At 68.3% G+C, this 54,811-nt stretch carries 55 protein-coding genes (2 of these 55 cut by a window edge); 23 read left to right on the top strand and 32 right to left on the bottom strand.

Going from position 1 to position 54,811, the window contains the following annotated elements; genetic code table 11:
- Positions 1-1,369, bottom strand: the 5' portion of a protein-coding gene (locus ACG02S_RS12885; protein WP_394470865.1) for an NAD(+) synthase. The gene continues 626 nt to the left of window position 1, outside the view; 1,369 of the gene's 1,995 nt are visible here — the first part of the coding sequence; its start codon is at positions 1,367-1,369; its stop codon lies beyond the left edge, outside the window.
- 121 nt (positions 1,370-1,490) lie between these two features.
- Between ACG02S_RS12885 and ACG02S_RS12880 the strand changes: the two genes are divergently transcribed.
- Positions 1,491-2,630 carry a GNAT family N-acetyltransferase gene (locus tag ACG02S_RS12880; RefSeq protein ID WP_394470864.1) on the top strand — a complete coding sequence of 380 codons (1,140 nt, stop codon included), beginning with the start codon at positions 1,491-1,493 and terminating at the stop codon, positions 2,628-2,630.
- Positions 2,631-2,694: 64 nt separating this feature from the next.
- Here ACG02S_RS12880 and ppa read toward each other — a convergent pair whose 3' ends face one another.
- Complete coding sequence (ppa, locus tag ACG02S_RS12875; RefSeq protein ID WP_394470863.1) at positions 2,695-3,231, bottom strand: inorganic diphosphatase; 537 nt, start codon at positions 3,229-3,231, stop codon at positions 2,695-2,697.
- A 147-nt stretch (positions 3,232-3,378) separates the two neighbouring features.
- Here ppa and ACG02S_RS12870 point away from each other — a divergent pair, with 147 nt between their 5' ends.
- The gene (locus ACG02S_RS12870) at positions 3,379-5,568 is read left to right on the top strand and encodes a sodium-translocating pyrophosphatase (RefSeq protein ID WP_394470862.1); all 2,190 of its coding nucleotides are present in this window, start codon (positions 3,379-3,381) and stop codon (positions 5,566-5,568) included.
- A gap of 73 nt (positions 5,569-5,641) precedes the next feature.
- Complete coding sequence (locus ACG02S_RS12865) at positions 5,642-6,493, top strand: J domain-containing protein (protein ID WP_394470861.1); 852 nt, start codon at positions 5,642-5,644, stop codon at positions 6,491-6,493.
- 77 nt (positions 6,494-6,570) lie between these two features.
- On the opposite strand, the gene ACG02S_RS12860 is transcribed toward ACG02S_RS12865, so the two are convergent.
- The 4 genes from ACG02S_RS12860 to ACG02S_RS12845 form a co-directional block, all read right to left on the bottom strand.
- A complete protein-coding gene (locus ACG02S_RS12860) occupies positions 6,571-6,726 on the bottom strand; it encodes a hypothetical protein (protein WP_394470860.1) in 156 nt (51 codons plus the stop codon).
- Positions 6,727-6,828: 102 nt separating this feature from the next.
- Positions 6,829-7,221, bottom strand: coding sequence for a hypothetical protein (locus ACG02S_RS12855; RefSeq protein ID WP_394470859.1), 393 nt, complete (start codon positions 7,219-7,221; stop codon positions 6,829-6,831).
- A complete protein-coding gene (locus ACG02S_RS12850; protein ID WP_394470858.1) occupies positions 7,221-9,953 on the bottom strand; it encodes a protein kinase domain-containing protein in 2,733 nt (910 codons plus the stop codon). The genes ACG02S_RS12855 and ACG02S_RS12850 overlap by 1 nt, the downstream gene beginning before the upstream one ends.
- 4 nt (positions 9,954-9,957) lie before the next feature.
- Complete coding sequence (locus ACG02S_RS12845) at positions 9,958-10,512, bottom strand: ECF-type sigma factor (RefSeq protein ID WP_394470857.1); 555 nt, start codon at positions 10,510-10,512, stop codon at positions 9,958-9,960.
- Between the two features lie 168 nt (positions 10,513-10,680).
- Here ACG02S_RS12845 and ACG02S_RS12840 point away from each other — a divergent pair, with 168 nt between their 5' ends.
- Entirely contained in the window at positions 10,681-11,232 is a 552-nt protein-coding gene (locus tag ACG02S_RS12840; RefSeq protein ID WP_394470856.1) for a diguanylate cyclase domain-containing protein, read from the top strand.
- Here ACG02S_RS12840 and ACG02S_RS12835 read toward each other — a convergent pair.
- From ACG02S_RS12835 to ACG02S_RS12810, 6 genes are all read right to left on the bottom strand, one after another.
- The gene (locus tag ACG02S_RS12835; RefSeq protein ID WP_394471147.1) at positions 11,202-11,897 is read right to left on the bottom strand and encodes an ABC transporter ATP-binding protein; all 696 of its coding nucleotides are present in this window, start codon (positions 11,895-11,897) and stop codon (positions 11,202-11,204) included. The two genes, ACG02S_RS12840 and ACG02S_RS12835, sit on opposite strands and share 31 nt — an antisense overlap.
- A gap of 94 nt (positions 11,898-11,991) precedes the next feature.
- Positions 11,992-12,753: an ABC transporter ATP-binding protein gene (locus ACG02S_RS12830; protein ID WP_394470855.1), complete on the bottom strand. Its 762-nt coding sequence runs from the start codon at positions 12,751-12,753 to the stop codon at positions 11,992-11,994.
- Positions 12,750-14,048, bottom strand: a complete 1,299-nt coding sequence (locus ACG02S_RS12825; protein WP_394470854.1) for a branched-chain amino acid ABC transporter permease — start codon at positions 14,046-14,048, stop codon at positions 12,750-12,752. The genes ACG02S_RS12830 and ACG02S_RS12825 overlap by 4 nt, the downstream gene beginning before the upstream one ends.
- Position 14,049: 1 nt before the next feature.
- Entirely contained in the window at positions 14,050-15,009 is a 960-nt protein-coding gene (locus tag ACG02S_RS12820; protein ID WP_394471146.1) for a branched-chain amino acid ABC transporter permease, read from the bottom strand.
- 197 nt (positions 15,010-15,206) lie between these two features.
- Positions 15,207-16,460: a branched-chain amino acid ABC transporter substrate-binding protein gene (locus ACG02S_RS12815; RefSeq protein WP_394470853.1), complete on the bottom strand. Its 1,254-nt coding sequence runs from the start codon at positions 16,458-16,460 to the stop codon at positions 15,207-15,209.
- A 54-nt stretch (positions 16,461-16,514) separates the two neighbouring features.
- Positions 16,515-18,161 (bottom strand): 3-(methylthio)propionyl-CoA ligase, encoded by a 1,647-nt coding sequence (locus ACG02S_RS12810; RefSeq protein ID WP_394470852.1) that lies wholly within the window; start codon positions 18,159-18,161, stop codon positions 16,515-16,517.
- 133 nt (positions 18,162-18,294) lie between these two features.
- Here ACG02S_RS12810 and ACG02S_RS12805 point away from each other — a divergent pair, with 133 nt between their 5' ends.
- The 6 genes from ACG02S_RS12805 to ACG02S_RS12780 all read left to right on the top strand — a co-directional run bounded on the left by ACG02S_RS12805 (position 18,295) and on the right by ACG02S_RS12780 (position 23,226).
- Complete coding sequence (locus ACG02S_RS12805) at positions 18,295-19,743, top strand: protein adenylyltransferase SelO (protein WP_394470851.1); 1,449 nt, start codon at positions 18,295-18,297, stop codon at positions 19,741-19,743.
- Positions 19,740-20,165, top strand: a complete 426-nt coding sequence (gene msrB, locus ACG02S_RS12800; RefSeq protein WP_394470850.1) for a peptide-methionine (R)-S-oxide reductase MsrB — start codon at positions 19,740-19,742, stop codon at positions 20,163-20,165. The genes ACG02S_RS12805 and msrB overlap by 4 nt, the downstream gene beginning before the upstream one ends.
- A complete protein-coding gene (locus ACG02S_RS12795) occupies positions 20,162-20,794 on the top strand; it encodes a septation protein A (RefSeq protein WP_394470849.1) in 633 nt (210 codons plus the stop codon). Before msrB ends, ACG02S_RS12795 begins: the two co-directional genes overlap by 4 nt.
- Before the next feature lie 14 nt (positions 20,795-20,808).
- On the top strand, positions 20,809-21,066 hold the full coding sequence (locus ACG02S_RS12790; RefSeq protein WP_394471145.1) for a BolA family protein: 258 nt from the start codon (positions 20,809-20,811) through the stop codon (positions 21,064-21,066).
- Positions 21,067-21,134: 68 nt separating this feature from the next.
- Positions 21,135-21,929, top strand: a complete 795-nt coding sequence (locus ACG02S_RS12785) for a peptidylprolyl isomerase (RefSeq protein ID WP_394470848.1) — start codon at positions 21,135-21,137, stop codon at positions 21,927-21,929.
- 70 nt (positions 21,930-21,999) lie between these two features.
- Complete coding sequence (locus tag ACG02S_RS12780; RefSeq protein ID WP_394470847.1) at positions 22,000-23,226, top strand: cystathionine gamma-synthase family protein; 1,227 nt, start codon at positions 22,000-22,002, stop codon at positions 23,224-23,226.
- On the opposite strand, the gene ACG02S_RS12775 is transcribed toward ACG02S_RS12780, so the two are convergent.
- Entirely contained in the window at positions 23,227-23,898 is a 672-nt protein-coding gene (locus ACG02S_RS12775; RefSeq protein WP_394470846.1) for an ABC transporter ATP-binding protein, read from the bottom strand.
- On the opposite strand from ACG02S_RS12775, the gene ACG02S_RS12770 reads away from it, so the two are divergent.
- Positions 23,897-24,544 (top strand): arylesterase, encoded by a 648-nt coding sequence (locus ACG02S_RS12770; protein ID WP_394470845.1) that lies wholly within the window; start codon positions 23,897-23,899, stop codon positions 24,542-24,544. The genes ACG02S_RS12775 and ACG02S_RS12770 overlap by 2 nt on opposite strands.
- Positions 24,545-24,647: 103 nt before the next feature.
- Positions 24,648-25,646, top strand: coding sequence for an endonuclease/exonuclease/phosphatase family protein (locus ACG02S_RS12765; RefSeq protein ID WP_394470844.1), 999 nt, complete (start codon positions 24,648-24,650; stop codon positions 25,644-25,646).
- Positions 25,647-25,658: 12 nt separating this feature from the next.
- Here ACG02S_RS12765 and ACG02S_RS12760 read toward each other — a convergent pair whose 3' ends face one another.
- Entirely contained in the window at positions 25,659-27,593 is a 1,935-nt protein-coding gene (locus ACG02S_RS12760) for a DUF6600 domain-containing protein (protein WP_394470843.1), read from the bottom strand.
- 81 nt (positions 27,594-27,674) lie between these two features.
- Positions 27,675-28,211 (bottom strand): peptide deformylase, encoded by a 537-nt coding sequence (def, locus tag ACG02S_RS12755; RefSeq protein WP_394470842.1) that lies wholly within the window; start codon positions 28,209-28,211, stop codon positions 27,675-27,677.
- A 44-nt stretch (positions 28,212-28,255) separates the two neighbouring features.
- Between def and ACG02S_RS12750 the strand changes: the two genes are divergently transcribed.
- The 5 genes from ACG02S_RS12750 (at position 28,256) to ACG02S_RS12730 (ending at position 35,169) form a co-directional block, all read left to right on the top strand.
- Entirely contained in the window at positions 28,256-29,212 is a 957-nt protein-coding gene (locus tag ACG02S_RS12750; RefSeq protein WP_394470841.1) for an MBL fold metallo-hydrolase, read from the top strand.
- A gap of 367 nt (positions 29,213-29,579) precedes the next feature.
- Positions 29,580-32,123 (top strand): nitrite reductase large subunit NirB, encoded by a 2,544-nt coding sequence (gene nirB / locus ACG02S_RS12745; protein ID WP_394470840.1) that lies wholly within the window; start codon positions 29,580-29,582, stop codon positions 32,121-32,123.
- A gap of 29 nt (positions 32,124-32,152) precedes the next feature.
- Positions 32,153-32,482, top strand: a complete 330-nt coding sequence (nirD, locus tag ACG02S_RS12740) for a nitrite reductase small subunit NirD (RefSeq protein WP_394470839.1) — start codon at positions 32,153-32,155, stop codon at positions 32,480-32,482.
- Positions 32,483-32,638: 156 nt separating this feature from the next.
- The gene (locus tag ACG02S_RS12735) at positions 32,639-33,454 is read left to right on the top strand and encodes a formate/nitrite transporter family protein (protein ID WP_394470838.1); all 816 of its coding nucleotides are present in this window, start codon (positions 32,639-32,641) and stop codon (positions 33,452-33,454) included.
- Entirely contained in the window at positions 33,451-35,169 is a 1,719-nt protein-coding gene (locus ACG02S_RS12730) for a bifunctional protein-serine/threonine kinase/phosphatase (RefSeq protein ID WP_394470837.1), read from the top strand. The genes ACG02S_RS12735 and ACG02S_RS12730 overlap by 4 nt, the downstream gene beginning before the upstream one ends.
- Positions 35,170-35,498: 329 nt before the next feature.
- Here ACG02S_RS12730 and ntrC read toward each other — a convergent pair whose 3' ends face one another.
- The 10 genes from ntrC to ACG02S_RS12680 all read right to left on the bottom strand — a co-directional run bounded on the left by ntrC (position 35,499) and on the right by ACG02S_RS12680 (position 45,670).
- The gene (gene ntrC, locus ACG02S_RS12725; protein ID WP_394470836.1) at positions 35,499-36,968 is read right to left on the bottom strand and encodes a nitrogen regulation protein NR(I); all 1,470 of its coding nucleotides are present in this window, start codon (positions 36,966-36,968) and stop codon (positions 35,499-35,501) included.
- A gap of 34 nt (positions 36,969-37,002) precedes the next feature.
- On the bottom strand, positions 37,003-38,100 hold the full coding sequence (gene glnL, locus ACG02S_RS12720) for a nitrogen regulation protein NR(II) (RefSeq protein WP_394470835.1): 1,098 nt from the start codon (positions 38,098-38,100) through the stop codon (positions 37,003-37,005).
- Between the two features lie 36 nt (positions 38,101-38,136).
- Positions 38,137-38,625, bottom strand: a complete 489-nt coding sequence (locus tag ACG02S_RS12715) for a hypothetical protein (RefSeq protein ID WP_394470834.1) — start codon at positions 38,623-38,625, stop codon at positions 38,137-38,139.
- 132 nt (positions 38,626-38,757) lie between these two features.
- Positions 38,758-40,173, bottom strand: coding sequence for a type I glutamate--ammonia ligase (gene glnA / locus ACG02S_RS12710; RefSeq protein ID WP_394470833.1), 1,416 nt, complete (start codon positions 40,171-40,173; stop codon positions 38,758-38,760).
- A 155-nt stretch (positions 40,174-40,328) separates the two neighbouring features.
- Entirely contained in the window at positions 40,329-41,120 is a 792-nt protein-coding gene (locus ACG02S_RS12705; RefSeq protein WP_394470832.1) for a competence/damage-inducible protein A, read from the bottom strand.
- Between the two features lie 4 nt (positions 41,121-41,124).
- On the bottom strand, positions 41,125-41,958 hold the full coding sequence (locus ACG02S_RS12700) for an EI24 domain-containing protein (protein ID WP_394470831.1): 834 nt from the start codon (positions 41,956-41,958) through the stop codon (positions 41,125-41,127).
- The gene (locus ACG02S_RS12695) at positions 41,958-42,965 is read right to left on the bottom strand and encodes a sterol desaturase family protein (RefSeq protein WP_394471144.1); all 1,008 of its coding nucleotides are present in this window, start codon (positions 42,963-42,965) and stop codon (positions 41,958-41,960) included. Before ACG02S_RS12695 ends, ACG02S_RS12700 begins: the two co-directional genes overlap by 1 nt.
- Positions 42,965-43,753 carry a polysaccharide deacetylase family protein gene (locus ACG02S_RS12690; protein ID WP_394470830.1) on the bottom strand — a complete coding sequence of 263 codons (789 nt, stop codon included), beginning with the start codon at positions 43,751-43,753 and terminating at the stop codon, positions 42,965-42,967. The genes ACG02S_RS12695 and ACG02S_RS12690 overlap by 1 nt, the downstream gene beginning before the upstream one ends.
- Positions 43,750-44,748: a YVTN family beta-propeller repeat protein gene (locus tag ACG02S_RS12685; protein WP_394470829.1), complete on the bottom strand. Its 999-nt coding sequence runs from the start codon at positions 44,746-44,748 to the stop codon at positions 43,750-43,752. Before ACG02S_RS12685 ends, ACG02S_RS12690 begins: the two co-directional genes overlap by 4 nt.
- A 100-nt stretch (positions 44,749-44,848) precedes the next feature.
- The gene (locus tag ACG02S_RS12680; RefSeq protein WP_394470828.1) at positions 44,849-45,670 is read right to left on the bottom strand and encodes a TIGR00266 family protein; all 822 of its coding nucleotides are present in this window, start codon (positions 45,668-45,670) and stop codon (positions 44,849-44,851) included.
- A gap of 104 nt (positions 45,671-45,774) precedes the next feature.
- On the opposite strand from ACG02S_RS12680, the gene ACG02S_RS12675 reads away from it, so the two are divergent.
- From ACG02S_RS12675 to ACG02S_RS12650, 6 genes are all read left to right on the top strand, one after another.
- Positions 45,775-46,359 carry a GbsR/MarR family transcriptional regulator gene (locus ACG02S_RS12675; protein ID WP_394470827.1) on the top strand — a complete coding sequence of 195 codons (585 nt, stop codon included), beginning with the start codon at positions 45,775-45,777 and terminating at the stop codon, positions 46,357-46,359.
- A 66-nt stretch (positions 46,360-46,425) separates the two neighbouring features.
- The gene (locus ACG02S_RS12670; RefSeq protein WP_394470826.1) at positions 46,426-46,851 is read left to right on the top strand and encodes a thiol-disulfide oxidoreductase DCC family protein; all 426 of its coding nucleotides are present in this window, start codon (positions 46,426-46,428) and stop codon (positions 46,849-46,851) included.
- Positions 46,852-46,871: 20 nt separating this feature from the next.
- Positions 46,872-47,291, top strand: a complete 420-nt coding sequence (locus ACG02S_RS12665; protein WP_394470825.1) for a hypothetical protein — start codon at positions 46,872-46,874, stop codon at positions 47,289-47,291.
- A gap of 3 nt (positions 47,292-47,294) precedes the next feature.
- Positions 47,295-48,125 (top strand): NAD-dependent epimerase/dehydratase family protein, encoded by an 831-nt coding sequence (locus tag ACG02S_RS12660; protein WP_394470824.1) that lies wholly within the window; start codon positions 47,295-47,297, stop codon positions 48,123-48,125.
- Positions 48,122-48,493 carry a DoxX-like family protein gene (locus tag ACG02S_RS12655; protein WP_394470823.1) on the top strand — a complete coding sequence of 124 codons (372 nt, stop codon included), beginning with the start codon at positions 48,122-48,124 and terminating at the stop codon, positions 48,491-48,493. Before ACG02S_RS12660 ends, ACG02S_RS12655 begins: the two co-directional genes overlap by 4 nt.
- On the top strand, positions 48,490-48,966 hold the full coding sequence (locus ACG02S_RS12650; RefSeq protein WP_394470822.1) for a DUF2269 family protein: 477 nt from the start codon (positions 48,490-48,492) through the stop codon (positions 48,964-48,966). The genes ACG02S_RS12655 and ACG02S_RS12650 overlap by 4 nt, the downstream gene beginning before the upstream one ends.
- Positions 48,967-48,973: 7 nt before the next feature.
- On the opposite strand, the gene ACG02S_RS12645 is transcribed toward ACG02S_RS12650, so the two are convergent.
- The 7 genes from ACG02S_RS12645 to ACG02S_RS12615 form a co-directional block, all read right to left on the bottom strand.
- Positions 48,974-49,729, bottom strand: coding sequence for an ATP-binding cassette domain-containing protein (locus ACG02S_RS12645; RefSeq protein WP_394470821.1), 756 nt, complete (start codon positions 49,727-49,729; stop codon positions 48,974-48,976).
- Positions 49,726-50,868, bottom strand: a complete 1,143-nt coding sequence (locus tag ACG02S_RS12640) for a sugar ABC transporter permease (RefSeq protein WP_394470820.1) — start codon at positions 50,866-50,868, stop codon at positions 49,726-49,728. The genes ACG02S_RS12645 and ACG02S_RS12640 overlap by 4 nt, the downstream gene beginning before the upstream one ends.
- Positions 50,865-51,884: a substrate-binding domain-containing protein gene (locus ACG02S_RS12635; protein WP_394471143.1), complete on the bottom strand. Its 1,020-nt coding sequence runs from the start codon at positions 51,882-51,884 to the stop codon at positions 50,865-50,867. The genes ACG02S_RS12640 and ACG02S_RS12635 overlap by 4 nt, the downstream gene beginning before the upstream one ends.
- A gap of 116 nt (positions 51,885-52,000) precedes the next feature.
- Complete coding sequence (locus tag ACG02S_RS12630) at positions 52,001-52,372, bottom strand: DUF4148 domain-containing protein (protein WP_394470819.1); 372 nt, start codon at positions 52,370-52,372, stop codon at positions 52,001-52,003.
- A gap of 189 nt (positions 52,373-52,561) precedes the next feature.
- Positions 52,562-53,350: an enoyl-CoA hydratase gene (locus ACG02S_RS12625; protein WP_394470818.1), complete on the bottom strand. Its 789-nt coding sequence runs from the start codon at positions 53,348-53,350 to the stop codon at positions 52,562-52,564.
- A gap of 5 nt (positions 53,351-53,355) precedes the next feature.
- Complete coding sequence (locus tag ACG02S_RS12620) at positions 53,356-54,453, bottom strand: DUF3108 domain-containing protein (RefSeq protein ID WP_394470817.1); 1,098 nt, start codon at positions 54,451-54,453, stop codon at positions 53,356-53,358.
- Between the two features lie 7 nt (positions 54,454-54,460).
- Positions 54,461-54,811, bottom strand: partial view of a M61 family metallopeptidase gene (locus ACG02S_RS12615; RefSeq protein ID WP_394470816.1) — the end only. Its footprint extends 1,359 nt past the window's final position; 351 of the gene's 1,710 nt are visible here — the last part of the coding sequence; the start codon falls outside the window, past its right edge; its stop codon occupies positions 54,461-54,463.

Genomic DNA, 54,811 nt, shown 5'->3' with positions numbered 1-54,811 from the left:
CGAAGGTGACGTCGTAGACCGGTTGCTCGTCGCGGTGCGGGTGGCCGATGTCCCGCAGCATCTGCTTGCAACTGGGCCGGATGTCGATCTCTCGCGCGTCGCAACCCACGGCGGCCATCAGCCGCTGCGCCTGCTGGCGGGTGCGCTCGCCGGTGGCGAAGCCCGGCATGGTCACGCCGATGATGTTCGTGCGCGGCAGGCCCAGCGCGTCCATCGCGCGGGCTGCGACGAGCAGCGCATGCGTGGAATCGAGACCGCCCGAGATGCCGACGACGAGCTTGTGGATGCCGCTGGACGCCAGCCGCTGCGTCAGGCCCTGAACCTGGATGTTGTAGACCTCCTCACAGCGCTCGTCGCGGCGACTGAGGTCCGCCGGCACGTAGGGGAAGCGCTCGACGCGGCGGCGCAGCGCGAGTGGCTGGCCGCGGTCCAGGCCCAGTTGGAAGCCCACGTGCCGAAATGCACTCACATAGGCAGCGTGCATCCGCACGGAGTCGCCGAAGCTCGTCTGCCGCATGCGCTCGCGGGCCAGGCGCTCCAGGTCCACGTCCGCAGTGACGAGTTGCGACCGGCGCTGGAAGCGCTCGGACTCGACGAGCAGCTCGCCGTTCTCGCTGATGAGGGCCTGCCCGTCCCAGGCCAGGTCGGTCGTCGACTCGCCAGCGCCCGCCGATGAATAGACATAGGCCGCCAGGCAGCGCGCCGACTGCTGCGACACCAGCTGGCGTCGGTAGCCGGCCTTGCCGATGACGACGTTGGATGCCGACAGGTTGACCAGCACGGTGGCCCCGGCCAGCGCAGCGAACGACGAGGGCGGGATCGGCGTCCACACGTCTTCGCAAATCTCGACGTGCAGGCGCAGCAGCGGCAGGTCGTCGGCCGTGAAGACCTGGTGGCTGCCGAACGGCACGCGCTGGCCCAGCAACGTGACCGTGTCGACGGTCGCCTCCTCGCCCGAGCAGAACTGGCGCGCCTCGTAGAACTCGCCGTAGTTCGGCAAAAAGGTCTTGGGCACGACGCCCAGGAACCGACCGCGCAGCAGCACCACGGCGCAGTTGAACAGGCGCTGCTCGACGCGCAGCGGCAAGCCCACGATGGCGACGATGGGCAGGTCTTGCGTCGCCGCCCCCACGGTGGCGAGCGCCACCTCGCAAGCATCCAGCAGCGCACGCTGGTGGAACAGGTCATCGCAGCTGTAGGCGGACAGGCCCAGCTCCGGAAACGCCACGACGGCGGCACCCTCGGCCGCCGCCTGCTTCAGCAACGCGATCGTCTGCTCGGCATTGAACGCCGGATCGGCGACGCGGCACATCGGCACGCCCACGGCGAGGCGGGCGAAATCATGGCTGTAGAGGTTGTCGAAACGCATGGGGCAGCATCCTGCCATCAAGCGGCGCCGCGCGCGGCGCGCCGGGCACACGGCCCGACGTTTTTCAATGAGAAGCCCTGGCCTTTCGGCGTGAATGCCCAATGCCTTTCCAATACACGCCATGCCCCTCCTCCGCGTCGACGATTCGCCCGCTGCGCTGCCCCGCGAGGCGTGGAACCGCTTGCTGGCCGCGTCGCCCCAGCCCACGCCCTTCATGCGCCACGAGTACCTGCAGGCTCTGCACGACTCGGGCTCGGCCACGGCCGACACCGGCTGGCAACCGATGTTCCTGGGCGTGTGGGACGAGGACCGGCTGCTGGCGGCCTGCCCGGCCTGGCTGAAGTCGCACAGCTACGGCGAGTACGTGTTCGACTGGGCCTGGGCCGACGCCTACCGCCGCCACGGCCTGAGCTACTACCCCAAGCTGCTGGTGGCCGTGCCGTTCACGCCGGTGCCGGGCAGCCGTCTGCTGGCCGTGGACGATGACGCGCGAGCGATGCTGTCCCAGGCGCTGCGCGCGCTGGCGAGGGAGACCGGGGCGTCGTCGCTGCATGTGCTGTTCGGCGACGCGGCCGACCAGGCCGCGCTGGCCGACGCTGGCTGCACGGCGCGATCCGGCGTGCAGTTCCACTGGACGGCCGAGGGCGACGTGGACTTCGCCGGCTTCCTGGCACGGCTGCAGCGCGACAAGCGCAAGAAGATCCAGCAGGAGCAGCGCCGCGTGCGCGAGGCGGGCGTCGTCTTCGAAGCGCGCCAAGGCCGCGACATCACGCCGGATGACTGGGACTACTTCTACCGCTGCTACCAGCAGACCTACCGCGAACACCACAGCACGCCCTACCTGAGCCGTGACTTCTTCGCGCGCATGGCCGCCGACATGCCCGAGCACTGGCTGATGTTCACCGCGCGATGTGGCGACGATCGCGTGGCCACATCGCTGATCGCGCTGGACCCCGAACGCCGTGCCGCCTTTGGCCGCTACTGGGGAGCGACCGCGCACGTCCCCCACCTGCACTTCGACGCCTGCTACTACCAGCCGCTGGCCTGGTGCATCGCCCACGGCTACCAGCGCTTCGAAGGCGGTGCGCAAGGCGAACACAAGATGGCGCGCGGGCTGATGCCCACCCCCACCGCGTCCAGCCACTGGCTGGCGCATCCAGCGTTCTCCGATGCAGTGAACGACTTCCTCGCGCGAGAGGGCGAGGCCATGACGGGCTATCTGAGCGAACTCAACGAACACGCGCCCTACAAAGTCACGTAATCGGACTGGCGCAAGCAAAAGACGCCGCAGATGCGGCGTCTTCGTGAGCAGGGCGGAAGGCCGCTTACTTCTGGGCGGCGAGGTAGTTCGCCATGCCTTCGGAGATTTCCGACTTGGCCTTCTCCGGGCCTTCCCAGCCCTTGACCTTGACCCACTTGTTGGGCTCCAGGTCCTTGTAGTGCTCGAAGAAATGCTGGATGGCCTTCAGGCGCATCTGGTTCACGTCCTCGATCTTTTCCCAGTGGCTGTACATGGGCAGGATCTTGTTGGTGGGCACAGCCAGCAGCTTGGCGTCGCCCCCCGCTTCGTCGTCCATCATCAGCACGCCCAGCGGACGGCAAGTCACGACGACGCCGGGCGACAGCGCGAACGGCGTGATGACCAGCACGTCCACCGGGTCGCCGTCGTCAGCCAGCGTCTTGGGGATGTACCCGTAGTTGCACGGGTAGTACATCGGCGTGGTCAGGAAGCGATCCACGAACAGCGCGCCGCTGTCCTTGTCGACCTCGTACTTGATCGGGTCGGCATTCATCGGGATCTCGATGATGACGTTGAACTCGTCGGGCGCCTTGGCGCCGGGGGACACGTTGTGCAGGCTCATGGTCGTCGTTCTTAGGGGCTGGAAAACCCGCATTCTAGGTTTGCTGGTAAACGCTGCCCTGACACGACGAGGCCCGCACTTAAGCTCCGCCGCGAATGCCCCGTACCGGGGGGTAACCGGTTCACACGCTAAAGAGGAGACGTATACATGTCGACGGAAATGGCGCTGTATTTCGCGCTGGCTTGTGGCCTCGCGGCCGTTGTTTACGGGTTCATCCAGCGCAGCTGGATCCTGAGCCAGGACGCGGGCAATGCCCGCATGCAGGAAATCGCACTGGCGATCCAGCAAGGCGCGGCGGCCTACCTGGGCCGGCAGTACCGCACCATCGCCATCGTGGGCGTCGTGCTGGCCATCGCCATCGCGGTGGTGCCGGGCCTGGGCATCACGACAGCCGTGGGCTTCGTCATCGGCGCGGTGCTGTCGGGCATCTGCGGCTTCATCGGCATGAACATCTCGGTGCGTGCCAACGTGCGCACCGCGCAGGCCGCGACGAAAGGCATCGGCCCGGCGCTGGACGTGGCCTTCAAGGGCGGCGCCATCACCGGCATGCTGGTCGTGGGCCTGGGCCTGCTGGGCGTGGGCGGCTTCTACCTCGCCATCGGCGGCGGACATGACAGCGCGGCGCTGAAGCCCATGCTGGGCCTGGCCTTCGGCTCGTCGTTGATCTCCATCTTCGCCCGCCTGGGCGGCGGCATCTTCACCAAGGGCGCCGACGTGGGTGCCGACCTGGTGGGCAAGGTGGAGGCTGGCATCCCCGAGGACGACCCGCGCAACCCGGCGGTGATTGCCGACAACGTGGGCGACAACGTCGGCGACTGCGCCGGCATGGCCGCCGACCTGTTCGAGACCTACGCGGTGACGCTGATCGCCGCGATGGCGCTGGGCGCGTTGATGGTAATCGGCGACTCGGCCGCGGCCGGTGTCATCTACCCGCTCGCACTCGGCGGCGTCTCCATCATTGCCTCCATCATCGGCTGCCTGTTCGTCAAGGCCAGCGACGGCATGAAGAACGTGATGCCGGCGCTGTACAAGGGCCTGATCGTGGCCGGCGTGCTGAGCCTGATCGCGTTCTTCTTCGTGACGCGTGCGATGTTCCCCGGCGAGGTGCAACTGGCCGGCGGCGCGACCACCAGCGCGATGGCGCTGTTCGGCGCCTGCACGGTGGGCCTGGTGCTGACGGCGGCGATGGTCTGGATCACCGAGTACTACACCGGCACGCAGTACCACCCGGTGCAGCACGTCGCGCAGGCCTCCACCACCGGCCACGGCACGAACGTCATCGCGGGCCTGGGCGTGTCGATGAAGTCGACCGCCTGGCCGGTGCTGTTCGTCTGTGCGGCCATCTGGTCGGCTTACGCGCTGGCGGGGCTGTACGGCATCGCCGTCGCGGCCACCAGCATGCTGAGCATGGCCGGCATCGTCGTCGCGCTGGACGCCTACGGCCCCATCACCGACAACGCCGGCGGCATCGCCGAAATGGCCGAACTGCCCGCGGCCGTGCGTGACGTCACCGACCCGCTGGATGCCGTGGGCAACACCACCAAGGCCGTCACCAAAGGCTACGCCATCGGCTCCGCCGGCCTGGCCGCGCTGGTGCTGTTTGCCGACTACACGCATGCGCTGGAAGCGCGCGGCATGCACGTCGTGTTCGACCTGTCGGACCACAAGGTCATCCTGGGACTGTTCCTCGGGGGGCTGATTCCCTACCTGTTCGGTGCCATGGCCATGGAGGCGGTGGGCCGCGCGGCGGGTGCCGTCGTCGTGGAGGTGCGCAAGCAGTTCGCCGACGGCGCCATCATGGCTGGCCAGCGCAAGCCGGACTACAGCGCCGCGGTCGACATGCTGACCACGGCCGCCATCAAGGAAATGATCGTGCCGTCGCTACTGCCGGTCGTCGCGCCCATCATCGTGGGCCTGGTGCTGGGCCCGGCGGCGCTGGGCGGCCTGCTGATGGGCACCATCGTCACGGGCCTCTTCGTCGGCATCTCCATGTGCACCGGCGGCGGCGCCTGGGACAACGCCAAGAAGCTCATCGAAGAAGGCTTCAAGGACGACAAGGGCGTGGTGCACCGCAAGGGCGGCGAGGCGCACAAAGCCGCCGTCACCGGCGACACCGTGGGCGATCCGTACAAGGACACAGCCGGCCCGGCCGTGAACCCGTTGATCAAGATCATCAACATCGTCGCGCTGCTGATCGTGCCCATTCTGCCGATGAGTGCCGGCAGCCAGGCGCCCTCGCCCACGCAGGCGGCGGCTCCGGCTGTCACCGCCGCAGCCGAGCCGGTGGCGTCGGCGGCCAGCCTGGCCGAGCTGCCGGCCTCCGCGGCATCGCAGTAAAGCCTGGTAAACACCGGTCAGACGGCCCGCTCGCGGGCCGTTTTTCATGGGCGGTCACGGCAGAATGACGGCCATGGCGAGCATGGAAGTCACACGGCACGAAATGACGCGGCGGCGCGAGCAACTGCAGGACCTGCAGCGCTACCTGGCCGCGCTGGAGGCCGACCACGACGGCATTCGCGCCAAGCTGCTGGGCTTTCGCCTGCGCTACCTGGAGGCGTTAGGCTCGCTGATGCGCGAGCTGGACGAGCTGGAGGCCCAGCTGCTGCAGGCCACCACGCTGCTGTCAGACGCACTGAAGCGTCAGGGCGTGGACGCCCCCATGCCGGCCGCCCCGCGCGCCAAGGCCTGGCCCGACGTGCCCGCCCTGCCCGCCGCCACGCCGCTGCCGCCTGAGCCCACCGGCCCGACGATGGACCTGCCGCCGCCCACGCTGAAGACGCTGTACCGTCGCGCGGCCAAGCGCTTCCACCCCGACCTGGCGCCGCCCGGCCCGGACCGCGAGGTCTGCGAGCAGCGCATGATGGCCGTCAACGAGGCCTACGAGAACGGCGAGCGCAGCAAGCTGGAAAGCCTGCTGCTGGCCGCGGGCGAACTGCCCGAGAAGGTCATCGGCGGCCCCGCCGACGCAGTGCGCGCGTGGCTGGGCCTTTGCGAGCACCTGGTTCAGGGCCGCATCCGGGTCGTGCAGGCGCAGACGCTGATGATGCAGAACCTGCAGATGCACCAGCTGCGCGTCGCCATCGAACGCGCGGAGACCGGCGGCATGCGCCCGCTGGACATCATGGCGGCGCGGTTGCGCGCGCAGATCGCGGAGCGCCGCCAGGAGCTCTACATCGGCGAACGCGTGGGCGGCGATGCGAGGCTGGCGGCGGATTTCCTGCGCAAGCGGTATCAGCGGGTTACCGGGCTCGGTCTAGGCTGATACCACACGACCGGACGACGATTCAAACGTCCGCTTGCATCAGCCCCAGGCCGGACCTGCGGCTGATGCGCGCATGCTCAGACGTCGTTGTTCTTGATGATCGGGCCACCCGCCACTGCAGCGACTTCCGAAGGAGCCAGCAAACGCATTGCCGCACTTGCTCCGCCGGATGTCTCGCTTCGCTGCGAAGTAGGCTTCGTGACCATTGCAACCAATTGCTTGAACAAGTTCATTTAGGGCTGAGAGCGTGGGCGGCGATGCGAGGCTGACGGCGGCTTCTTTGAGGAAGCGGATCAGACGCTGACGGGCCTCGGGCTGAGCTGAGGCCCGGTTGATCAGGCATCGTTGTTCCGGATAACCGGATCCGCGCTCGAAAAGAGTTGCGTCGTCGTGCCCTGGCTGGAGAAGATCAGGAGTACGCCCTGGGTGATGACCTCGGTTCGAGGCATGGGAATGGAAACCTGATTGAAGGTAGCAGGCAGGAAGCTGGGGTCGACGATGGTGGTATCCACACGATCAGCCACCGCCCCGACCAGCAGCCAGTTCGCGGCGGAGGGTGCGTGTACAAATACGGCTTCACCGGCCGACTGGGGAATGGACAGTGGAGGCTTGACCTTGTACTTGCAGTCGAAGTCGGTGAAGAAGGTGCACTTCGCTCGCTGTGGGTCATCCTTGTCTGGCACGGCCTTGACGTAGAAGATGTTGGTTGGTTGGGTTTTCGTGGCCATCAATGGACTCCTGGTTCAGTGGTGAGGGGAAGGGGTAAAAGTTGAGCTTGGGTGTCAAGCCACTGTTGCAGCGACGACGCCTCGGTCGGTCGTTGCAAACACCGTTGAAGGTCAGCCGCGATCCGAGTCAAGCCTGCATGCACGCGCATCAGCGACATCAAAGGAGCGGATTCCAAGGTCTCCAGCAGCTTCTCGCAACGCTGGCGACGAAGCGTCAGGTCCTCGGTCAGGTCGGCGGCGTGCAACAACGACAACTGAAGCAACGCGGTCGCTGTTCTGAGGTCAGTGGGAGCCTTTGCCCTGTCAGCTTGCATCAGCATTAGCGGCTGCTCCACACTCGCCAGCGCGGCGGCCCTGTCGCCCTGAGCAAGAAGCGCACGGGCATGCAACCCTACAAGCTCTGCTCGCAAAGGATGCCATCGCGGCGCCGGCGTCCTTCCCGACTCCAGCGCCGCCAGGCGACTTAACAACTCGCCTGTGCTTCGAGATGTCGGGACCGGGCCGCTGCCCAGTCGCGTGACCTCCCCGCGGATCAAGCTGAACGCCCAAGTGCGGTTGCGCGGATCGAGATGGGTCAATGCCCGAAAGGCTCGCACGGACTGGGCGGCGAAGCCCCGCGCCTCGTCGAACCGCCCAACCCGCGCGAGCACGTCGGCCAAAGCGCGCGCGTTGTCGCCCAGATCCTCTTGCCAAGCCTGATCCGCAGGATGCCGGGCCAACAGGGTTTCAGCATGAGCAAGAGCGCGGCGGAACACCAACTCAGCGTGTGCATGCCGTCCCCGCTGGACCAGAGTGGAGCCGAGCCAGCTCAAGGAAACCGCCCATTCTGATCGTAGATTGGCATCGTCCTGCCGCTGCAGCAACACCTTTTCCATGACGGTGGTCGCCTGCTCGAACCGCACCTGTGCATCCGCCAGTTGCCCCTGGTCCAGCATCAGCGTGCCCAGGTTGTTGTCCGCGTAAGCCAACTCCACCTGAGCATCAAGGCTGACGGGATCAGCCATCACCCACTTCTGGCTGACCTCCCGGTACCGCCCCAGAGCCTCAGCGGCAGGCCCAAACCGACGCTGCGTGTACGCCACATGCCCCAGCCAGAACGCCGCCTGCCCTTGCGCTTTGCGCCAATCCGCCAGCATCTCTGGCCTGGGCGGATCGCCCTGCAGCAGCGCGTTCGCCGCCGTCAGCGGTTCGACCGCAGCATCCAGCTCGCGCTTGGACACGCGCACCTCGCCGATGACCGTCAGCGCCTTGGCGCGCTGCAGCCGCGCGACCGGGCCGGCGTGCGGATCTTCGGCCAGGAAGTCCAGCGACTTGGTGCCGACGTTGTCCAACAATTCCAGCCGACCGATGGGCCGCAGCTTGTCGGCAAAGTCGCCCAGCATGTAGCTCAGCAAATCCTCCGCCTGCTGGCGCCGCGCCTGCGCCTGCCGCTCGGCCTGCGCCGCACGCTGCGCCTGCAGCACGCTGGTCGCCGTCAGGCTCACCAACGCCAGGATGGCCAGCGAGCCTGCCGCCACCGCCAGCCGGTGCCTTCGCACGAAGCGCCCCAGCACATACAGCCGGCTGTCCGGCCGCGCACGGATGGGCTCGTGGTCCAGCCAGCGCTGCAGGTCCTCGGCCAGCGCCTGTGCGTTGGCGTAGCGCTCGGCCGGCGCCTTCTTCAGCGCCTTGGCGACAATGGTGTCCAGGTCGCCGCGCAGTTGCCGGGCCTGGTCGGCAACGACGGTGTCAGCCTGGTCGGCGGCAACGTCTGACAGTCGCTTGGGCACCAGCTCGACGACAGCCTTCAGCCGGTCCAGCTGGGTCTGCGTGTCGTCCGCCGTCGGGTGGTGGCCGCCCAGCAGCAGGTACAGCAGCACGCCCAGCGCGTAGACGTCGGTGGCGGTCGTCACGTCGGCCTGCTGCACCTGCTCGGGCGCGGCGAACTGCGGCGTGAAGGCGCTGCCGGCGCGCTGCGTCAGCTCGGTGGCGGCCGCGCCCTGGCTGGCCTGCGTGGCATCGGCCAGCAGCTTGGCGATGCCGAAGTCCAGCAGCTTCACGTCGCCGTCGGCCGTCACGAGGATGTTGCTGGGCTTCAGGTCACGGTGCAGGATCAGCCGCGCGTGCGCGTGCGCCACGGCGCCGAGCACGTCCAGGAACAGGCGCACGCGCGCCTCGATGCCCAGCTGGTGCTCGCGGCAGTAGACGTCGATGGGCTGGCCGTCGACGTACTCCAGCACCAGGTAGGGCTGGCTGGCCTGGTGCACGCCAGCGTCCAGCAGCCGCGCGATGTGCGGGTGCGACAGGCGCGCCAGGATCTCGCCCTCGCGCGCGAAACGACCCGCGTCGCCGCGGCCCAGCAGTCCGGACATCAGGAACTTGACCGCGACATGACCCTCGAAGCGGCCGTCGGCACGGCGCGCCAGCCACACGCTGCCCATGCCGCCCTGCCCCAGCTGGCGCTCCAGCGTGTAGGGGCCGATGGACTGGCCGGCGAAATCGGTGGCCGACGCCGGGTCGCCGGGCAGCGCGGCCAGCGCCTCGTCCCATTGGGCGACGACCGGCTGGCTCAGGAAGCACTGCTGTTCCAGGTCTTGCGCACGCGCCAGCAGGCGCTGCAGGTCGGCGGCGGTGTCGGGGTCGTCGGCCTGCAGCTGAGCCAGCCGCTGCTGCCGCGCGTCGGGCTCCAGGTCCAGCAACTCGTCGAGCAACGGGCTCAGGGCCAACCAGCGCTGCTTGTCCAGCTCGTCCATCGTGCTAGCCCTGAAGCGCCATGGACAGGAACAGCCTGGCCTTCTGCCAGTCGCGCTGCACGGTGCGTTCGGTGACGCCCAGCGCCAGCGCGATCTCGGTCTCCAGCAGGCCGGCGAAATAGCGCATCTCCACCACCTGCGCCAGCCGCGGCTCCAGGCTGGCCAATTCGTCCAGCGCCTCGTGCACCCGCAGCACGGCCTCGTCGCCCTGCGGCGTCATGTCGGCAATGGCGGTGTTCAGTGTCAGGTGTTGCTGGCCGCCGCCGCGTCGCTCAGCCTGGCGCGCCCGCACCAGGTCGATGACGATGGAGCGCATGGCCTGGGCGGCATAGCCGAGGAAGTGGCGCCGATCCGGGAAATCCCTGCCCTGCTTGTCGCGCAGCCGCAGCCAGGCTTCGTGCACCAGGCCCGTGGTGTCCAGCAGCGTCAGGTCGCCGGCGCTGCGCATGTGGCGGTGAGCGATGCGGCGCAGGTCGGCGTACAGCTGCGCCACCACTTGGTCAGCGGCGCCGGTGTCGCCCGCCTGGGCGGCCTGCAGCAGTTGGGTGATGTCAGACACGCGCGCACTCTAGCGGCAGTTGACCCGCCGGCAGCGACGCCAAGTCGCCGGCAGGCTGACTGGCGAACAAAAAAAATGGAACGCGATGTCGGGTCCGGGCGCGGGGCTGCGTTCAGCTTGTTGAGGGACCTGCAGACGGCCCTCGTCAACGACCACCAGGAGATCCGCATGTCCGAGACCCAACGGCTGTCCGACGCGGCGCCGCCGGGCCACCGCCCCATCCCTTTCACCGACATCCTGCGGCTGGACTCGCCCCAGGCGCTGGGCCAGCAGGTGTCACGGCAGCTCCTGCGCTGCCGGCGCCAGAGCGCCCCGCTGTCGGTGATCTGGATAGAGGCGCAATTGCATGCGCGCGCCGGCAGCGACTGCCCGCAGGCCACGCGCGAGGCCATGATGCAGGCATTGAGCCGGCGCCTGCGCAACCGCGTGCGCGGCAGTGACGAGGTCATGCGGGTGGGCGAAGACGGCTTCGCCGTCGTGCTGCCGCTGGTGGGCCGTGTGGAGGCGGCCCTGGTGCAGGCCCGGCTGCTGCAGGCGCTGAAGGGCAGCTACGGCGTGGACGGCCTGCAGATGCACGCCGAACTGCACCTGGGCGCCGCCACCTTCCCGGACGCGGGCCACAGCGGCACCGAACTGGTCGAACACGCGCGCCACAGCTGCATGGCGGCCAGCACGATGGCACGGCTGGTTCAGACCTCCAGCCACTCCTTGCGGATGTAGGCATTGCCGCGCAGGTCGGCGGGCGTGCCTTCGAAGACGATGCGGCCGTGGCCCATCACGTAGCAGCGCTCGGAGATCTCCAGCGCGATGGCCAGCTTCTGCTCCACCAACAGCACGGCGATGCCGCGCCGCCGCAGCTCCTTCAAGTACTCGGCCACCAGCTCGACGATCTTGGGCGCCAGGCCCTCGGTGGGCTCGTCGATCATGATGAGGTCGGGGTCGCCCATCAGCGTGCGGCAGAGTGTGAGCATCTGCTGCTCGCCGCCGGACAGAACGCCGGCTTCCGTGTGCTGGCGCTCCTTGAGCCGCGGGAACATGCGGTACATGTCGTCGAAGCTCCAGCGCGGCTTCTTGTTGCGTGTCTTCTCGCCCAGCATCAGATTCTGGTGCACGGTGAGCTTCGGGAAGATGTCGCGGTTCTCGGGCACGTAGCCGATGCCCAGATGCGCGATCTCGTAGGCCTTGCGACCCACCAGCTCCTCGTCACCGAACTTCACCGAGCCCTTGGCGTCCACCTGGCCCATGATGGTCTTCACCATCGTCGAACGGCCAGCGCCGTTGCGGCCCAGCAGGCTGACGATCTCGCCCGGGTTCACCTGCAGGCTGACGCCGTGCAGCACGTGGCTCTTGCCGTAGAAGGCGTGGACGTTGTCCAGCTTGAGGATGCGTCCCTGGCTCATGCGTGCGCCTCCTGCCGGGCCGCCCCAAAGGCGGCGCGCGCCCCCTCGGAGGGCAGTGAACGAAGTGAACGTGGGGGCATCAATGAACCTCGGCGAGAACGGAGCCCAGATAGGCTTCCTGGACGCGCGCGTTCGCACGCACCGCGTCCGGCGTGTCGAAGGCGATGACCTCGCCGTACACCAGCACGGCGATCTTGTCGGCCAGGCCAAAGACGACGCCCATGTCGTGCTCCACGGTCAGCAACGTCTTGCCCACCGTCACGTCGCGGATCAGTTGGATGAACCGCTGGGTCTCGCTCTTGCTCATGCCGGCCGTGGGCTCGTCCAGCAGGATGACGCTGGAGCCGCCGGCGATGGTGATGCCGATCTCCAGCGCCCGCGCCTCGGCATAGGTGAGGTTCATTGCCAGCACGTCGCGGCGCTTGTCGAGCTTGATCATCTCCAGGATCTGTTCGGCGCGATCGTTGGCGTCGTCCAGGTCGGCCAGGAACTTCCAGAACGCATAGCGGTGGCCCAGGCTCCACAGCACGGCGCAGCGGATGTTCTCGAACACCGACAACCGCGTGAACAGGTTGGAGACCTGGAAGCTGCGCGACAAGCCCAGTCGGTTGATCTCGAAGGGCTTCTTGCCGTCGATGCGCTGGCCGTGCAGGTGGATCTCGCCCGAGGTCGGCGCAAAGCGCCCGCTGATCAGGTTGAACAGCGTGCTCTTGCCTGCGCCGTTGGGGCCGATGATGGCCACACGCTCACCGGCCTGCACGGCCAGGTTGGCGCCGCGGATGATCTCGCTCTTGCCGAAGCTCTTGCGCACGTCGCGCAACTCAAGCGCGAAGCTGCTCACAGCGCCTCCCGTCGTTTGATCTCTCTCTCGATCTCTTCCTGGATCTCGCCCCACTGGTGCACGTAGTGCCGGCGCGCCAGCTCGAACAGCGCGCTGCCCACGACGATCAGGAAGCCGGCACCGAACCACGCATCCAGGCCCGAGCTGTCCAGTGTCGCGCCCATGAAGCGCAGCTCCGGCCCCAGCGCCTCATTGAGCTGGCGGTGGTACAGCATCTCGATCATGGCCGCCGCACCGGCCAGCGCGGCCAGCGCGGCGCCGGCCAGGCCCAGGTAGGACGTCCAGATGCGGCCCAGCTTGCCAAAGGCCGCCACGCGCAGGTTCATCAGGATCAGGCTGGCGAAGCCACCCGGCGCATACATGACCATGAACAGGAAGAGCAGTCCCAGGTACAGCAGCCATGCCTTGGTCAGCTCCGACAGCAGCACGCTGCACAGCACCATCAGCACCGCGCCGATGATGGGGCCGAAGAAGAACATCGCGCCCCCCAGAAACGTGAACAGCAGGTAGGCCCCGGAGCGCGCCGCATGCAGCACGTCGCCGCCGTTGACGATTTCGGTGTTGATGGCACCCAGGCCACCTGCGATGCCGGCGAAGAAGCCGGAGATGACGAACACCAGGAAGCGCACCCAGTGCGTGTCGTAGCCGATGAACTCGACGCGCTCGGGGTTGTCGCGTACCGCGTTCAGCATGCGCCCCAACGGCGTGCGCGTCAGCGCAAACATCAGCGCCGTGCAGATGAAGCAGTACACCGCGACGAGGTAGTAGACCTGGATCTGCGGGCCGAACGTGATGCCTATGACCGGCTCGCCGATGACGCGGTTGCTGGACACGCCACCCTCGCCGCCCGAAAACTCCGGCAGCATCAGCGCCAGCGCGAACACCAGCTCGCCGATGCCCAGCGTGATCATTGCGAACGGCGTGCCGGCCTTCTTGGTCGACACATAGCCGAGGAACACCGCACACAGCATGCCGGCCAGGCCGCCGATCAACGGCACCAGGCTGACCGGGATGTCCAACGTACCGGCGCCGACCCTGTTCAGCGCGTGGATGGCCAGGAAGGCGCCCATGCCGCTGTAGACCGCGTGGCCGAAGCTCAGCATGCCCCCCTGGCCCAGCAGCATGTTGTAGGCCAAGCAGGCAATGATGCCGATGCCCATCTGCGTCAGCATGGTCTGCGCGAGGCCGCTGGTCCAGATGCGCGGTGCGACGAACAGGATGACGGCGAACAGACCCCAGACGATCCAGCGCCCGACGTTGAGCGGCTTGAAGTGGAATTCCTTGGCGCGGCTCATGTCAGTCTTCGCGGGTTCCAAGCAGGCCCTTGGGCCGGAAGATCAGGATCAGCACCATCAGCAGGTAGGGCAGGATGGGCGCGACCTCGGCCATCGTCAGGCGCAGCAGCGGGTAGCCCAGCGTGTCGGGCGTGACACCGGCGCCGAAGCGATTCAGCAGCGTCGCCAGCGAGCCGTTGATGGTCAGCGGCAGCGTCTGCAGCAGGCCCACGACGATGGAGCCCACGAAGGCGCCGGCCAGCGAGCCGATGCCGCCCACCACGACGACGACGAAGATGATGGCGCCGATGAAGGCCGCCATATTGGGCTCGGTCACGAAGGTGATGCCGCCCACCACTCCGGCCAGCCCGGCCAGCGCGCAGCCGCTGCCGAACACCAGCATCAGCACACGCGGCACGTTGTGACCCAGCGCCTCCACCATCTCGGGGTGGGTGAGGGACGCCTGGATGACCAGGCCCACGCGGGTGCGCGTCAGCAGCAGCCACAGCGCCACCAGCATCAGCAGCGCCACGGCCATCATGAAGACCTTGGTGAGCGGGAAGTTGGAGCACATCGCCCCCGCGCACATCTCGGGCGACGCCTTGCCCAGCGCCAGCGACAGGCCTTCGAGCGGATGCGAAATGATGGTGAAGGCGGATCCCTGCAGCTCCGGCGGCGGCGTGAACGGCACAGCCGTGCGGCCCCATATCAGCTGCACCAGTTCCAGGATCACGTAAGACGCGCCGAACGTGATCAGCAGCTCGGGCACATGGCCGAACTTGTGCACCCGGCGCAACGCCAGCCGTTCGAAGCCCGCGCCCAGCACGCCCACGGCCAGCGGCGCCAGGAGCAGCGCCGCCCAGAAGCCCACGATGCCGACGAGCGAGTAGGCGACATATGCGCCCACCATGTAGAAGCTGGCGTGCGCGAAATTCAGCACACCCATCATGCTGAAAATCAGCGTGAGGCCTGAGCTGAGCATGAACAGCAGCAGGCCGGACGACAGACCGTTCAGCAGGTTGATGAAGACTTGATCCAAAACCGCCCCTCAAGAAACCACGCGCCGGGCAGAGCCGGATTGCGTCGCGAGCGGACCCAGGTTGGGTCGAAGCGCGGAACCGCACCTACGTGCTGTGAGCACTGCAGACCCAAGATTGGCCCGCGCATCAGCAAGACGGCTTAGCCCGGCCGCTTCATCTGGCAGGAGGTGGGGGTCGACGACACGTAGCTGTCGTACTGCTTCACCGGCGCCAGCGTCATGCCCGTCTTCTCAGGGCTGTACGGGAACTTCGCATCGGCCTTCTGCCACACCGAGATGAACAGCGGCTGCTGCAGCTGGTGGTCGCTCTTGCGCATGGTCACGTCGCCGTTGAAGCTCTTGACCGTCAGGCCTTCCAGCGCCTTGGCGACCTTCACCGGGTCGGTGGACTTGGCGTTGGCCATGGCCTGGCTCAGCATCGTGTAGATGTGCTGGATGCTGAGCGTGTACATGTCGTCGCTGAAGCGCTTGTTGTACTCCTCGGCCAGCTTCTGCGCGTCACCACCCATGTTGTAGTGGCTGTAGGCCACTTGGTACACGCGGCCCGCACCGCCCTGCCCCAGCGCGGTCGGCGTGCCCGTTACGCCGGTGTAGTAGGTAAAGAACTTGCCGTTGTAGCCCGCCTCATTGGCGGCCTTGACCAGCAGCGCCAGGTCGGAGCCCCAGTTGCCGGTGATGACCGTGTCGGCACCGCTGGCCTTGATCTTGGCGACGTAAGGCGCAAAGTCACGCACCGACGCCAGCGGGTGCAGGTCCTCGCCGACGACCTGGATGTCCGGGCGCTTGCGCGCCAGGGTCTCCTTGGCGTACTTGGCGACCTGGTGGCCGTGAGCGTAGTTCTGGTTCAGCAGGAAGACCTTCTTGACGTCCGGCTGGTCCTTGATGAAGGACGACATCGCTTCCATCTTCATGGAAGTGTCCGCATCGAAGCGGAAGTGCCAGTAGCTGCACTTGCTGTTGGTCAGGTCGGGGTCCACCGCCGAGTAGTTCAGGTAGACGATCTCCTTGCCGGGGTTGCGGTCGTTGTGCTTCTGGATCGCATCGGTCAGCGCCAGCGCGACGCTGGAACCGTTGCCCTGCATGACGTAGCGGATGCCCTGGTCGGCCGCGGCCTTCAGCAGGTTCAGCGACTCCGCGGGGCTCAGCTTGTTGTCGAAGGGCACGACCTCGAACTTCACGCCGGCGGGGTTGCTCTGGTTGTATTTCTCGCCGAGGAACTGGAAGGTCTTGACCTGGTTCTGTCCCACCGGGCCCATCAGGCCGGACAGCGCGTCGATGTAGGCGAGCTTGACGGTCTCACCCTTCTGCGCGTGCGCGCCGCTCGCGGCAAGCGCCAGCGCGGCGGCAGCCGTCAAGGTGCGCAACGGAAAGCGGGCCGAAATGAAGTCGAACATGCTTGTCTCCTGTGGTTGTGATGGGAACGGGAATGTAGGCTCAGCGCCCGGCGCTCAGGTCGTGGGCAGCCGGTGGTCCTTGAGCTGGTCGCGCAGCTTCAGCTTCTGGATCTTGCCGGTGGCGGTGTGCGGGATTTCGGCGACGAACACGACGTCATCCGGCACCTGCCACTTGGCGATGCGGCCATCGTAGAAGGCCAGCAGTTCTTCGCGGGTGACCGTCGCATCGGGCTTCTTGACGACCACCAGCAGCGGGCGCTCGTCCCACTTCGGGTGGCGCGCCGCGATGACGGCCGCCTCAAACACCGCTGGGTGGGCCATCGCGATGTTCTCCAGGTCGATGGACGAGATCCACTCACCGCCGGACTTGATGACGTCCTTGCTGCGATCGGTGATCTGCATGAAGCCGTCGGCGTCGATGGTGGCCACGTCACCGGTCGGGAACCAGCCGGGCTCGCCGTCCACGCTGACCAGCGGCGAGCCGTCCTGCTTGAAGTACTGGCTGATGACCCAGTGGCCACGCACGACCAGGTTGCCGGCTGACATACCGTCCCACGGCAGCGAGCGGCCATCGTCGTCGATGATGGCCATGTCCACGCCGTAGATGACGCGGCCCTGCTTCTCCAGCAGCCGCTGCTGCTGGTCGGCCGGCAGGCGCAGCTGGCGCGTCGTCAGCTTGGACAGCGTGCCCAGCGGCGACATCTCCGTCATGCCCCAGGCATGGATGACCTCGATGCCGAAATCGTCCTGCAGAGACTTCATCATCGCCGGCGGGCAGGCCGCGCCGCCGATGACGGTGCGCTTGAAGCTGGAGAACTTCAGGCCGCCCGCCTTCACGTAGTTCAGCAAGCCCAGCCACACGGTGGGCACGCCGGCGCTGAAGGTGACCTGTTCGCCCTCGAACAGCTCATACAGGCTCTTGCCGTCCAGGTGCGGCCCGGGCAGCACCAGCTTGAAGCCCACCAGCGCCGCGCTGTACGGCAGGCCCCACGCGTTGACGTGGAACATTGGCACGACCGGCAGCACGACGTCGCGGCTGCCGCAGTCCATCGCATCCGGCAGCGCCGACGCATAGGCATGCAGCACGGTCGAGCGGTGGCTGTAGACGGCGCCTTTGGGGTTGCCCGTGGTGCCCGACGTGTAGCAGATGCTGGATGCGGTGTGCTCGTCGAGCCGCGGCCACGCGTAGTCGCCATCTTCAGCGGCCAGCAGGTCGTCGAAGCACAGCAGGTCGGGAATGGCTGTGGCGGCCGGCATGTGGGCGCGCGAAGTCATCAGCACGAAGTGCCGCACCGTCTTCATCAGCGGCGCGAGCTTCTCGACCAGCGGCAGGAATGTCGCGTCGAAACAAAGGACGCGGTCCTCGGCGTCATCGGCGATCCAGACGATCTGCTCGGGGAACAGCCGCGGGTTGATCGTGTGGCAGACCAAGCCCGAACCCGAAGCGCCGTAGTAGATCTCCAAGTGCCGATGGCCGTTCCAGGCCAACGTGGCGACGCGGTCCCCGGGCTGGCAGCCCAGTCGCGCAAACGCCTGCGCGGCCTGGCGCGAGCGCCGCGCCACCTCGCGCCAGTTGCTGCGATGCAGGTCGCCCTCGACCCGCTTGCTGACGATCTCGGTATCGCCGGAATGCCGCTCGGCGTGCGTCAGCAACGACGAGATCAGCAACGGGTCCGACATCATCCGGCCCATCAATGCCATGCTTGTCTCCTGGCCGTGTTATCGGCCCAGTCTAGCCCGCGGGTTCACGCGAGGAACGTCACAACCGCGACCCTCGGACCCCGGGGAAACACCCAGCCCGGCAGGGCCAAGACGGTCTCACTAAACTGGGGCGATGAAACCTCTGGACGGCCTCGCCTGGACCAACCGCTTCGCTGAACTGGGGCCCGCCTTCTTCACCGAGCTGCCCGCCCAAGGACTGCCCGAGCCGCACTGGGTGGCGCACAGCCTCGCCTGCGCCGCGCTGCTGGGCTGGCCGGCCGACTGGACCTCGCGAGATGACGCGCTGGCCGTGTTCGCCGGCAACGCGGTCTGGCCGGGCATGCGGCCGCTGGCCACGGTCTACAGCGGCCACCAGTTCGGCGTCTGGGCCGGCCAGTTGGGCGACGGCCGCGCGCTGTGGCTGGGTGAGGTCGACACGCCCAACGGCCCTCACGAGTTGCAGCTCAAGGGCGGCGGGCTGACGCCCTACTCGCGCCGCGGCGACGGCCGCGCCGTGCTGCGCTCGTCCATCCGCGAGTTCCTGTGCTCCGAGGCGATGGCCGCCTTGGGCGTGCCGACGACGCGCGCGCTGTGCATCACCGGCTCGGCGCTGCCGGTGCGGCGCGAGGCGGTGGAGACCGCCGCCATCGTCACGCGCGTGGCGCCCAGCTTCGTGCGCTTCGGCCATTTCGAGCACTTCGCCCACCACGACCAGCTGGACGCGCTGCGCCGCCTCGCAGACTGGTTCATCGCCGCCCACGCGCCCGAGTGCGCCGATGCGCCTGAGCCCGTCGTCGCGCTGTTGCGCAAGGTGTCACTGCAGACGGCCGACCTCGTCGCGCACTGGCAGGCCATCGGCTTCTGCCACGGCGTCATGAACACCGACAACATGTCCATGCTGGGCCTGACGCTGGACTACGGCCCGTTCGGCTTCATGGATGCGTTCGACCCGGGCCACATCTGCAACCACAGCGACGACCGCGGCCGCTACGCGTATGCCCGCCAGCCTGGCGTCGCGTTCTGGAACCTGCACGCGCTGGCCCAGGCGCTGCTGCCACTGCTGGATGGCGAGCCCGAGGCAGCCGGCGAGCGGCTGCTGGAGGCCGTCGAAAGCTACCGCGAGCGCTTCGCCGGCCAGATGCTGATGCGCATGCGCGCCAAACTGGGTCTGGCCGGCGATGACGCAGGCGACCAGGCGCTGGCCGACGACCTCCTGAAACATATGGCAGCCTCCAGCGCCGACTTCACGGTCACGTTCCGCCGCCTGTCGCGCGCGCTGACCGATCCCGAGCCACTGCGCGACCTCTTCATCGACCGCGACGCACTGGACGCCTGGCTGGCGCGCTGGCGCCCCCGGACCGCGCCGGATGCCCAGGCGCGCATGATGGCCGTGAACCCCGCCGTCGTGCTGCGCAACCACCTCGCCGAAGGCGCCATCCGCGCCGCCGACCAAGGTGATTTCAGCGAGACCGAACGGCTGCTGAAAGTTCTGAGCAGCCCGTACGACGAACCTGAACTTCCCAGCGATGCGGCGCTGCCGCCCGACTGGGCCCAAAGCCTCGAAGTCTCCTGCTCATCATGACCGACAAGCCCGCCTCGACCTACCCCGTCCAGAAGACCGACGCCGAATGGCGCGAGCAGCTGGACCCGATGCAGTACCAAGTCGCGCGCCACGCCGAGACCGAACGCGCCTTCACCGGCAAGTACTGGGACCACTTCAAGGACGGCCACTACAACTGCGTCGGCTGCGGCACGCCGCTGTTCGAGGCCGACACCAAGTTCGACGCCGGCTGCGGCTGGCCCAGCTACTGGGCGCCGGTCAACAGCGAGGTCATCGAGCGCGTGGTGGACCGCAGCCACGGCATGGTGCGTGTGGAGGTGCGCTGCAACAACTGCGGGTCGCACCTGGGCCATGTGTTCCCAGACGGCCCCGAGCCCACCGGCGAGCGTTTCTGCATCAACTCGGCCGCCATCGATTTCGTGGACGAAAATCCTGGCCCATGAAACTGCTGCTCGACTTCCTGCCGCTGATCCTGTTCTTCGTCGCCTTCAAGGGCGCCGAGGGCAACCCCGAGGCCGCCGCGGCCTTCGCGACACAGCACTTCGGCTTCCTCGTTCAGGGCGGCGTAGTCGGCCCGAACGAAGCACCCGTGCTGCTGGCCACCGTGGTCGTCATGATCGCCACGCTGGCGCAGGTCGCCGTGCTGAAGCTGCGCGGCAAGAAGATCGACCTGATGCTGTGGATCAGCCTGGCGCTGGTCGTCGTGCTGGGCGGCGCCACCATCTGGTTCCACAACGAGACCTTTATCAAGTGGAAGCCCACCGGCCTGTACTGGGTCATGGCGCTGACGCTGTGGGCCTCGCTGGCGCTGTTCGGCAAGAACCTCATCAAGGCGATGCTGGGCGGCGAGCTGCAACTGCCCGACACCATCTGGGCGCGGCTCAACCTCGCGTGGGTGCTGTTCTTCGCGCTGATGGGCGTGGTCAACCTCTACGTGGCCTACAACTTCTCCACGTCCGCCTGGGCCAACTTCAAGGTCTTCGGCGTCACGGGGCTGATCCTGCTGTTCACGCTGGCGCAAGGCGTCTACATGAGCAAGCACCTGCCGCAGGAAGAGGACGGCAAGTCGTGACGCCCACCCACCCGATGGCCTCGGAGATCGAGGCCCGCGTGCGTGCCGCACTGGCGCCGCTGGAGTTCAGCCTGCGCGACGACAGCGCCCAGCACGCCGGGCATGCGGGCGCTCGCGAGGGCGGGCACTTTCACGTGACTGTCCGCTCGGAACGCTTTACAGGTCTGCAACGGGTCGCCCGTCACCGCCTCGTTTATCATTGTTTGGCTGACCTGATGCAGCGCGGAATCCACGCCCTGGCGATAGACGCCAAGGCCCCTGGAGAACCCTGACAGGTTGGTTCGACAGCAACGCGCGCCCAATCCGGGCGCGATTTTTTTAGTCTGATCCACGCCCACCCATGAAGAAGTTTGCGCTCGCCGCCCTCGTCGCGGCCCTCGTTCCGGCTGCCGCCGTTGCGCAGAACATCGCCACCGTCAACGGCAAGCCCGTGCCGAAGGCCCGCTTCGAGATGCTGATGCAGCAGGTCACCAAGAGCGGCCAGCAGCAGCGTTCGCCGGAGCTGGAAGCCCAGGTCAAGGACGAAGTCGTGCGCCGCGAGATCTTCATGCAGGCGGCTGAAGCGCGCGGCATCCCGCAGACGGCCGACTACAAGGCCCAGATGGAGCTGGCCAAGCAGATGCTGCTGATCCGCGGCCTGATGGACGACTACCGCACCAAGAACCCGGTCAGCGACGCCGACGCCCAGGTCGAGTACGACAAGTTCAAGGCCCAGAACAGCGGCGAGGAATACCGCGCCCGTCACATCCTGGTCGAGAAGGAAGAAGACGCCAAGGCACTGATCGAGAAGATCAAGGCGGGCGGCAACTTCGAGGAACTGGCCAAAGCCAACTCGAAGGACACCGGCTCGGCCCAGAACGGCGGCGACCTGGACTTCGCCAACCCAAACAACTTCGTGCCTGAGTTCAGCAAGGCCATGACCTCGCTAAAGAAGGGCGAGATGACGCAGGAGCCGGTGAAGAGCCAGTTCGGCTATCACATCATCAAGTTGGAAGACACGCGCGCCGCGACCTTCCCCGCCTTCGACGATGTGAAGGCGCAGATCAAGCAGCGCATCGAGCAAGAGAAGATGGCGCAGTACCAGCAAGGCCTGGTCGAGAAGGCCAAGACCGACTACAAGTTCGCCCCGCGCTGATCCCCGCACGGCGGTCACGACACGAAGACCCGCTACGGCGGGTCTTTTTCCATCCGGAGTTCAAGAAGCCATGTCCGACGCCCTCAGCACCCGCCTCGTCCACGCCACCGGCGGCGACGCCCAGTCCGGCGGCGTGCACACCGCCGTCCACCCGTCCGTGCAGTACGCGCACGCGCGCGTTGAAGACCTGATCGGCGTCTTCCAGGGAACCCACAAGGGCGCCTTCAACTACGCCCGCCAGGGCACGCCGACAACGGCCGTGCTGGAGCGCGTTGTCACGGAGCTGGAAGGCGGCGTGGGCTCTATCAGCTTCGCCACCGGCATGGCCGGGTTGAGCGCGCTGTTCCTGACGCTGCTGAAGACGGGCGACCACATCGTCAGCAGTGCGCGCGTGTTCGGCAACACCAACAGCCTGTTCCAGACGCTGGAAGATCTCGGCATCTCGGTCAGCCGCGTCGATGCCGGCGACGTGGCTGCGGTGCGCGCCGCCGTCCGCCCCGAGACGCGCCTGGTGTTCGTCGAGACCATCGCCAACCCCAGCACGCGCATCCCCGACCTCGAAGGCATCGGCGCGCTGTGCCGCGAACTGGGCCTGCTCTACGTGGTGGACAACACCGTCACGTCGCCCGCGCTGTGCCAGCCGAAACGCTTTGGCGCCGGCCTGGTGATGAACTCGCTGACCAAGACGCTCGCCGGGCACGGCGAAGCGCTGGGCGGCGCCGTCACCGACACCGGCTGCTTCGACTGGTCCACCTACCCCAACATCTTCCCCGCGTACCGCAAGGGCGACGCCGCCGGGTGGGGCCTGCAGCAGATCCGCAAGAAGGGCTTGCGCGACATGGGCGGCACGCTGTCCAGCGAGGCCGCGCACCGCATCCTGGTGGGCATGGAGACGCTGGAACTGCGCCTGCAGCGCAGCAGCGACACGGCGCTGGCGCTGGCCCGCCACCTGGCCGCGCATCCGGCCATCGCCGCCGTGCACTACCCAATGCTGGAGAGCCACCCTGAGCACCAACGCGCGCGCGACTGGTTCGGCAGCGGCTCGTGGATGATGGCCTTCGAGCTGCGCGACGCCGCGCGCCTGAACGAGGTCATCAACCGCCTGCGGCTGCCGCTGAAGGCCACCGGCCTGGCCGACACCCGCACGCTCATCATCCCCGTGGCGCCCACCATCTTCTGGGAAATGGGCGCCGAGGCGCGCGCAACCATGGGCATTGCCGACGGCCTGGTGCGGCTGTCGGTCGGCCTGGAGGCTGCCGAGGACCTGGTCGCCGACTTCGACCAGGCGCTCGCCTGATCAGGCCGCGAGCCGACCGGCTTCGATGCGAAGCTGGCGCTCGCAGCGCGCCGCGATCTCGCGGTCGTGCGTGACCAGCACCAGCGTCGTGCCGGCCTCGCGGTTCAGCTCGAACATCAGTTCCATTACCGCGGCGCCGGTCGCGAAGTCCAGGCTGCCGGTGGGCTCGTCGGCCAGCAACAGCGCCGGGCGCTGCACGAAAGCGCGTGCCAACGCGACGCGCTGCTGCTCGCCGCCCGACAACACGCGCGGGTAGTGCGACAGCCGCTCGCCCAGGCCCACGCGCGACAGCATCGCCGCGGCCTGCTCGCGTGCGCTGGCGTCGCCGCGCAGCTCCAGCGGCAGCATCACGTTCTCCAGCGCGGTGAGATTGGGCAACAGCTGGAAGCTCTGGAACACGAAGCCCAGTTCCTTGCCACGCACGGCGGCGCGCTGGTCCTCGTCCAGCACGAACAAGTCCTGGCCGCGCAGCTTTACGGTGCCGCTGCTGGGCCGGTCCAGCCCCGCCAGGATGGCCAGCAGCGTGCTCTTGCCCGAGCCCGACGCGCCGACGATGGCGACAGACTCCTGCGCCGCCAGCGTGAAGCTGATGTCATGCAGAATCGTCAGCTCCCCGGTGGCGTCCTGGACGCGCTTGGTGATCTGCTCAACTTGGACGAGGACTTCGGGCATGTCGGTAGTACTGCGGCGGCGAACGATGGTGGCGCACTTTAGCCTGGGGGTGCTGGGTGCCTGTGCGTCAGGGGTCATGGCCGCGGCCGAGGCGCCTGTCGTGCTGGTCGTCGGCGACAGCTTGTCGGCCGAGTACGGAATCAAGGCCGGCAGCGGCTGGGTGGCGCTTCTGCAAAAGCGCCTGTCCGAGCAGAAGCAGCCTCATCGGGTCGTCAACGCGAGCATCAGCGGCGACACGACGGCCGGCGGCCGCAGCCGGCTGCCCGCTGCGCTGAACAAGCACAAGCCCGCCATCGTGGTAATCGAGCTGGGCGGCAACGACGCGCTGCGCGGCCTGCCGCTGACCAGCACGCGGGAGAACCTGCTGGAGATGGCGCGCGCCGCGCAGCAGGCCGGCGCCAAGGTCGTCGTGGTGGGCATGCAGGTGCCGCCCAACTACGGCACCCGCTACGCGAGCGACTTCGAAGGCTTGTTCACCGACGTCGCGAAGCAGACCCGCGCGAGCTTGGTGCCCTTCCTGCTGAAGGGCGTGGCGGACCGCAAGGACGCGCTGGAGTGGTTCCAGCCCGACCGCATCCATCCGCTGGCCAAGGCCCACCCGACCATGCTGGACAACGTCTGGCCGGCGCTGAAGCCGCTGCTCTGAGCGGATCTTCTCCTCAAAAGTTGGCTTGCGAGCCGCGCTGCCGCGCGCTCTGATGCCGCCGGGCACGGGCCTCCGCCGGGGGCCGCCCGAAGGGAGAGCCGCGATGAAGCTGCGCATGACGACGTTCAACTGCGAGAACCTGTTCGGCCGCTACGCGTTCCTGAACCGGCCGCCCGAGGACCAGCCCAAGGACTACATCCAGGACATCAAGATCACCGATGTCGTCGCCTTCGAACCCGGGCGCAGCAACACGCTGAAGCCGCGCCCCATCGCCGAGGCGCAGCGCAAGAACACCGGTCTGGCCATCCTGGAGGCCGAGCCCGACGTGCTGGCCGTTTGCGAGATCGAGAACCTGACCACGCTACGCCTGTTCAACGCCAAGTACATGCGCAACTACTTCGACCGCGTCATCCTCGTCGAGGGCAACGACCCGCGCGGCATCGACGTGGGCGTGCTGCTGCGCCGCGGCCTGAAGGCCGACGTGCGGGCCATCCGCAGCCATGCCGACGCCGCTGCGCTGGGCGGCTTCCTGACCACCACCAACATGCTGGACATGAAGGGCCGCGTCGGCAAGGCCAGCTTCTCGCGCGACTGCCTGGAGGTGGACCTCGACGTCGGCAGCGCGCCGTTGACGCTGCTCGTGAATCATTTCAAGGCCCAGGAAACCCGTGCCAACGGCACCGACACCACGACGGCCAAGCGCCGCGGCCAGGCCGAGCGCGCGGCCGCCATCGCCAAGCGCGCCCGTGCGACGGGCCGCCTGCCCGTGGTGATGGGCGACCTGAACAAGGACGTCGCCGACAGCTTCTACGACGACAGCCTCAATCCGCTCGCCAAGTCCAGCGTGTTCCTGAACCCCGTCACGGCGCTGCCCGCCGACCAGCGCTGGACGCACTACTACAGCTCCAAGCGCAGCGTGAGCCAGCTCGACTACCTCCTGCCCGACAAGGGCCTGGCGCAGGCCGTTGTCGGCGTGCAGATCACGCGCGGCGGCCTGCCGCCGGCCTGCAAGCAATACACCGGCCCCCGGGTCGGCAGCATCGCGACCGACGGGCTGGAGGCCAGCGACCACTGCGCGCTGTCGGTGGACTTCGTGCTGTAGCCGGCGGCCTGCTCAGCGCTCCATCTGGCGTGGCTGGTCGCCGCGGCGCTCCTGGCGGTCCTGCCGCATCGGCACGCCGTCCTGGCGGCTGCGCTGCGGCGCCTCGGTGCGCTGAGGCGGCGGCATCTGCGGCGGCGGGGCCTGCATGCGCGACGGCTCCGGCGGGGCCTGGCGCACCGGCATCTCGACTCGGCGCGGCGGCTCCATCGCTGGCGGCCGCTCGGGCATCTGCACGGCACGCGGCTCGGGCTGCTGCTGCGGCGCGGGCTGTGCCCAGCGGCGTGGCTCTTCCCGGCGCTCCTCGCGCCGTTCCTCGCGGCGAGGTTCGTCGCGATCGCGGTCGCGGGATGGCCCGCGCCACGGCATGTTGCCGTCAACGCCAGCGCGCGGGGACTCCACGGACGGGCGCGGCTGCACCACCGTCGCGGTTGGAGGCTGCGGCTGCGGCTGCGGCAGTTGCGGCTGTGGCTGGGCTTGCGCCGGGCGATCCGGCGAGCGCGAGGGCTGCCCTTCGCGGCGCCAGGGCATCTGGCTGTCGCTGCGCCAGCCCATGCCCGCCTCGCGGTCACGGCCACGCGGCGACTCGGCAGCGGGCGGGCGCACGGGCGCCGCTGGCAACTGCGCCGCCAGGTCGCCACGGCTGGGCGCGCCCGGCAGCGGGCGGTTCCAGCCCGGCTCGGGCCTGCGGTCGGGGCCACGCACGGGCAGCGGCTGGATGCCCGCGCCCGGTGCCGGCAGCGTGCTCACCGCCCGCGGTTCGTCGCGGTAGCGGTGCGGGCGCTTGACAGTCACCGGGTCGCGCACATCACGCGGATCGTTGATGCGGCTCACATAGCGCGGCGTGTGGCGGTAGCCCGGCACGAACACCTCGCGCGGCGCCAACGGATACCAGCCGTAGCGCGGCGGCGGTGGGCGATGGCCGCCACCGATGGTGATGCCCACGCTGACCGAGCCGCCGCCCACCCACCCCACCAGGGCCGGCGCGTAGACGGGGCGGTGCACGTAGGCGCCCGGTGCCCAGCACCAGCGGCCGTTCCAGCTGACCCAACGGCCGTAGTGGAAGGGTGCGAAGCCCCAGGGCGCGTCGTCCACCCAGCTCCAGCCCCACTGGCGCGACCACGCCCAGCGGCCGTAGCGGTACGGCGCCCAGTCGGCGACGACCACCGTGGTCGGGATCCACACGTTCCCGTACTCCGGCGCGCTTTCCCAGCGACCGTAGCGGTCCAGGTCTTCGGCACCGGTCATCTCGGGAGAGACGTAGCGCGTCGAACCGGCGTAGGGTCGGTCGCCTTCCTCGCGGCTCTCGGCCAGCACCCAGTCGCCGAAGGCGTCACCGTTCAATGGGCCGCGCTCGGCGCGCGGGCCGTCGGGCCACCAGAACTCGGCCTGCTCGCCGCTGCCCAGCACGACCGGCGCCGCGCCGCGCGCCCACTCGAAGCGCAGGCGGCCCTGCCAGACGTAGGCCTTGCTGCCGCGGTCCAGTTGTTCGACGCGGTACAGGCCCTCGCGCTCGGGCAGGGCCATGCCCTCGCGCGTGCGCAGCCGCGTCTCGGCGGCGTTCTCGGCATTGCGCAGGCGCAGCGCGACGTCGCCGCGGTCGATCTGCAGCAGCGTCTGCCCGTCGTCCAGCTGGCTCAGCTCCAAGTCGCTGCGCTCGTCCACCCAGATGGACGTGGAGCCCACCCGCAGCGACACGCGACCGCGCTCGTCGGTGCGCACGCGGTCGCCCTCGCCCACCGTCTGGTTGCGCGTGAGGCGGGTCCATTCCCGGGTGTCCGGGTCAAACAGCCAGGCATCGCCGACGACCTCGACCACGCGCGCGGCGCGCGCGGGCGGGTCGCGCTCGGCATCCTGCGCCTTGGCCGCGGGGGCCACGGCCACGAGCAGGGCCAGCGCCACGATGCGCCAGCGGCGACGCGTCAGAACAAGTTTGGATTCGGCAGGCATGGGCAGAAGCTCCTTTGCAGCCAGCAAACGCGCGGGCCGGATTGTCGGTGCACGACGCTTACAAACGTTGCAATCAGGCCGTCAATCGTCGGCACTCGGGTCCAGCTCGGGGAACAGCACGGACGTGAATCCGAAGCGCGTGAAATCGGTGACACGCATCGGGTAGAGGATGCCGTCCAGGTGGTCGCACTCGTGCTGCACCACGCGGGCATGAAAGCCTTCGGCGATGCGGTCAATGGGTGTGCCTTCGGCGTCAAAGCCGGTGTAGCGGATGCGCTCGTCGCGCGCCACCACGCCTCGCAGGCCCGGCACCGACAGGCAGCCCTCCCAGCCCTCGGTGCGCCCGCCGTCCAGCACCTCGATGACCGGGTTGATCAGCACAGTGGGCGGCACGGGCGGCGCGTCCGGGTAACGCACGTTCTTCGTGTAGCCGAAAATCACCAGCCGCAGGTCCACGCCGATCTGCGGCGCGGCCAGACCGGCACCGTTGGCGGCGGCCATGGTTTCGAACATGTCGGCAATCAGGCGCTTCAGTTCGGGCGTGCCGAACTCGGTGACCGGCTTGGCGACACGCAGCAGACGCGGGTCGCCCATCTTCAGAATCTCGTGAACGGCCACGCGGGCTCCTTGGGCTATCGTGCCGGCCATTCTAGAAACCACCCATGCTTGATTTCATCGAAGACCTCGGCCACGGCATCTACGCCATCGACACAGGCTTCCAGCGCCCGCGCTTCGACGCGGCCTACCTGATGGTGGAGGACGGCCGCGCCGCCTTCATCGACACCGGCACCAACCATGCCGTGCCGCGCTTGCTGGCCGCGCTGGAGGCGCTCGGCCTTGCCCGCGACGCGGTGGACTGGGTCATTCCGACGCATGTGCATCTGGACCACGCCGGCGGCGTGGGCCTGCTGATGCAGTCGCTGCCGCAGGCCCGTGCGCTGATCCACCCGCGCGGCCTGCGCCACCTGGTGGACCCGAAGGCACTGTGGCTGGGCGCGCTCGCCGTCTATGGCGAGGAAGAGATGCAGCGCAGCTACGGCAAGCTGGTGCCGGTGCCGGCCGAGCGCGCCGAGGCCAGCGTTGATGAGCAGCTGCTGATGTTGGCCGGCCGGCCGCTGCGCCTCATCGACGCGCCGGGCCATGCCAGGCACCACCATGCGATCTGGGACGCGCGCAGCCGCAGCTGGTTCACCGGCGACACCTTCGGCCTGTCATACCGCGCCTTCGACGTGGACGGCCGCGCCTGGATGCTGCCGACGACGACGCCAGTGCAGTTCGAGCCCGAACCGCTGAAGGCCACCGTTGCGCGGCTGCTGGACGCCGAGCCACTGAGCATGCAGTTGACCCACTACGGCCGCGTAGGCGGCTCGGTCGACGAGGTGCGGCGTCTGGCCGCGCAGATGCTGGCGCAGGTGGACGAGATGGTCGCGCTGGCCTTGTCGCTGCGCGACGCGCCCGACCGGCACGACAAGCTCAAGGCCGGCCTGCGGGACGGCTACCTCACGCGGCTGCGCGCCCACGGCCATGCCGCCGGTGCCGACGCGGCCGACTGGCTCGCGCTGGACGCCGAGCTGAACGCGCAAGGCCTGGAAGTCTGGCTAGACCGCGTGCCGCGCTGATCCGCACCCGTCGCGCCCGTCGAATCCGTCGCACTTGCGACGGGCAGCCAGCGCCCCGTTCGGGTGCAACGATCAGGACGAGCCGCACCGCACCAGTGCCGCGCAACGACGCCAACACCGCGCCGCCTGGGAAGGCAGGCGCTGCGGCGCGCAGGCACAGCTCTTGCAGAAGCCCTGGTGAGGCGCCGCGCGTGAGCGGGCTCCCGATTCTTTAAAACCATCGCCAACGGCGGCGAGTGCCTCGCAAACGGCGTCCCTGTGGACGCTGCAGCGACGGCAGTCTCTCAAACTGCACCCCACCGGGTGCCGCCGTAGGTGCTGGCTTTCCACGTCCGGCCCGCTGGCGGCTGTTGTTGACAGGAAAGCCATGCATATCGTTCTCATCGGCCACGGAATGGTGGGCCAGAAATTTCTCGAATGCCTCGCCGAGGGCCCCGCAGCTGCCGACGTGCAGGTGACGGTGCTGTGCGAGGAGCCGCGCCCGGCCTACGACCGCGTGCACCTGTCCGAGTTTTTCTCGGGCAAATCGGCCCAGGACCTGTCGCTGGTGCCGGCCGGGTTCTTCGAGAAGCATCCTGGCTTCCAGCTCCGCCTGGCCGCCAAGGCCGTCGCCATCGAGCGGCGCGACAACACCGTCACGCTGGCCGACGGCGAGGTCGTGCACTACGACAAGCTCGTGCTGGCCACCGGCTCCTACCCATTCGTGCCATCCGTGCCCGGTCGTGACCGGCCGCACTGCCATGTCTACCGCACCATCGAGGACCTGGAGGCCATGCAGGCCTCGGGCAAGGTCAGCAAGAGCGGCGTCGTCATCGGCGGCGGCCTGCTGGGGCTGGAGTGCGCGAAGGCGCTGCGCGACATGGGCCTGCAGACGCACGTCGTCGAATTCGCGCCTCGGCTGATGGCCGTGCAGGTGGACGAAGGCGGCGGCCGCGTGTTGCGCGAGAAGATCGAGGCGCTGGGCGTGCAGGTGCACACCAACCGCAACACGGTCGAGATCACCGACGGCGTGTCCGCCCGCCACCGCCTCGTCTTCACCGACGGCACCTGGCTGGAGACCGACATGCTGGTGTTCTCCGCCGGCATCCGCCCGCGCGATGAACTGGGCCGCCAAAGCGTGCTGGCCATCGGCCCGCGCGGCGGCATCGCCGTCGACAACCAGTGCCGCACCAGCGATCGCAACGTCTACGCCATCGGCGAGGTCGCGTCGTGGCGCGAGCAGACCTTCGGCCTCGTCGCCCCCGGCTACGAGATGGCCCGCGTGGTGGCCCGCCACATCACCGGCGACGCCGAGGCCGCCTTTCCCGGTGCGGACATGAGCACCAAGCTCAAGCTGATGGGCGTGGACGTGGCCAGCATCGGCGACGCGCACGGCAAGACGGCCAAGTGCCGCAGCTACCAGTTCGTCGACGAGCGCAAGCAGATCTATAAGAAGATCGTCGTCAGCCAGGACGGCCAGTTCCTGCTGGGCGCCGTGCTGATCGGCGATGCCGAGGAGTACGGCACGCTGCTGCAGATGGCGCTGAACGGCATCAAGCTGCCGCCGGCCCCCGAATTCCTGATCCTGCCGAGCAGCGACGGCAAGGCCAAGGTGGGCATCGGCCCCGACGCGCTGCCCGACAGCGCGCAGCTGTGCTCGTGCAACAACGTTACCAAGGGCCAGATCTGCGCGGCCGTGGGCGAAGGCTGCACCACCATAGCCTCCATCAAGGCCTGCACCAAGGCCGGCGCCACCTGCGGCGGTTGCGTGCCCCTGGTCACGCAGATCATGAAGTTCGAGATGGCCAAGCGCGGCATGGCCGTCAACAACCACCTCTGCGAGCACTTCCCGCATTCGCGCCAGGAGCTCTACCACCTGATCCGCGTCGGCGGCATCAAGACCTTCAGCGACCTGCTGGCCAAGCACGGAAAGGGTCTGGGTTGCGACATATGCAAGCCCGCCGCGGCCAGCATCTTCGCGTCGTGCTGGAACGACTTTGTGCTCAAGCCCGAACTCGCCAGCCTGCAGGACAGCAACGACTACTACCTCGGCAACATCCAGAAGGACGGCAGCTACTCCGTCGTGCCGCGCATGCCGGGCGGCGAGGTCACGCCCGACGGCCTCATCGCCGTGGGCCAGGTCGCCAAGAAGTACGGCCTGTACACCAAGATCACCGGTGGCGCCCGCGTCGACATGTTCGGCGCCCGCGTGGAGCAGCTGCCCCTCATCTGGGAGGAGCTCATCGCCGCCGGCTTCGAGTCGGGCCACGCCTACGGCAAGAGCCTGCGCACCGTGAAGAGCTGCGTGGGCAGCACGTGGTGCCGTTATGGCGTGGACGATTCGGTCGGCCTGGCTGTCGAAATCGAGAACCGCTACAAGGGCCTGCGCGCACCGCACAAGATCAAGTTCGGCGTATCCGGCTGCACGCGCGAATGCGCCGAGGCGCAGGGCAAGGACGTCGGCATCATCGCCACCGACAAGGGCTGGAACCTCTACGTCTGCGGCAACGGCGGCATGAAGCCGCGCCACGCCGAGCTGATCGCCAGCGACCTGTCCAAGGCCGACCTGATCAAGTACGTGGACCGCTTCTTGATGTTCTACGTGCGCACGGCCGACCGCCTGCAGCGCACCAGCACCTGGCGCGACAACCTGGAGGGCGGCCTGGACTACTTGAAGGAAGTGGTCATCAACGACAGCCTGGGTCTGGGCGCCGAGCTGGAGCAGCAGATGCAGGCCGTCGTCGACACCTACCAGTGCGAATGGAAGACCGCCGTGACGACGCCGGAAGTGCGCCAGCGCTTCCGCTCCTTCGTCAACAGCGACAAGGCCGACGAGCAAATCATCTTCGTGGAAGAACGCGGCCAGATCCGCCCGGCCCGCCCGGAAGAGCGCGCTCAGAAAGTCGAGAACGCCGAAGCCCAACCCGCCTGAGCCCGCCCCCTGCCCTCAAGGAGTACCGCATGAGCCAGAACTTCACCCCCGTCTGCAGCGTGGACGAAATCCTTCCAAACACCGGTGTCGCCGCGCGGGTGGACGGCCGCCACGTCGCCGTGTTCCGCGTCGGCGCCGACCGCTTCCACGCCATCGACAACATCGACCCGCGCTCCGGCGCCAGCGTGCTGTCGCGCGGCCTGATCGGCAACCTGGGCGAGCGCGTGGTCGTAGCGTCGCCGCTCTACAAGAACCACTTCGACCTCAGCACCGGCGAGTGCCTGGAAGCGCCCGAGCAATCGGTGCGCGCCCATGCCGTGCAGGTGCAGAGCGGCCGCGTGCTCGTCGCGCTGGCCTGAAACCCATCCCGGCCGGCCACGAGGCGGCCCGGCACCCGGTGGCAACGACGCCACCCGCCATCACGACGAACCACTGACGCCCCGAGCCCGACCGGCTGGGGCGTCTGTGCTTTACGCGAGACCTTTGCCCTCTTCTCTCTCAACACGAGACACACCATGGCCTACGTTGTTCCTACCGAGTTCGTCACCAAGATGGTGGACGCCGGTGAATCCAAGCTGCTGATGTCCACCCGCGACACGCTGATCCGCGCCTTCATGGCCGGCGCCATCCTGTCACTGGCGGCGGCCTTCGCGGTGACCGTCACCGTCAACACCGGCAACCCGCTGCTGGGCGCGGTACTGTTCCCGGTGGGCTTCATCCTGCTGTACCTGATGGGGTTCGATTTGCTGACCGGCGTGTTCACGCTGGTGCCGCTGGCCGTGCTGGACAAGCGCCCCGGCGCGACCTGGGGCGGCGTGTTTCGCAACTGGACGCTGGTGTTCATCGGCAACTTCGCCGGCGCCATCACGGTGGCGCTGCTGATGGCCATCATCTTCACGTTCGGCTTCAGCGAGGGGCCCAATGCGGTGGGCCAGAAGATCGGCCACATCGGCGAAGGCCGCACGGTGGGCTACGCGGCCCACGGCGCCGCCGGCATGCTGACGCTGTTCGTGCGCGGCGTGCTGTGCAACTGGATGGTGTCCACCGGCGTCGTCGCGGCCATGATGTCCACGTCCGTCTCGGGCAAGGCCATCGGCATGTGGATGCCCATCATGGTGTTCTTCTACATGGGCTTCGAGCACAGCATCGTCAACATGTTCTTGTTCCCGTCGGGCCTGATGCTGGGCGGCAACTTCACGATCATGGACTACCTGATCTGGAACGAGATTCCCACCGTCATCGGCAACCTCGTGGGCGGGCTGACGTTCGTGGGCCTGACGCTGTATTCGACCCACTACAAGACCGCCCCGAAGCGGGTGCTGGTCAAGTGACCCTGAGGCTGGCCATCGGCCAGCACTCGGAAGCCGGGCGCAAGCCGCTGAACCAGGACTTCCACGGCGTCGCGCAGCCCACCGACGCGCAACGCCGCTCGCGCGGCATCGCACTGGCCATCGCCGACGGCATCAGCACCAGCGCGGTCAGTCAGATCGCCAGCGCAGCTGCAGTGCGCGGCTTCCTGGAGGACTACTACGGCACCGCCGAGTCCTGGACCGTGCGCCGTGCCGCGCATTGCGTGCTGGCCGCCACCAACGGCTGGCTGCATGCGCAGAGCCAGCGCGGCGACGGCCGCTTCAATGCCGACCGCGGCCACGTCTGCACGTTCAGCGCGCTGGTGTTCAAGGGCCGCGAGGTGCACCTGCTGCACGTGGGCGACACACGCGTCTACCGCGTGCACGCCAACGCGCTGGAGCAGCTGAGCCAGGACCACCGCGTGCGCGTGGACGGCCAGACCTACCTGGGTCGCGCCCTGGGCGTGAGCCCCCATGTGGAGATCGACCACGCCTGCCTACCGGTAGAGGTCGGCGAGACCTTCTTGCTGGCCAGCGATGGCGCCTACGAGCACCTGGACGCGACCACCGTGCAGGCCACACTCACGCAGCACGGCACCGACCTGCAGGCTGCCGCGCAAGCGCTCGTATCCACGGCGCTGGCGCGCGGCAGCGAGGACAACGTCACCGTCATGCTGGCGCGCGTCGAGTCCCTGCCGCGCGCCATCGCGCCGCTGCTCAACCGCGACGACCTGCGCCTGCCGCCGCGCCTGTCGCCCCGGCAGGAATTCGAGGGCTACCGCGTCGTGCGCGAGCTGTTCACCGGCCCGCGCAGCCAGGTCGTGTTGGCCGTAAATGCGCAGGCGCGCGAATGGGTGCTGAAGCTGCCCTCCGCCGAACTGGCCGGCAACGCCCGCGAGCTGGACCGCTTCACGTCGGAGGAATGGGTGGCGCGTCGCGTCGACAGCCCGCACGTCATCAAGGCCGCGCCGGCCGAGCGGCGGCGTGAGTTCCTGTTCACGGCGATGGAATACGTCCCCGGCCAGACGCTCGCGCAGTGGATGACCGACCACCCTGCTCCTTCGCTTGACGAGGTGCGCCAGATCGTCGAACAGATCGCCCGCGGGCTGCAGGCACTGCATCGCAAGGAGATGCTGCATCAGGATCTGCGGCCCGAGAACGTGATGATCAGCCGACAGGGCACGGTCGTCCTCATCGACCTCGCATCCGCCCACGTCGCGGGCCTGAGCGAGGGCCACGGTGACGCCCGCCCGCTGGAGCTGGCGGGCACGCTGCAGTACACCGCGCCGGAGTACTTCACCGGCGCGGGCGGCTCACCCGTGTCCGAACTGTTCTCGCTGGCCGTGCTGACCTACCAAATGCTGACCGGCGCCCTGCCCTACGGCCTGCAGGTGCCGCAAGTGCGCGGCGAGCGCGATCTGCACCAACTGCAGTACGTGCCGCTGCGGGCACGCAGGCCGGATCTGCCGGAGTGGCTGGACCGCGTGCTGAAGAAGGCGCTGCAGCCTCAGGCCGCGCGGCGGCAGCAGGCGCTGTCGGAGTTCATGCACGACCTCTACGTACCCGGGCCGGAGTTCATGAAGCGGGACCGGACGCCGTTGCAGGAGCGGCATCCGCTCCTGTTCTGGCGGGGGCTGACGGTGGTGTTTGGAGTGGCGACGGTGGTGCTTCTGGGACTGCGTGTCAGCGGTCGTTGAACGACGGCCCGCAGCGACACCGACACTCAAGCTGACAGACTTTGAGCTTGACTTTGGTATCCATGTAGATGCATTCAACGCATGTTCACCGTCCGCCAAACCGAAGAGTTCGTCGAATGGCTCGACGCGCTGACCTGCCCCCTATCTCTGTGCCAGCCTTTGCGAGAGAGTCCTGGGGGACAAAGGGTATCGCCAGCCCGCAGATTGGGGTGAACGTAGTGAACCCACACGCCTTCCGCGATGGGGCGTATCACCTGAATCGATGCGCCGCCACGATGTTGGTCTTCGCCGTGCTCACCCAAGCTACGGCATGCGGCTTGGCGCGGACCTCAAACATCCAGCCCCAACTCCTGAATCTTCCGCGTGATCGTGTTCCGCCCGATGCCGAGCTTCTGCGCGGCTTCGATGCGGCGGCCGCGGGTGATGTCCAGCGCGGTCAGGATCAGCTGGGCCTCGAAGCGCTTGGTCAGCGCATCCCACACGTCGGGCTCGCCGGCGATCAGGCGGGCGCGGGCGTCGGCGGCCATGTCGGCCAGCCAGCCTTCGCCACTGCTGGTGCTGGCCGGCGCGGCCGCAGGTTGAGGCGCGGCAGCTACGCCTGCCACCGCCTGCGCGGCCGAAGCGACAGCAGGTGTCGACGCCACGTAGCCGGGCTGCATGTCGTCCGGCAGGTCCTTGGGCTCGACGACCTGGCTGGGCGCCATCACGCTGAGCCAGTGGCAGATGTTCTCCAGTTGCCGCACGTTGCCGGGGAACTCGAAGTTGGTCAGCACGGCCAGCGCAGCGTCAGACAGGCGCTTGGCCTCCACGCCCAGTTCGGTCGCGCTGCGCTGCAGGAAGTGACGGGCCAGCGCAGGCACGTCTTCCTTGCGTTCGCGCAGCGGCGGCAGGCGCAGGCGGATGACGTTGAGGCGGTGGAACAAGTCCTCGCGGAACACGCCCTGGCGCACGCGCTCTTCCAGGTTCTGATGGGTGGCCGCGATGACGCGCACGTTGCTGCGCATCGGGCTGTGGCCGCCGACGCGGTAGAACTGGCCGTCGGACAGCACACGCAACAGCCGCGTCTGCAGCTCGAAGGGCATGTCGCCAATTTCGTCCAGGAATAGCGTGCCGCCGTCGGCCTGCTCGAAGCGGCCGCGCCGCGACGCCTGCGCGCCGGTGAAGGCGCCGCGCTCGTGGCCGAACAGTTCGCTCTCCAGCAAGTCCTTCGGGATGGCCGCGGTGTTGATCGCCACGAACGGGCCTTCGCCACGCGGGCTGTGCTTGTGCAGCGCGCGGGCGACGAGCTCCTTGCCGGAGCCGCTCTCGCCCGTGATCATCACGGTGACGTTGCTCTGCGATAACCGGCCAATCGCACGGAACACGTCCTGCATTGCCGGGGCCTGGCCCAGCATCTCAGGCACCTGCGCAGCGGCTTCCTGTTCGCCGGCCTCGCGTTGGCTTTCTTCCTGCGCGCGGCGGATCAACTCCACGGCGCGCGGCAGGTCGAAGGGCTTGGGCAGGTACTCGAATGCGCCGCCCTGGAAGGCGGACACGGCGCTGTCCAGGTCGGAGTAGGCCGTCATGATGATGACGGGCAGCGCCGGCAGCCGCGCCTTGACCTTGGCGAGCAGCTCAAGACCGGACCCGCCCGGCATGCGGATGTCGGAGACGAGCACCTGCGGTGAATCGTCTTCCAGCGCAGCGAGCATGTCGCGTGCATTGCTGAATGCGCGGACCGGCAGTCCCTCGCGTGCCAGGGCCTTCTCGAGCACAAAGCGGATCGAGTGGTCGTCGTCTACAACCCAGATGGATTTCATGCGTTTCCTCTGACGCGCCCCTGGCCTCGTGAGTTCAGGGCAGCGGCAATGTGATTCTGAAATTGGTCAGGCCGGGCTCGCTCTCGCAATCGATCATCCCTTGATGTTGTTGGGCGATCGTCTGCGCCAGCGTGAGTCCGAGGCCGGAGCCGCCTTCTCGCCCCGATACCAGCGGAAAGAAGATGCGGTCCCGGATCTCGGCGGGAACGCCTGGACCGTTGTCCTCAACATGCAATTCCAATGCCAAGCGCCAGCGCTGCTTGCCGACGGTGACCTGCCGGGCGACACGCGTGCGCAACACGATCTGCGCGTCGCCGGTGGCGATGCGTGAACCCAGCACCTGGGCGGCGTTCTGGACGATGTTCAACAGCATCTGGATCAGCTGCTCGCGGTCGCCGCGGAAGTCAGGCAGCGAGGTGTCGTAGTCCCGTGTGATGCTGAGGCCGCGCGGATACTCGATCAGCACCAGTGAACGCACGCGCTCGCAGATCTCGTGGATATTGACGTCACCGACCACCTGGGCCTTGCGGTGCGGCGCCAGCAGCCGGTCCACCAGGCTCTGCAGGCGGTCCACCTCGTGCACGATGACCTGGGTGTACTCGTTCAGTTCGGGGTTGCTGTCCTGGAACTCCATGGCCAGCAGCTGCGCGGCGCCGCGGATGCCGCCCAGCGGGTTCTTGATCTCATGCGCGAGGTTGCGCGTGAGCTCCTTGGTGGCCTGCACCTGATCCAGCGTGCGTTCGTCGCGGTCCTGGCGCGCCTGCTGCGAGATCTCGATCAGCTCGACCAGCACGCGAGCCTCGCCGTCGTCGCCGACATCCATCTGCGACACGATGACATGCACCGGCAGGCCGTCTTCGTGGGCCCAGGCGCCGCGGCGCAGCAGCGCATCGAAGCGGCTGCTGGAGTACTGGTTGGCGGCCACGCCGGCCAGCGTCTCGGTGAGGCGCTGCGGTTCGTCGAGCCAGTCGGGCAGCTGGGCCTTCTGCACGGTACGGCGAGACAGCCGCATGGTGTTCTCGAAGGCCGTGTTGGCAAACAGGCATTCGCCGTCGGCGCGGACGACGATGACCATCGTGGCCAGCAGGTCGAGGCCGGCGAACTCGGCCGGCAGCAGAGGCGTTTCAGTCATGGCGCATGGGGTCGGTCCCCCATGGCGCCAGGCGCTTCAGGAGGGGAGTTTGTTGATCTCGCGCTTGAGGGCCTGCACGTCGGCTTCGTAGCGCGCGATGCTGTCCTTGAGCTCGGCCATGCGGTCCAGATACTTCTGGTAGTTGCGCTCGTCGCCGCGGCGCTCGCCCTGGCCGTTGTTGAATTCCTTCTGCGCACTGGCGAGGCGGTCCTCGGCCTGGCGCAGCTCGGCCTGCAGCACGCGGCGGCGCTCGTCGTCACGCACGCGCTGCTGGCCGGCATCGACGCGGCTGTCAGCACCTCGCGCACCCTCGGTGGCTGGCGCGGCGGCAGCGCGTGGCCGCGGGGCCTGCACGACGGTGATGGGCGATCCCTCGATCGTGCGGCAGCCCTTGTCTATCGCTTCCTTGGCAGACAGCGCGTCCGTGTAGAGCACCGGCGGGCCAGGGCAGCGGTAGACCGTGCCCTGGGCCTGGGCGCCCAGGCTTGCAGCGACGAGCAGCGGGGCCAGCAGTCGGTTCAGCATGGCGGCATTGTGGCTCACGCGGGCCAATGAAAAAGGGGCCGCAGCAGCGGCCCCCTTCGCTGGGGATGGCAAAGGCAGCGATGAAGCTGCGGCCCTTGCCCAGGGCGGCAGCAGGCTTGCTGCCGCTGACCATCACAGCGCGTAGTACATGTCGAACTCGACCGGGTGGGTCGCCATGCGGAAGCGGGTCACTTCCTGCATCTTCAGCTCGATGTAGGCGTCGATGTAGCTGTCGGTGAACACGCCGCCCTTGGTCAGGAACGCGCGGTCCTTGTCCAGGTAGTCCAGCGCCTGGTCCAGGCTGTGGCAGACGGTCGGGATCTTCGCGTCTTCTTCCGGCGGCAGGTGGTACAGATCCTTCGTGGCGGCTTCGCCCGGATGGATCTTGTTTTCCACGCCGTCCAGGCCGGCCATCAGCAGCGCGGCGAAGCACAGGTACGGGTTGGCGGACGGATCCGGGAAGCGCGCCTCGACGCGGCGGCCCTTGGGGTTCGCAACGTAAGGAATGCGGATCGAGGCCGAGCGGTTCTTGGCCGAGTAGGCCAGCTTGACCGGGGCTTCGAAGCCGGGGACCAGGCGCTTGTAGCTGTTGGTGCCGGGATTGGTGATCGCGTTCAGCGCGCGGGCATGCTTGATGATGCCGCCGATGTAGTACAGCGCGAAGTCGCTCAGGCCGGCGTAGCCATCACCGGCAAACAGGTTCTTGCCGTCCTTCCAGACGGACTGGTGAACGTGCATGCCGGAGCCGTTATCGCCGACCAGCGGCTTGGGCATGAAGGTCGCGGTCTTGCCGTAGGCATGGGCGACGTTGGCGACGATGTACTTCTGCAGCTGCGTCCAGTCGGCGCGCTCGACCAGCGAGCTGAACTTCGTGCCGATTTCCATCTGGCCGGCGTTCGCCACTTCGTGGTGGTGAACTTCGACGGGGATGCCCATCTGTTCGAGGATCAGGCACATCTCCGAGCGCATGTCCTGGCCGCTGTCGACCGGGGGCACGGGGAAGTAGCCGCCCTTGACGGTGGGACGGTAGCCGCTGTTGCCGTGCTCGTACTCCTTGGAGGAGTTCCAGGCGCCTTCTTCAGACTCGATCTTGAAGAACGAACCCGACATCTCGTTGCCCCAGCGCACGCTGTCGAACACGAAGAATTCGGGTTCCGGGCCGAAGTAGGCGGTATCACCCAGACCGGAGGACTTCAAATAAGCCTCGGCGCGCTTGGCCAGCGAACGCGGGTCGCGCTCATAGGCCTTTCCGTCGGTCGGGTCGATGACGTCGCACGAGAGGATCAGCGTCGGCTCTTCGAAGAACGGGTCGATGTTGGCCGTGTTCGGGTCCGGCATCAGCAGCATGTCGGAGGCTTCAATGCCCTTCCAGCCGGCGATGGAGGAACCGTCGAAGGCGTGACCCGACGTGAACTTGTCTTCATCGAAATGGGAGACCGGCACGGTGACGTGCTGCTCCTTGCCACGGGTGTCGGTGAAGCGGAAGTCGACAAACTTGACTTCGTTCTCCTTGACGATGTTCATCACATCGGCGACGGTCTTGGCCATCAATAGCTCCTAGCGGATCGGACAGGGGTGGGATGCTGCTGCCGACGCCGGCAGCCACGAGAGAATTCTTAGCAGGTTGCATGCCAGATGCACCGACATGGGTTGCGCCCTGCACCGGCGGGCATTATGAGACGGCGCCTGTGAAGGCATGGTCATCAACGCACCAGTTCAGTGCTGATGTGCGCACCAAACTGGATTGCGCCCCGTTTCAGGGCGTCGTAGGCGGGGTCGAGCCGCTCGGCATCGCCCTTCACGCCCAGTTCGATGCAGCGGCCCCATTGCGGGTGGTCGACGCTCGGCAGGCTGAAGACCTTGATGCCGGGGAACTCCGTCTCGATGGCTTCCATCAGCGGCGTCAGGCTGGCCTCCATTGCACCCTGCACGATCAGCGAGCGCTCGACGACGCCGACTTCGCGGTGCAGTTGTGGGTAGCGGTCCAGCACCCAGGCCATCATCGGGTGCGCCATGACCGGGAAGCCGGGCACGAAGTAGACGTCGCCAACGAAGAAGCCGGGGATGTTGTTGTACGGGTTGGGCACGATGCCCGCGTCCTCCGGGAAGACGCCCATCTCGAAGCGCCGCAGCGTGTCGGGGTGGCCGGGGTCGGCCGTCGTGCCCTGCTCGGCCGCCGTCTGCTGCACCCGCTGCCAGATCCGCTCGCGCGCCTCGGGGTGCAGCGCCAGCGGCCGGCCCAGCGCGGCAGCGGCGGACTGGCGCGTGTGGTCGTCGGGCGTCGCGCCGATGCCGCCGCAACTGACGACCAGGTCGCCGCTGGCGAAGGCCTCGCGCAGCCGCGCGGTCAGCAGCTCGCGGTCGTCGCCCAGATACTGGGCCCAGGCCAGCTGCATGCCGCGCTCGCCCAGCAGCTCGATGAACTTCGCGAGGTGCGAGTCGCGGCGCTTGCCGGACAGGATCTCGTCGCCAATGATCAGCAGTCCCACTTGCATGGCATCAGGCCTCGGGCAGCACTTCGGAGATGACGACCGGATCGGCCGCACGCTGCGCCTGCAGCGCGGCCAGCGCGTAATGCGTGAACCAGGCCGTGGAGAACGCGAACACCAGCGTGTACAGCCAGATGGCCAGCAGCACGACGAAGGGCGCGAAAATGATGGCGGAGATGCCCGCGATCGCCCAGATCAGCGAGGGCACCGCGCCCAGGTAGCCGCACACGACGCCCATGGCGAGCAGCGGCAGGCGGTGCGCCTTCAGCAGCGCGCGACGCTCGTCGGCGGACGCGTGCTCCGCCAGCACGTCGAAGCCGAACACGCGGTAGGTCAGCCAGCCCCAGATCAGCGGCGGCAGCACCATCACCAGCGGCGGTACCAGCCACAGCGGCATGGACAGCACGATGAGCACCAGGGCCAGCAAGGTGGCGCCCAGCGCGGCGGCCACGCTCTGCAGCAGCGTCCCGCCACGCTTCTTCACCAGCAGCGGGAAGCGCCGCTCGGCCACCAGCCGCACGATGGCGGGCGTCATGCACAGCGCCACCAGCAGCAGGCTCAGCACGATGACGACGGGCAGCAGGCCGGCCAGCACGACGATGGCGGCCAGCCCCGTGCGCAGCGACTGCAGGCCCATGCTGTCGAGCCAGCGCAGCGCGCTCTCGATCAGCAGCCAGCTCTCCATCGTGGCGCGCACCCCGGCGATGGCGGACTCCCAGAAGAAGAACATGAAGCCGAACACCAGCGCCCCGCAGACGACGAGCGGCAGCAGCGACAGGCCGATGACGCGGGCGTGCAGGCAGTAGGCGGCGGCGCGCCAGAAGGAATCGATGAGGCTTTGCATCAGGGGTCGCTGGCCTTGCGCAGGGCAGTCGGGCGGGCGCCCGGGCGCAGCGCGGCACCCAGCCGCAGCAGCCCGAGCCATTGCTGGCGCCAGAAGCCGCGGCCGTAGTCGCGCCCGCCCTCGTCGGGCAGCTGGTCGCGCACGCCGGTGGCGTCGAAACGGTTCTCGAAATTGGCGGTGCCAAACAGCAGATCCCAGACCGGCAGCAGCACGCCGAAGTTGTGGCCACCCAGCGTGCCGCGGCCCGCGCTCTCGTGGCCGATGCCGATGCTGTGGTGCCTACGGTGAAAGCGCGGGCTGACCAGCAGCCGCTCGCCCCAGGCGCCGAAGCTGACCCGCGCGTTGGCATGCTGCAGGCTCTCGTGCAGTTGCGTGATGACGACGATGGCGACGAACTGACCCGGCTCCACCCCGATCAGGCGCGCCAGCAGCGCGAAAGCGGTGGCATTGATGACGTCGTCCAGCAGGTGGTTGCGGTTGTCGCTCCACATCGTCATCTGGCGCTGGCTGTGGTGCAGGCTGTGCAACGCCCACCACCAGTTCCATCCGTGCTGCCAGCGGTGCAGCCAATAGCCGACGAAGTCGAACACGACGAGATACAGCAGCAGGCTGACCCAGGCGATATCGGTCACACCGGGCCAGACGCCGTCCAGCTGCCAGACCGGCAGGCCGGCCAGGCGCAGTTCGCTGGCCCCCCAGTCCCACAGTGGCTGGATGCTGAAAAACATCAGCAGGCGCACCAGGCCCAGCCGGTGAATGAGCGTGTAGACCACGTCCACCCGCACGGCCGCGCGGTCCGTCAGCGGCTCCACGGGCCAGCGGCGCTCCAGCAGCCGGATTCCCAGCAGCATGACCGCGATCTGCACCAGGCCCAGCAGCAGCCAGCCGGTAGCGTCGAAGGCGTCCTCCAGCAGGTTGCCAAAGCCCAGCCCGAACACCAGCGGCTGCACGACGCCCTCGTACAGCGCGAGCTGCAGGCTGTCGAAGGTGTTGGAAATCCAGTCGATCACGGCTTCTTGGACGGGGGCGCGAACAGCGGGGCGTAGCGCGGATGTTCGCGCAGCGGCGCGAAGCATAGACCGCGCTGCGCGAGCCCGCTCAGCAGCGGCTCCAGCACCGCCGGCGCCCAGGGGTCCTGGCGGTCCCAGATGCCCAGGTGGGCCAGCAAGATGTCACCCGGCTGGATGTCGCGCAGCGCCTTGGTCAGCAGCTGCGCGTTGGGGTGCGCCTGGCTGGACAGCTCATCGCCCAGGAAGCCTGCCCGCGCCCAGCCCACGTGCGTGAAGCCGCAGGCCTGGGCGGCCTTCAGCAGCGCCGGCGATGTGCGGCCGGCAGGCGCGCGGAAGATGGGCGCCAGCGGCTTCCCGGTCATGGCCTGGAAGCGCTCGCCGACCTGTTTCAGGCTGGCACAGTACTGCTCGGCGCTGAGCTCGCGGACGACGCCGGGCTGGATGCCCGCCTGCGTGCGAAAGCGAAAACGCGTGACACGGCCGTCGGCATCCGGCAGGTCGGCAATCCAGATGTCGTGCGCCCAGGTGTGCGAACCGAAGTCATGGCCCTCGGCCACGCGGGCGCGCCACCACGGCGCCCAGGTCTCGTCCAGCGTCGTGCCACCGGTCTGGGTGGGTTCGCTGGCCAGGAAGAACGTCGCCTTGGCGTTGTGGCGCTGAAGCGTCTCGGCGATGAGCGGCGCCACGCCCATGTGGCCGGTGTCGAAGGTCAGGTAGACCGGCTTGTCGCAAGCCGGCTGAGCCGCTGCCACACCCGCAGCAAACAGCAGGGCGAAGGCTTTCACAGCCGCGGCTGGTGGTCCAGCGTCCAGATGCCGTGCGGCGACTTGCCCACCTTGACCTGGCGCACGATCTTGCGCGTGGCCGTGTCGATCTGCGTGACCTTGCCCGCCCAGCGCGACGTGACCAGCAGCGTGCGACCGTCGGTCAGCAACTCCATGTCGTCGGGGCCGGCGGGCGCGGGGTACTGGTCCACGACGGCGAAGCTGATGATGTCGATCTTGCTGATGGTGTTGGCGGCGCGGTTGGAGACCAGCACGTGGCGCTTGTCACCCCAGGCGCGGAAGGAATGCGCCCCGGCACCGGTCGCGATGCGCCGGCTGAGCTTGGGCTCGCTGCCGCTGACGTCCCACACCTCGACAAACTTGTCACCCGTCAGGCCGACCAGCAGGTGCTTGTCATCGGGCGTCAGGTAGATGTCGGCCGGCATCTTGCCGACCGGCGTCTTCCACTTGATCGCCTGCGTGGCGAGGTCGATGGCCAGCAGCTCGTCGCTGTCCTGCAGGCTGACGTAGACCGTGGTGCTGCGCGTGTCGATGTTCAGGTGGCTCGGCGTCTTGGGCGCGCGGATGCGCTTGACCAGCTGCAGCGGTTCGGCCGCCGTGCTGCCCTGCCAGCGATACAGGTCCACGTGGTCCAGCCGGTTGGCGGCGATGACGAGCCACTTCATGTCCGGAGAGAAACGCAGGTGGTAGGGGTCGGGCACGCCGCGCACCACGCGCTGGACCTCGGCCGTGCGCGGGTCCACGAAGGTCAGCGAATCCCCCAGCGCGTTGGCGACGATCAGCGACTTCTCGTCCGGCGACAGGTAGAGGTGGTGCGGCTCCTTGCCCGTCGGGATGCGCTTGACGACCGTGAAGCTGACGGGGTCGACGACGGCGATGTCGGCGCTCAACGAGTTCAACACGAACACCGGCGGCCGGGGTTGAGAGACCTGCTGGGCGTGGGCACCGAAAGTCGTCGCCACCAAGGCCAAGGCCACCGCCCAACTGCGCAACATCCGGCTCTCCAAAGGAAAGGGCGGCACCTCGCCGCCCTGCGACGCAGAGTTTACCCGGGGGGGTCTGACGGCGCGCTGTCCCAGATCAACCGGCCAGCGCTCAGCTGTCCCTGTCGCCGCCCAGGATGCCGCCCAGGATGCCCGCGCCGGCGAACCCACCGAGCAGGGACCCTTCCTCACGACCGCCGCCGCCAGTCTGGGGTGCCGCCGCGAAGATGCGCGAGGCCAGGCGCGAGAACGGCAGGCTCTGCAGCCAGACCTCGCCGGGACCGGTCATCTTGGCCAGGAACAGGCCCTCGCCGCCGAACAGCGCCGTCTTGATCTTGCCGACGTACTGGATCTCGAAGTTCACGTTGGGCGTGTAGGCCACCACGCAGCCGGTATCGACGAACACCGTCTGGCCCGGCTGCAGCGTGCGCCGCACGACGGTGCCGCCGGCATGCACGAAGGCCAGGCCGTCGCCTTCGAGCTTCTGCATGATGAAGCCCTCGCCGCCGAAGAAGCCGGTCGACAGCTTCTGCTGCAGCGCAATGCCCAGCGACACGCCGCGCGCGGCGCACAGGAAGGCGTCCTTCTGGCAGATCAGCGTGCCGCCCAGCTGGCGGAGGTCCATCGGCAGAATCTTGCCCGGGTAAGGCGCCGCAAACGCCACGCGCTGCTTGCCGTGGCCGTTGTTCGTGTAGACGGTCGTGAACAGCGACTCGCCGGTGACCAGCCGCTTGCCGGCGCCCAGCAGCTTGCCGAAGAAGCCGCCGCCCTGGCTGGCCGAGCCGTCGCCAAACACCGTGTCCATCGCGATGCTCGCGTCCATGAACATCATGGAACCGGCCTCGCCGATGGCCGCTTCGCCGGGGTCCAGTTCGACCTCGACGAACTGCATCTCGGCACCCTTGATCTCGTAATCGACTACATCCATGGCCATGGCGGCTCTCCTGAGAAAAAACGCGCCGCATGATAGCGATGCGGCGCGGCAACGGCTCAAATTTCTCTATTGACAGAAATTTCAGGCGAGATACGCTGCAAGCCATGGAACTCACCGACATCAGCCGCCGTTTCGTCGTTCACTGGGGAGAGATGGGCTCCAACTGGGGCGTCAACCGCAGCGTCGCGCAGATCCACGCGCTGCTGTACGTGCACGGCCAGCCGCTGCACGCCGAGGACATCGCCGACACGCTGGCGCTGGCACGTTCCAACATCAGCAACAGCCTGAAGGAGCTGCTGAACTGGCGGCTGATCCGCGTGACCCATGTGCTGGGCGACCGGCGCGACTACTACGAGACGTCCGGCGACGTGTGGGAGTTGTTCCGCACCATCGTGCGCGAGCGCAAGGAGCGCGAATTCGATCCCACCGTGGCCCTGCTGCGCGAGTTGTCGGCCGACCCCTCGCTGCAGCACGAGTCGCCCGCGATGCAGGACCGCCTGCGCAGCACGCTCGAATTGATGCAGACGCTGGGCAGCTGGAGCGACGAGATGCTGCGCCTCTCCCCGGCCACGCTGGAGAAGATCCTGCGGCTGGGCGCGCAGGTGCAGCGCTTCGTGCGGCCGGCGGACGCGACCGCAGAGGCGCCCAGCGTGTTCCCGGTGACGCCGCCCATGCCACCAATGGGATAGCCATGGCGGCGCACATCGCCGCCCTTTTTTTGTCCGTCAATTTCACTTTTGACAGAAATTACAGCCATGACAACCAGTCCCGCGCAAATCCACACCGTGTACTACGACGGCGTCTGCCCGCTGTGCCGCAGCGAGATGGGCGTGCTGATGCGGAACAACGACACTGGCCTGCTGCGCTTCGTGGACATCTCGCGGCCCGACTTCGACGCGGCGGCGCTGGGCGTGACCCAGGCCGCGCTGATGGCCCGGTTGCATGTGCAGGCGCCCGACGGCACCTGGTTGATCGGCGTGCCGGCCGTGCGCGCCGCCTATGCCGCGACGGGCCACCACCGCGTGGCCGCGCTGCTGGCAGTGCCGCTGCTGGCCCGGCTGGCGGAACCGGCCTACGCCTGGCTGGCCGACCACCGCTACCGCCTGCCCCACTGGCTGCTGAAGGCCGCGCGCCTGCATGCCAGCAGTTGCGCGCCACAAGGCAGCTGCCACGCCCGCTGACTCAACCCAAGGAGAGCACCATGTCCGAACTGAACTTCTGCGTCACCCTCTTCATCGCCGTCCTCGGCCCCGTCCTGGCCATCGGCTATCTGCAGCCCATCCTGTTGGTGGTGCTGGACTCGCTGTGCGTGGAACCGCTGCCGGGCAAGGTCGGCGCGCACTTCTGGGTGCGCAGCGCTTACGTGCTGGCCATCGCCGGCACGCTGGTGCTGGCGCTGACCTTCGGCGCCGTCCACGGCAGCCTGCTGGACGCGGTTCACCGCGCGCTGTGGCTGGCAGCAGCCGGCAGCTTTGTGAGCATCGCCTTCATCACGCAGCGCGTCTGGGCACCGGTGCGGGCACGGCTGTCAGCGACCTCTGCTACCCGCGCTGCCCCCGCTGCGTCGGCCCCTCCCCGCGCGCCTGTCGCCACGGTCGCGGCGGCTGACAGGTGGGTGTGAGCCATGAAGGTCCTCGTCATCGGCGCCGGCGGCTTCATCGGTCGCCACCTGTGCGACGCGTTGATTGCAGCCGGGCACGAAGCGGTGCGCGCCGACCTGCGGCCCGTCACCGACTGGGACAGGCCCGCGGCCTGGCAACCGCTGCTGCGCGGCGTCCAGGGTGTCGTCTACGCGGCCGGCTGCCTGCGCGACCAGGCGGGCGGCGTGACAGATCTGCTGGACCTGCTGCACCACCGCGCACCGGCCGCCCTGGCCGACGCTTGCGAGAAGGCGGGCACAACCGGTGACGCCAAGCGCTTCGTGCACGTGTCCGCACTGTGCGGCGGCGTCAGCGCCTACGCCCGCAGCAAGCAGGCCGGTGAGGTCGCGCTGGCCGGGCGGGCCTGCATCGTGAAGCCCAGCCTCGTCGTCGGGCCGGGCGGCACCAGCAGCCGCCTGCTGGACCAACTCGCGCGCCTGCCCTGGCTGCCGCTGCCGGCAGCCGTGGCGCGCTGCCGCGTGCAGCCCATCCGCGTCGAAGACCTGGCGGCCGGCATCGTCGCCACGCTGGAATCCACGCAACCGCCATCGACGTGGATCGCCGTCGGCCCCGAGCCCGCGACGGTGGCCGACTGGATTGCGCGACGCCGGGCAGACGCCGGCCGCATGCCGGCACGCATCAGCACCGTGCCCGACGCCCTGACCCGCGCCACGGCACGGCTGGGCGATGTCGTGGCGCTAGGCCCCTGGTGCAGCACCGCGCTGGAGCTGCTGGCGCACGACAGCGCGGAGCCGGCCGGCACCTCGCCGCTGCAGCGCCCGTTGCGAAGCGTGCTGCAGGGAGCCTGGGCATGACCGTGCGAGACCTGGCCCTGGCGCGTGCCAGCCTGGTGCTGCTGTGGTGGGGCACGGTGGTCGCCAGCCTGCACGACGGCGGCGCCGCCGGCATCGCGTTGCTGCAGCGCGCCACCGGCCTCAGCGAGCGCACTACGTTGGTCATCGTGCTGCTGGGCTGCGCCTGGGACGCCGCCGTCGGCCTGTGGCTGCTGGTGAGGCCGGGCGCCCTCGCCTGCCGCGTGGCCGCCATCGGTGTCATCGTGATGACCGTGCTGGCCACCGCCCTCGCGCCCGCACTGTGGCTCGACCCATTCGGCGCGCTGCTGAAGAACCTGCCCGTGCTGGCGCTGCTGCTCCTGTTGGCCCGAAAGGAGACCTGCGCATGAACACCTACCTGCTGGTCAAGTGGCTGCACATCGTGTCCAGCGTGGTGCTGGTGGGCACCGGCTTCGGCTCGGCGTTCTACCTGTTCTTCGCCAATCGAAGCGCCAGCCTGGAAGCGCGAGCCGTCGTCGCGCGGCTGGTGGTGCGCGCCGACCTGTGGTTCACGACGCCGGCGGTCGTCGTGCAGCCGCTGACCGGCTTCTGGCTGGCCCACACCGCCGGCTGGCCACTGGCCACGCCGTGGCTGGCGGCGTCGCTCGCGCTGTACATGCTGGCCGGCGCCTGCTGGCTGCCAGTGCTGTGGCTGCAGTTGCAGATGGCGCGCGACGTCGCGGCGGCCGTCGCCACCGGCCGCCCGCTGTCAGTGCAATACCGCCGTTGGCAGCAAGGCTGGGAGCTGCTGGGCTATCCGGCGTTCGCATCCATGCTGGCGGTGTTCTTCCTGATGGTGAACAAGCCCCCGCTGTGGGGCTGAGCTCACATCAGGCCGCCACGCACGCCGCGGCCGGCTTACCCGCGATGATCATCGCCAGGACCTCGTCCTCGGTCACGTCGGCCGTGCGGGCGACACCCACCGGCCGACCGTTCTTCATGACCATCAGCCGGTGCGACAGCGCGAACACGTCGGGCATGTCATGCGTCACCAGCAGGATGCCCACGCCCTCCGCGCTGAGACGGCGGATCAGGTCGTGCACCATGGCTGTCTCGCTGGGGCCGAGCGCAGCGCAGGGCTCGTCCATGATCAGCACGCGCGCCTGAAACTGCAACGCGCGCGCGATGGCCACCACCTGACGCTGCCCGCCCGACAGCGACATCACCGGATCGGCGATGTTCTTGAAGTTCGGGTTCAGCCGCGCGAACAGCGGCACGGCCGCGGCGCGCATGGCCGCGTCGTCCAGCAGCCCGAAGCGCGTGCGCAGCTCGCGGCCCAGGAACAGGTTGGCGACCGAGTCGAGGTTGTCGGCCAGCGCCAGCTTCTGGTGGATGGTCTCGATGCCCGCGGCGCGCGAATCCGCCGGGCTGGCGAACTTCACAGGCTGGCCGTTCAGCAGCAGCTCGCCGCCGTCGAACGGCAGCGCGCCGGCCAACATCTGCATCAGCGTGGACTTGCCGGCGCCGTTGTGCCCCAGCACGGCCAGCACCTCGCCGGGCGCCAGGCTCAAGGAGACGCCATCGACCGCATGCACGCCCCCGAAGGATTTGCGCGCCTCGCGGACTTCAAGCAAAGGAGCGCTCATTTGTGTGCCACCCGGTCAAACACCACCGCTGCGACCAGCACCTGGCCCAGCACCACCATGCGCCAGCCGATGCCGACGTCGGTCAGCAGCAGGCCGCTGTCGATGCTCTGGATGATCAGTGCACCCAGCACCGTGCCACCCACGCTGCCGCTGCCGCCGGCCAGACTCACGCCGCCGATGACGGCCGCCGCGATGACGGTCAGCTCCATGCCCGTGCCCATCGAGTTCGTGCCCGCGTTCAGGCGTGCCATCGCGACGACGGCCGCCAGCGCCACCAGCGCCGCCAGCAGCAGGTTCAGCTGGATCATCACGCGCTTGACCGGGATGCCGGCCAGCCGCGCGGCGTCGGGATTGCCGCCGATCGCGTAGACGTAGCGGCCAAAGCGGGTGTGCTTGGCGACGAAGCCCAGCACCAGCACCACCACGACCCAGATCACCAGCGGCAGCGGCAGGCCCTGGCCCTGCTCCATGCCTTCGATCTTGTAGGCGTTGAACACGGCCACCGTGCCGAACACGGCCAGCACGGCCAGGCCGCCCTTGATCCATTCATGCCTCGCGTCACCCGGCGTGCCGCCTGCTCGCACCAGCGCGCGGCGCTGCACCACCTGCCAGCCCCACAGCACGGCGACGAGCACGATGCCCAGCAGCCAGCTGCCGCGCTCACCCAGCGAGCCATCCAGGCCGCCGCCCAGCGCCAGCAGCCAGGGCTCGCTGACCGGCTGCGTCTTGCCGTCGGCCACCAGGAAGGCCACGCCGCGCAGCGACACCAGCCCGCCCAGCGTGACGACGAACGACGGAATGCCGACGACCGCCGACAGCCAGCCCTGGAACAGCCCGATCAGCAGCGCGAACGCCAGCCCCGCCAGCAGCGACGCGCCGACCGGCCAGCCCTGCGTGTACTGCAGCCAGGCCATCAGCACGCCCACCGCGCCCAGCAACGAGCCCACCGCGAGGTCGATCTGCCGCGCCACGATGATCAGCGCCATGCCGCTGGCGACGATGCCAACTACCGCCGTCTGCTGCGCGATGTTGTAGAGGTTCTCTGCGGTGAGGAAGCTGCCGGTGAGCACGTGAAAGCCGATGGCGATGGCCACCAGCACGGCCGCCATGACGGCGAGCCGCTGGGTTTGCGCGCTCACTTGCAGGCCGCCGGTGCTTTGGCGGCGTCCACGCCCTTGCAAACCACCGCCTTGGGCACCCAGCCGGCACTGATGACGTCACCCAGGTTGGCCTGCGTGATGGCCACCGGCGCGAGGAACTTGGCTTGCAGAGTGACCTTGCGCTCGCCGCCCGCCCAGGGTGCCGCGCCGTCCACCTTCTTGCCGGCGGCCAGCTGCACGGCCGCCGCGGCGGCCTCGCGGCCCAGCGCACGCGAGTCCTTCCAGACCGTGACCGTCTGCGTGCCCAGTGCGACGCGGTTCAGCGCGGCGTGGTCGGCGTCCTGGCCGCTGACCGGCACGCCCTTGATGCCGCGGCCCGCCAGCGCCGCGATAGCGCCACCGGCCGTGCCGTCGTTGCTGGCCACGACGGCGTCGACGCCGCCCTTCAGGCGCGTCAGGACCTGTTCCATGTTCTTCTGCGCGACCTCCGGCTTCCAGCCGTCGGTGTACTCCTCGGCGACGATCTTCACGTCCCCCTTCTTGACCGCGTCGGCGAGCGCGTCCTGCTGGCCGGCGCGCAGGAAGTCTGCATTCGGATCGCTGGGCGAGCCCTTGATCATCACGTAGCGGCCCTTCGGTTTCGCGGCCAGCACGGCCTGGGCCTGCAGGCGCCCCACCTCGCGGTTGTCGAAGGTCAGGTAGAACACTTCCGGCGCCTCGATGAGGCGGTCATAGGCCACCACCGGCACCTTGCGCGCCTTGGCCTTATTCAGCGCGGGCTGCACCGCGTCCTTGTCCATCGCCAGGATGATGAGCACCTTGGCGCCCTTGGCCAGCAGCGACTCGATGTCGGCGATCTGCTTCTCGGGCGAACCGCCGGCATCGGCGCTGACATAACTGGCGCCCTGGCGTGCCAGCTCGGCCTTGATGGCCGTCTCGTCGGTCTTCCAGCGTTCTTCCTGGAAGTTGGACCAGCTCACACCCACCACCGGGCCGGCGGCCAGCACATTCAAGGAGGCCGCCATCAAGGCGCCCGCCACCCACATCCGTTGCATTCCCATCTCGTCTCCAATGCGTCCGCTTCTTTGGGCGGGCGGCGGATTCTAGGAACGCAGGCAACAAAAAAGCGACCCTCCCGGGTCGCCTTTGCTGCGATTGAAACCGCTTTGTTTCAGCGGCCGGCCAGCGCGGTGCTGCGGCGGGCGATGGGAGCCGGGAAGTCGCCCAGTTCGCGGGCGGCGTTCTCGCCATGGTCGGCAGCCAGCGCGGCGGCAGTCTTCTGATCGACGCGCACGTCGGTCGGCTTGACGGTCAGCACGGCCTGACGCGGCAGCGTGGCAGTGGCGACGGCAGCCTTGTCGGTAGCTGGAGTCGTCAGTTCAACTCCCTTTTCGCCCTGGATGACTGCCAGTTCGCCGCTGTTGCGTGCGGCGGCCAGATCAGCGATGACTTGCGCGCGGGTGAGCGGCGCGGCGCTCTGGGCACTGGCGACGCCGGCGGCAACGAGGGTGGCGGCAGCAATGAGGGTGGACAGCTTGTTCATGACGGGCTCCTTCAGCTTTGCGCAGGAACGTCCTGCTTTCGGGTCATTCGGACAACGCGGCGCGGTGTCCATGGCCTGGACTGTAGGGAGCGGAACTCGGTAGAAACACCAGGCCCGTCGGAACTGACTATTTACATTTCACAAACAGTTGCTGCTGTCACCTCACAGCTGAGCCACAAAAGGAGTCAATCAGCGGTGTTCGAAGTTCGGTGCCCGCTTCGCGAGGAACGCCTCCATGCCTTCGCGCTGGTCGTGGCTGCCGAACAGCGCGTGGAAGTAGCGCCGCTCCACGGCGACGCCGTCACGCAGCGGCGTCTGGTAGGCCAGGTTCACCAGCTCCTTGACCAGCGCGACCGACGGACCGCTGAAGCCGTTGATGGTCTCTGCGGCGGCCAGCGCCTCGTCCAGCAGCTTCTCCGCCGCCACCACGCGCGACACAAGCCCGGCCCGCTCGGCCTCGGCCGCGTCCATCATGCGGGCCGTCAGCAGCATGTCCATCGCCTTGCTCTTGCCGATGGAGCGCGGCAGGCGCTGCGTGCCGCCGGCTCCGGGCACCACGCCCAGCTTGATCTCAGGCTGGCCGAACTTCGCCGAGTCGGCCGCGATGATGAAGTCGCACATCATCGCCAGCTCGCAGCCGCCACCCAGTGCATAGCCCGCCACCGCCGCGATGACGGGCTTCTTCACCTGCAGGATGGTCTCCCAGTTCTTGGACAGCAGGCCGCTCTTGAACGCGCTGACGAAGGTGTGAGGCAGCATGGTCGGGATGTCCGCCCCGGCCGCAAAGGCACGCTCGGAGCCCGTCAGCACGATGCAGCCGATGCCGTCGTCGGCATCGAAGGCTAGCAGCGCCTCGCCGAGTTCGTCCATCAGGGGGTCGCTCAGCGCGTTCAGCGCCTTGGGGCGGTTCAGCGTGATGAGGCCGGTCTTGCGCGGCCCGTCGCCGTGGACGGCGGTGAGGATGCATTCGTACGTCATGGGCGCTATCTCCTGGGGGTGTCGTTGGCCGATTCTGGCGCGGCCTGCAGCGGCGCACTTTTCAGCATCAGGTCGATGTAGGTCTGCTCGTCCTGGCGGATGACCAGCCGCAGCGGCAGGTACTGCAGCGACGGCGCCAGCCACACCTCGGCCACCATGTCGCCGCCGGACACACCCTGGCGCGCCGCTGCGCTGGGGCGCAGATGCCAGCTTGCGACCGGCCCCATGGGCGTCTGCAGCACGGCCTCGCCTACGACCTCGTACTGCCAGTCGTACAGCCGGCGCGGCAGCGCCAGCGGGAAGGTCACGACACGGCCGGCCTGCATCGGCTCGCGGCCAGTCAGGAACAGCCAAGTCAACTGCACGAACTGGCTGGCCGCGTCCTGCGCGCCGCGCGCCAGAGGCCGGCGCACGCCACTGGCAAGCTGCACGTCCGCCGCCAGGAAGAACACCTTGAGCGGGTCGCGGCTGAAGCCGAGGACGCGCGTCTCCTCGTCGTAGCGCTCCGGCGCGATGCCGTCGGGCGTGAGCCGCCCCTGGCTGCTCATGCGCCGCGACACGAGGCCCAGGTCGACGTCCAGGTGCACCTGGTAGCTGCTGCCCTGACGCATCCACTCCACCTGAGCCGTCCCCGACACCGGGCCGCGGTAGTGGCCGCTCAGCGTGTAGGTCAACCGCGTGGACAGCGGCCACTCGGGGCCGGGCTCGTCACTGGACGGCGCCGACGCGGCCCGCGCGACGGGCGGCCCCACCTGCGCGGGCGCGGATGCCGTTTGGGCGACAACGTCCGGGAGGGGTGGCAGGTCCGGCATCGGCAGCGGCGGCGGGGGCGGCAACGTCTGCGGCGCCGACGCGGGCAAGGCGACCGGCGGCGCGGCGCCACGTCCGTCCAGCGCGGCGGCCGGTGGCTCCACGGCACGCACGCTGACCGACGGCGCCTGCATCACCATCTCGCGCACGAACTCGACCTGCATGCGCGCCGGCATCGCGGACTCGCCGTCGCTGGCCCAGCCTTCCTGGATGCGCTGCACCTCCTGACCCGCCAGCAGGTGCAGGCCCAGCACGGCCAGCACCAGCAGCCACGGTGGCCGTGGCGACTTCATGGCGGATTCAGGCGGCGGGCCAGCCGAGCCGCGCGGCCGGAGGGCCCTCGGCCAGCGCCAGCGCCACGGCGGCGTTCCGGGGCGGCGGTAGCTCGACGGTCAGCTCGACGAGACGCTGGTCGCGGCTCACCAGCAGGCGCATGCGCGTGTCGCCGGCCGCCAGCAATGAGGGTGCGTCGTCCAGCCGGCGCAGCCGCCAGCCGTTGCAGCCCAGCACCTCGTCGCGCGCGTTCACGCCGCCGGCCTCGGCCGCGCCGCCGGACAGCACATGGCTGACCTGGATGCCCGTCAACGCGCTCTCGCGCACCCGCAGGCCCAGTCGCTGGGCGACGGTCTGCCGCCCGTCCTCTCGCCAGGC

Source organism: Pelomonas dachongensis (assembly GCF_043555865.1).
Lineage (GTDB): Bacteria > Pseudomonadota > Gammaproteobacteria > Burkholderiales > Burkholderiaceae_C > Pelomonas > Pelomonas dachongensis.
This window is presented reverse-complemented; position numbering and strand designations above follow the sequence as displayed.

Excerpts from the sequence above, each read along its gene's own strand:
- ACG02S_RS12880 (WP_394470864.1), top strand. The coding sequence starts at position 1,491 with ATGCCCCTCCTCCGCGTCGACGATTCGCCCGCTGCGCTGCCCCGCGAG.
- ppa (WP_394470863.1), bottom strand. The coding sequence starts at position 3,231 with ATGAGCCTGCACAACGTGTCCCCCGGCGCCAAGGCGCCCGACGAGTTC.
- ACG02S_RS12870 (WP_394470862.1), top strand. The coding sequence starts at position 3,379 with ATGTCGACGGAAATGGCGCTGTATTTCGCGCTGGCTTGTGGCCTCGCG.
- ACG02S_RS12865 (WP_394470861.1), top strand. The coding sequence starts at position 5,642 with ATGGCGAGCATGGAAGTCACACGGCACGAAATGACGCGGCGGCGCGAG.
- ACG02S_RS12860 (WP_394470860.1), bottom strand. The coding sequence starts at position 6,726 with ATGAACTTGTTCAAGCAATTGGTTGCAATGGTCACGAAGCCTACTTCG.
- ACG02S_RS12855 (WP_394470859.1), bottom strand. The coding sequence starts at position 7,221 with ATGGCCACGAAAACCCAACCAACCAACATCTTCTACGTCAAGGCCGTG.
- ACG02S_RS12850 (WP_394470858.1), bottom strand. The coding sequence starts at position 9,953 with ATGGACGAGCTGGACAAGCAGCGCTGGTTGGCCCTGAGCCCGTTGCTC.
- ACG02S_RS12840 (WP_394470856.1), top strand. The coding sequence starts at position 10,681 with ATGTCCGAGACCCAACGGCTGTCCGACGCGGCGCCGCCGGGCCACCGC.
- ACG02S_RS12825 (WP_394470854.1), bottom strand. The coding sequence starts at position 14,048 with ATGAGCCGCGCCAAGGAATTCCACTTCAAGCCGCTCAACGTCGGGCGC.
- ACG02S_RS12820 (WP_394471146.1), bottom strand. The coding sequence starts at position 15,009 with ATGCTCAGCTCAGGCCTCACGCTGATTTTCAGCATGATGGGTGTGCTG.
- ACG02S_RS12815 (WP_394470853.1), bottom strand. The coding sequence starts at position 16,460 with ATGTTCGACTTCATTTCGGCCCGCTTTCCGTTGCGCACCTTGACGGCT.
- ACG02S_RS12810 (WP_394470852.1), bottom strand. The coding sequence starts at position 18,161 with ATGGCATTGATGGGCCGGATGATGTCGGACCCGTTGCTGATCTCGTCG.
- ACG02S_RS12805 (WP_394470851.1), top strand. The coding sequence starts at position 18,295 with ATGAAACCTCTGGACGGCCTCGCCTGGACCAACCGCTTCGCTGAACTG.
- msrB (WP_394470850.1), top strand. The coding sequence starts at position 19,740 with ATGACCGACAAGCCCGCCTCGACCTACCCCGTCCAGAAGACCGACGCC.
- ACG02S_RS12795 (WP_394470849.1), top strand. The coding sequence starts at position 20,162 with ATGAAACTGCTGCTCGACTTCCTGCCGCTGATCCTGTTCTTCGTCGCC.
- ACG02S_RS12790 (WP_394471145.1), top strand. The coding sequence starts at position 20,809 with ATGGCCTCGGAGATCGAGGCCCGCGTGCGTGCCGCACTGGCGCCGCTG.
- ACG02S_RS12785 (WP_394470848.1), top strand. The coding sequence starts at position 21,135 with ATGAAGAAGTTTGCGCTCGCCGCCCTCGTCGCGGCCCTCGTTCCGGCT.
- ACG02S_RS12780 (WP_394470847.1), top strand. The coding sequence starts at position 22,000 with ATGTCCGACGCCCTCAGCACCCGCCTCGTCCACGCCACCGGCGGCGAC.
- ACG02S_RS12770 (WP_394470845.1), top strand. The coding sequence starts at position 23,897 with ATGTCGGTAGTACTGCGGCGGCGAACGATGGTGGCGCACTTTAGCCTG.
- ACG02S_RS12775 (WP_394470846.1), bottom strand. The coding sequence starts at position 23,898 with ATGCCCGAAGTCCTCGTCCAAGTTGAGCAGATCACCAAGCGCGTCCAG.
- ACG02S_RS12765 (WP_394470844.1), top strand. The coding sequence starts at position 24,648 with ATGAAGCTGCGCATGACGACGTTCAACTGCGAGAACCTGTTCGGCCGC.
- ACG02S_RS12760 (WP_394470843.1), bottom strand. The coding sequence starts at position 27,593 with ATGCCTGCCGAATCCAAACTTGTTCTGACGCGTCGCCGCTGGCGCATC.
- ACG02S_RS12750 (WP_394470841.1), top strand. The coding sequence starts at position 28,256 with ATGCTTGATTTCATCGAAGACCTCGGCCACGGCATCTACGCCATCGAC.
- nirB (WP_394470840.1), top strand. The coding sequence starts at position 29,580 with ATGCATATCGTTCTCATCGGCCACGGAATGGTGGGCCAGAAATTTCTC.
- nirD (WP_394470839.1), top strand. The coding sequence starts at position 32,153 with ATGAGCCAGAACTTCACCCCCGTCTGCAGCGTGGACGAAATCCTTCCA.
- ACG02S_RS12735 (WP_394470838.1), top strand. The coding sequence starts at position 32,639 with ATGGCCTACGTTGTTCCTACCGAGTTCGTCACCAAGATGGTGGACGCC.
- ntrC (WP_394470836.1), bottom strand. The coding sequence starts at position 36,968 with ATGAAATCCATCTGGGTTGTAGACGACGACCACTCGATCCGCTTTGTG.
- glnL (WP_394470835.1), bottom strand. The coding sequence starts at position 38,100 with ATGACTGAAACGCCTCTGCTGCCGGCCGAGTTCGCCGGCCTCGACCTG.
- ACG02S_RS12715 (WP_394470834.1), bottom strand. The coding sequence starts at position 38,625 with ATGCTGAACCGACTGCTGGCCCCGCTGCTCGTCGCTGCAAGCCTGGGC.
- glnA (WP_394470833.1), bottom strand. The coding sequence starts at position 40,173 with ATGGCCAAGACCGTCGCCGATGTGATGAACATCGTCAAGGAGAACGAA.
- ACG02S_RS12705 (WP_394470832.1), bottom strand. The coding sequence starts at position 41,120 with ATGCAAGTGGGACTGCTGATCATTGGCGACGAGATCCTGTCCGGCAAG.
- ACG02S_RS12700 (WP_394470831.1), bottom strand. The coding sequence starts at position 41,958 with ATGCAAAGCCTCATCGATTCCTTCTGGCGCGCCGCCGCCTACTGCCTG.
- ACG02S_RS12685 (WP_394470829.1), bottom strand. The coding sequence starts at position 44,748 with ATGTTGCGCAGTTGGGCGGTGGCCTTGGCCTTGGTGGCGACGACTTTC.
- ACG02S_RS12680 (WP_394470828.1), bottom strand. The coding sequence starts at position 45,670 with ATGGCCATGGATGTAGTCGATTACGAGATCAAGGGTGCCGAGATGCAG.
- ACG02S_RS12675 (WP_394470827.1), top strand. The coding sequence starts at position 45,775 with ATGGAACTCACCGACATCAGCCGCCGTTTCGTCGTTCACTGGGGAGAG.
- ACG02S_RS12670 (WP_394470826.1), top strand. The coding sequence starts at position 46,426 with ATGACAACCAGTCCCGCGCAAATCCACACCGTGTACTACGACGGCGTC.
- ACG02S_RS12665 (WP_394470825.1), top strand. The coding sequence starts at position 46,872 with ATGTCCGAACTGAACTTCTGCGTCACCCTCTTCATCGCCGTCCTCGGC.
- ACG02S_RS12660 (WP_394470824.1), top strand. The coding sequence starts at position 47,295 with ATGAAGGTCCTCGTCATCGGCGCCGGCGGCTTCATCGGTCGCCACCTG.
- ACG02S_RS12655 (WP_394470823.1), top strand. The coding sequence starts at position 48,122 with ATGACCGTGCGAGACCTGGCCCTGGCGCGTGCCAGCCTGGTGCTGCTG.
- ACG02S_RS12650 (WP_394470822.1), top strand. The coding sequence starts at position 48,490 with ATGAACACCTACCTGCTGGTCAAGTGGCTGCACATCGTGTCCAGCGTG.
- ACG02S_RS12645 (WP_394470821.1), bottom strand. The coding sequence starts at position 49,729 with ATGAGCGCTCCTTTGCTTGAAGTCCGCGAGGCGCGCAAATCCTTCGGG.
- ACG02S_RS12635 (WP_394471143.1), bottom strand. The coding sequence starts at position 51,884 with ATGCAACGGATGTGGGTGGCGGGCGCCTTGATGGCGGCCTCCTTGAAT.
- ACG02S_RS12630 (WP_394470819.1), bottom strand. The coding sequence starts at position 52,372 with ATGAACAAGCTGTCCACCCTCATTGCTGCCGCCACCCTCGTTGCCGCC.
- ACG02S_RS12625 (WP_394470818.1), bottom strand. The coding sequence starts at position 53,350 with ATGACGTACGAATGCATCCTCACCGCCGTCCACGGCGACGGGCCGCGC.
- ACG02S_RS12620 (WP_394470817.1), bottom strand. The coding sequence starts at position 54,453 with ATGAAGTCGCCACGGCCACCGTGGCTGCTGGTGCTGGCCGTGCTGGGC.